This is a genomic window from Agarivorans sp. QJM3NY_33 (genome assembly GCF_050870865.2).
Lineage (GTDB): Bacteria > Pseudomonadota > Gammaproteobacteria > Enterobacterales > Celerinatantimonadaceae > Agarivorans.
Map to the genome: position 1 here is coordinate 2,047,914 of NZ_CP194039.2, position 57,671 is coordinate 2,105,584.

Here is a 57,671-nt window from a genome sequence, read left to right on the forward strand (position 1 = left end):
CTCATCGACTTGAGTAAGTAAGGAATCTAAATCGAAGCTTAAGGGGGAGGCGAGGTAGGCGTGGTCTGCGAATAAAATCATGCCAATTCGGTCACCATGGCGCTGATCAATGAATTCTTTTAATAGGTGTTTTACGACCGTTAAACGGTCTACGCTTTGCCCCTGTAATTGCATATCTTGTACTTGCATGCTTCCCGACATGTCTACCGACAATAGTAGGTCTCGACCTTGTTCGTTAATCCCTTGCGTTTGTTCATCTAACCAAACCGGACGGGCGAGGGCGACCACTAAGCAGCACCATACCAGCCATTTAAAGCCTCGCTTTAAGCGGGAGATTTGCGGCTGGAATACCACTTGTGTTTGGGCATATGGAAGGCTGGTATTGAGCAGCTGTTCCACTTGACCTTGTTGCTGGGCTGGTCGATTTCGCTCGATCAGCCATAACAGTGGTAAACATAGGAAGGCATAGGGCCACAGGAATTCAAACATTACTCGCCTCTTTACGACTGGCTTGGTTGGTGATTCCCAAAGGGGGTGAGATTTTACCTGTCAATAAAGTTGCCCAACTGAGCGGAGGAGCAACGTGTTTTAACCAGTACTCACATAAGTGCAGGGTTGCAGGTTCCAAAGCGATGGTTTCTGCGGTATAGAGTTGTCGCTGCCATTCAGCCTCTAAGGCGGTAAACTTACCGGGGGCGCGGGTGAGTTTGCTATCTAAGAAAGCTAACCAAGCCTGGCCTGTGAGAGAGGCGACCTGATGTCGTGGAAAATAACTAAGGGCCACCCGCTTCATTAGGATATTTAGCTGGACCAAATCGATGCTGGGATAGCTTTTTAATTCACGCAGCGCGGTTCGGCGCGTGCTGGTGAGTGTCCAATAGCGCCAGCTAATGAATAATAGGAGCGCTAAAACTACCAGACTTAAGCCTGCGACCAACCACCAACCAACAGCGGGTAAACCGGTTTCCAATTGGCTGGGCAAAATAATATCTTTGAGTGCGGCGAGGGGATTGTTTTGCTCAGGCATAGTCTTGCCACTCTAAGGCTGTTGAAAAGTGCTGATGAGGAATTCGAGCTTGCTGTAACATGGCTTGAATGTGTTGCTGGCGTTGACTCGCTCGCTGTTGATATTGCTCCCGAAAGGCTTTGTTATTCGGCTGCAGGTAAGCACTCGAAAGCCCTCGGTTCACTTTTAATTGTTGAGCGCCAGATGTGCTGGGTAGGGCTTGCTCCAGTGGATCGCTGATTTGCCAGGCAAAAACTTGATTGTGGTTAGACAAACGTTGGAGTTGCAGCGCGGCGTCTTGGTCGAAGTGATAAAAGTCGCTGATAAGATGCACCTGATAACCAGTTTTAACTAGCTGGCATAGGGTGTCTAGGCTCGTATTCGGTTCCGACGGCGCTAATTGGGCGTGATTGAGCTGTTCAAATTGATGATTGTGTTGCTGGCAGATCACTTGCAATTGATTCAACCAGTGGCTTTTACTGGCGGCGGGTTTTTCATTGTGGCTGTGTTGCCCAAGATGCAATATCATGGCTACTCGCTCCCCTAGGCCTTGGGCATACCAGCCCAAACAGGCAGCCAGTTCACTGGCAAATACTGACTTTAATTTATTGCCGCTGCCAAAATACATTGAATGCGATAGATCTAAGAAAATAAACACCGGATGTTCACGATCTTCCCTAAACAGCTTGGTATGAGTCTTCCCCGTTCGTGCAGTCACTCGCCAGTCGATACAGCGAATATCATCGCCCGGTTGATAATGCCGAACTTCATCAAACTCCATGCCTCGTCCGCGAACCTTGCTTAAGCGGTTGCCATGGCGATGACTGGTAATCTGCCGCCATGGCGGCAGGTTGAGATGCAGGGCGCGGGCCTCAATTAACTGCTCAATTGCCAATGTCACCGGTGACTGACGATTGATTTTATTCATTAAGCAAAGGCCACCAATTCGAGTAAACGAGCAATGACAGTATCGGCTTGGATCCCTTTTGCCTGTGCTTGATAGCTGAGTAATAAGCGATGTCTAAGCACTGGGTAGGCGAGTTGTTGGATATCTTCTGGGCTGACAAAATCTCTTCCGTGTAACCAAGCTCGTGCTCTGGCGGCTCTGGCGAGGGCAATACTGGCTCGCGGACTGGCACCAAATTCTAACCATTGACTAAATTCGTCGGTATAGCGTTCTGGTTGGCGAGTTGCGACCACTAAGTCAACAATATATTGAGTGAGGGAGGGGGCGATATGCACTTCGAGAATAGCACGACGCAGGGCAAATAGTTTTTGCTGGGTGAGTGCTTCTGGTTGACGCAGATGAACCTGCTTGGCTTCACGCTCGGTGAGCTGCAAAATTTTCAATTCTGTTTCTGCATCAGGATAGCTCAAGCATAACTTAAACATAAAACGGTCGAGTTGCGCTTCGGGAAGCGGGTAGGTCCCTTCTTGCTCAATCGGGTTTTGGGTGGCCATCACCATGAATAACTTCGGTAGCGCATAGCTTTTACTGCCTACGGTGATTTGTTGTTCAGCCATGGCTTCTAACAATGCCGATTGCACCTTAGCAGGGGCCCGGTTAATTTCATCGGCGAGCACTAAATTATGGAAAATAGGCCCTTTTTGAAAACTGAAGCTCGCGGTTTCTGGATGAAAAATGTCGGTACCAGTTAAATCTGCGGGTAATAAATCAGGAGTAAATTGAACCCGGTGAAAGTCACCTTCAATACACTCCGATAAGGCTTTGACAGCTCGGGTCTTTGCCAGTCCAGGAGGGCCTTCAACCAGTATGTGACCATCGGCGAGTAGGGCGATAAGTAGTTGATCAATAAACTCTGTTTGGCCAACAATGCTTTGATTAAGATAATCGCGAATGGCTGATAAATTGTTATTGCTCATTGCATCCTCTAAATTGTCTGTCGCTTGCGGATAATAAAGCACTCTTGCTTAGGTCTCAAAAAATTTCCTTTAAATTTGGTAATTTAATATCAGTTTTAAGCGCTTGTTTGAAATTTGTAAATAAAAGGTTAATATACTGTCGTGAGGTCTGACCTCTTCATCGATGAAGGATACTTGAATGCACCAACAACAATCTTTAAGCACGGCCAATGGCGCTCGTATCGCCGTAGTCGCCGGTTTGCGCACCCCTTTTGCTCGTCAAGCGACAGCCTACCATGGTGTTCCTGCAGTTGACCTAGGAAAAATGGTGGTGAATGAATTAATTAAACGCGTTGATCTGGATGTGAAGCAGATCCAGCAGCTGGTGTTTGGTCAAGTGGTGCAAATGCCCGAAGCTCCAAATATCGCTCGTGAGATTGTGTTAGGTACTCAATTGGATGTCTCAACCGATGCTTATAGCGTGTCGCGCGCCTGTGCCACCAGTTTTCAGGCAGCGGTTAATGTGGCGGAATCGATTATGGCCGGAACCATTGATTGTGGCATTGCAGGGGGCGCTGATTCTTCCTCGGTATTACCCATAGGGGTGAGTAAAACCCTGGCCAGAAGTTTGTTGGATTTGTCGAAGGCTCGCAGCGTTGCCCAGCGCTGGCGTATTATAAAGAAGCTGCGTTTTAAAGACATGTTGCCGGTTCCGCCAGCCGTCGCAGAGTACTCGACTGGAATGTCTATGGGGCAAACGGCGGAACAAATGGCCAAAAAACACGGTATTGCACGTGCCGCTCAAGATCAATTAGCCGTACGTTCCCATCGTTTCGCCCATCAAGCTTGGCAAGAAGGCAAACTTGATGGAGAGGTGATGACCGCCTATTCAGAGCCATATCGTAGCTTTCTGAGTCGGGATAATAATGTGCGTGGTGATTCCAATGAGGAGAAATTGGCTCAATTAAAGCCGGTCTTTGACCGTAAACATGGCTCCGTTACTGCGGCCAATGCCAGTCCGCTGACTGATGGTGCTGCGGCGGTACTGTTGATGCGCGAAGATAAGGCCAAACAAATGGCTTTGCCTATTTTAGGATATATTCGTAGTTATGCCTTCTCAGCTATTGACGTCCATGAAGACATGTTGATGGGCCCCTCCTATGCAACCCCTATCGCCTTAGATAGAGCTGGAATTAGCTTACAAGATCTGGACTTGATTGAAATGCATGAGGCTTTTGCGGCGCAAACTCTGGCCAATATTAAAATGTTTGCTAGTGATGAGTTTGCCAAGTCGATCGGCCGTGAGAGAGCCTTAGGTGAAATCGATATGGATAAATTTAATGTACTGGGTAGCTCTATTGCCTATGGGCATCCCTTTGCAGCGACAGGGGCTAGAATGATCACCCAGATGTTAAATGAATTGGGCCGCAGAGGGGGGGGGTTAGGCTTAACCACTGCCTGCGCCGCGGGTGGTTTAGGGCTTGCAATGGTATTGGAGGTTGAATAATGGAAGCGGCAAATTTTAGTTTAAGCATCGAAGCGCAGCTTGGGCTGTTAAAAATTGATGTTCAAGGCGATAGCATGAATACCCTTAAAGCTGAGTTTGGCCCTCAGTTAGATGTCATCTTGGCTGAATTGGAAGGGCAAAGCCAGTTAAGAGCTTTGGTTATTTATAGTGGAAAACCGGATTCTTTCATTGCTGGCGCTGATATTAGTATGCTCGACGCCTGCGCGACTGAGCAAGCCGCGCAGGCTCTCTCTCAGGCTGGCCATCAAGTATTCGCGCGTTTAGCTGGCTTACCTTTTCCGGTGATTGCGGCAATTCATGGTCCTTGTTTGGGTGGCGGTTTAGAGCTGGCGCTTGCTTGTGATTATCGTGTTTGTAGTACCGCAGAAAAAACTAACCTTGGTCTACCAGAAGTACAGCTAGGCTTGCTTCCTGGTGGTGGAGGTACTCAGCGTTTACCTAAATTAATCGGTTTACAGCGGGCTTTGGAAATGATGTTAACCGGTAAGCAGCTTCGCCCTAAACAAGCCTTGAAAAGTGGATTGGTGGATGAAATTGTGCCGCAGAGCATTTTGCTGGAAGCGGCCAAGAAGTATGTGGGCAAGCCAAAACGGAAGCCGAAGGCTAAGTTGAGTTTGTTATCACGATTGTTGGAAGGTAATCCCTTGGGCCGTCAATTGTTATTCTCGCAAGTGAGCAAACAAACCTTGAATAAAACACGGGGCAATTATCCGGCACCGCCGCAGATTATCGCCTGTGTACGATCGAGTGTTGAGCAAAGCGCTGAGCGGGCTTATCAACAGGAAGCTGAACGTTTTGCAAGTTTAGTGATGAGCCCTGAATCGGCCGCTTTACGTCGTTTATTTTTTGCCGTCAATGCGCTAAAGAAAGATCAGCTGTTTGCTGGAGTTTCTCCCCATCCAGTTGAGCGAGTCGCGGTGCTAGGCGGCGGCTTAATGGGAGCCGGAATTGCCTTTGTCTCTGCCACTAAAGCTAAGGCTCAGGTTCGGATTAAAGATGTCAGTGAAAAAGGCGTGGCGGGGGCTTTAAATTATGCCTATCGATTGCTCGATAAAAAGCGGCGACGTCGCTTCATTAGTCATGCTCAATTGCAAAAACAAATGAGTGCGCTGAGTGGAACCACTGATTTTAGTGGTATGAGCAATGCTCAAATGGTTGTTGAGGCGGTATTTGAAGATTTGCCGTTGAAGCAGCAGATGGTTGCTGATATCGAGCAACATTGTCAGCCGAAGACTATTTTTGCCAGTAATACTTCATCCTTACCGATTGCTCAAATCGCGGTAAATGCGGCTCGCCCAGCGCAGGTGATTGGTTTGCATTATTTCAGCCCGGTAGAAAAAATGCCCTTGGTCGAGATTATTCCGCATCAAGGCACCAGCGAGCAAACCATTGTGGATACCTTGCAGTTTGCTCGTCAGCAGGGGAAAACGGCGATCGTGGTGAAAGATGTGGCAGGTTTTTATGTGAACCGTATTTTGGCCCCTTATATCAATGAAGCGGCCCGCTTGTTATTAGAGGGACAAGCGGTTGAACACATCGATAAGACTATGCTTGATTATGGTTTTCCTGTGGGGCCGATGAGCTTGCTCGATGAAGTTGGGATTGATGTTGGCTCGAAGATTGCGCCGATCTTGGAAGCCGAATTTGGCGCTCGATTTAAAGCCCCTGAGGCTTTTGCAAAATTGATTGAAGATAAGCGTTTAGGCAAGAAAAATGGCCGTGGCTTTTACTTATACAGCAAGCATAAAAAATCCAAAGCGAAACCGGTCGACCACGCGGTGTATAAGCTGCTTGGGGTGACGCCACAGCCGGCGATTGAAGCCTCACAGGTGAGTGAGCGTTGTGTTTATATGATGTTAAATGAAGCGGCTCGCTGTTTGGACGAAGGAGTGATCCGCAGTGCTCGCGACGGTGACTTAGGCGCCATATTTGGCATTGGATTTCCGCCTTTCTTAGGAGGGCCATTTCGCGCCATGGACCAGATCGGTATTACAAGATTAGTCGATCAGCTCAGAGCGATGGAAGCGAACTATGGGGAACGATTTAGGCCCTGTGAGTCTTTGCTGAAGATGGCAGAGCAAGAGTTACGCTATTATCCGTAAAGAGCGGCCCAGAGCCCAAGCGAATGCTTGGGCTCTGCAGCGTTTGGATTTCGCCTAGTTATAACTATACAACTTAGATGCTTGCTGAAATTTGACCCGACTGGTAATTGTATCACCGGTTTCTAAACGATGGGTATTCAGGGCATCCTGATTTTGATTTCCTCCACCATGACTATAAACCACCACCCGGTCACGCTTTTTACTCTTTAAGCTCATCATAAAGCGGACTAGATCCCGTCGTTCTAGTTTTTCAATACAAGCGGCCGCTGCTTGGCGCTGATTAAAGCTGAGATCTTTATTACCAATGCTGACCCAAAAGCGCTGAGCGCGGGTGCGCATGTTACTTTCCCGCTCTAGTATTTGAGCAATTAAACCCTGTTTACTATGACGCCATTGGGCATCACTTAGTTCAAACATCAGTACAGGGAAATCATCGAGAAAATCGTTGATGGCATCAAGCAAGGTTTGTGGGCGGCCATGCGGGGATTGCACATAAAAAATAATCCCAGGGTGGCGATTTAGGGGAAGATTACCGGTGCCAACGATGTAGCCCAATTGCTGTTTGGTTCGTAATTCGTTGAAGAAGGTAGAAGTCATTATATGATTACTGAGGGTATATAGGGCGATATTTTCAGAGCTTAGATCATCACTTTGGTAATAAATCATTAAGGCAGAGTCACTTTGTTGGCAATCAACCTCATATAGCAGTGTACCTTGACCTTGAATACTAATCAGTTTTCGCGGTGTTTCTTTTGAGGGGATGGTATTTGGAGAGACCTCTTGTAGGATAAATGTGCCTAACTCAAGGATTTCTGATTGCGGCCAATTTCCATAGGCAAGCATTTCGATATGAATGTTTTGGTAGAGCGTTTTCACAAAATCAGGCAAGTGTTCTAACTCGACGTTGTTAAGTGCAGCTAATAATTCGCTGGGTGGCGGATTGTTTGGTTGTAGTAAAGATGTGAGCTGACTGAACAGTTGTGAGATTGGTTTTATTTGAGTTTGATTTTGCCAATGTTTACGCAATTGCTGCTTAATGATGTCAAAACGGGCGCGTTCAAAGTGACCAAACTTGCGATTATTTAAGATCATTTTAAGCAATAGAATTTGTTTATCGCTGAAACCGGATAAATGTAAAGTATAGCCCCCCTGATGAGCATAAAGCTGATAAGACATTCCAGCTATCTCTGCTTGATAAGTCATTTCGCTGAGATGATCGAGCATCAACTCAACCATCAGCCGAGTACAAACAATATTTCGAACCGAGGCGACAGCATAACTAGAGTCAACCGATAAATAGAGATGGCCCTTAGGCACTTTAAACTCGGGTTCATTGCTGAACCATAAACGAAAACCAGCTTGATCGATTAACAGTTGTGGTTTTGCTTCGTGACCATCAACTTTGGTGAGTGGGGCCTTATTGTAGCTGAGAAAAGGGTTGCTGCTGGGGAGTTGCAAACCATTCAGTAATTTTGGGCTAGTCCAGCGCGCTAAACGCTCAGCTTCGATACTTTTGACTGCATAAGGGGTGAAGTACCATTTTGCTACTTTGTCACATTGTTGATTGGGGGATACCACATTGATCCGCATATTGTGTGGTTCTAATTTACTTAGGCAGTGCTTGATTAAATCGTGATCATAAGACTCCATAGCATAGTCTGCGTATATCACGTCTTCTGCGGGGTAGTGCTGGAGATTAATTGCAAGATGTGAGACGAAGTCGATTGCTCTCGATTTTTCTTGATATAAAAAAGCACGTTCAAAAACTTGTTGTTTTTCTTGATAGCGCCAAGCTTGCAAACCTTGTTGGTTGATGAGCTTTAAATAACTAAAAGTGGCATCAATAATTTGATCAATACATTCGACACCTTGATCGGTCAGACTATAGCTAATCGAAAAATCTTTAAAATTATGACCGCTAATCCCCCCACCGGCTGCCATCGAATTAATTAGGCCTGCGTGACGTAATAAGGCCACTAAGCTGCCAGGTCCTTCATAGCCGAGTAAATGGGCGATATAGGTGAGCGGTTTAGTGCGATAGAACTTATCCATATTGCTAAAAGCAAAACTTAAGCTTAATTTTTTTACTTCTTTGACTGCTTGAATATGGCTTTCTATGCCGAGTTGTTCAGCCAAATATAAAGGGGGGAAGCTCAGTGGTGAGACATTTAAGCGTTGGATTGGACTAAATAATTGTTCTACGTAAAGTTCCAGGGTATCTAAAGCTTGAGGGCTAATTAATGCAAGAGTCATTAAATCTGCGGAATAGTGGCTTTGATAAAAGTTAATTAAATCATCGCGAATCGAAGACTCAGCATTGTCGCTTAAGGTATCAAGGTTACCTACCGAGAATTGACTAAAGGGGTGCGCTGGATTAACCGTTTCTTTGTGTACTTGGTAAATTCGACGTACATCATCTTTGAGTTTGAGCTGGTATTCAGAATTTACCGCCTGGCGTTCTCGCTCCACTAAATCGGGATTAAAACAGGGGCAAATGAAAAATTGACTAAAGCGGTCTAATGCTTCATCGAACCATTGATGTTCAATGTCGAAATAGTAGTTAGTATGTTCGGTCCCTGTCCATGCGTTGTTGCTGCCACCATGACGATTAATGAAACTTTGATATTCGCCAGCCACAGGGTAAGAATCCGTACCCAAGAATAACATATGTTCGAGGAAGTGCGCCAAGCCCTCTCGCCCCTTTGGATCGTTAAAATGACCAATGTTTACCGCCAGAGAAGCTGCTGACTTTTGCACGCTTTCATCTTGAATTAACAGCACCTTAAGACCATTGTCGAGGGTGATTGAACGATAATTTTTCGGATCATTGGGGCTGATACGCAAGGCAAGTGTCCTTGTTGAAGTGAGTCATATGATTATCAGTCTCTTGCGAGGAGCTTGCAAACTCTGATGGATGTTTTGTGGCATTTCAATTAAATTAGCAGCCGAAGAATCAAATATACGCGTTTATTCACCCTTATTAAAAAGAAGAATCATTCTATGCAAGTTTTTATTATGCGCCATGGCGAAGCAGAGATGTTTGCTAACACGGACAGCGAACGGGCGCTTAATCAAGCAGGCTTACAAGAAGTTGGCAAAATGGCGGCGTACCTAGCACCTAAACTGACCAAGCTTGACTATGTCTTGCTCAGTCCTTATTTGCGTGCGCAACAAACATGGCAGTGTTTGGCTGAATACTTACCTGAGCCATCTAGATTAATTGAAATGGAAGAGTTGACGCCTTCAGGAGATGAAGCGGCAGTGATTGGTTTAATTCATGAGCTCGGGATTGAACAACCGACAGCAACCGTGCTTGTCGTATCACATTTACCCTTGGTGGGTTATCTGGTGGGGGGGCTGGCTGCGGAAGCTGGTGCACCTTTGTTTAGTACCGCGGCCGTGGCTGAATTGAGCCTTACGGATAGTCATGATTTAGTTTCCTTACAACATCCAATTAGCTTGTGATATTCGGTTTTATATACTATGACAGTGTTGTTTGACCAGTTTATTGTTTAAAATCACAAAGGTTCCTAGTTTTTTGTACTTTTGGGATCTGGCTCGCGGAACCATTAATTAAGCTGCGAAAGTCTTAGAACAAGCTAAACTCTACTTGTATCATGATTGTGTTGAAACAAGTAGTGGACGCCTCAAATGAAAATATTTTCACGTTATTCGCCAGTTAAAATAGCTCGTTATGTTAAAGCATTTTTTAAAGGACGCTTGTATATCCGAGGACGCGGAGCTTATCAATTTCAAAATGGCAAGTTAGCCACACTACCGAATTATAAAACAGGCAAGCATCGGCAAACCGTGGCTGAAGTCAATCAACAAATTGATGACTTCAGAAAAAAAGCGGCTTAAAGCCGATCTGTATTTGATGAAAAAAACCACTCTAAAGAGTGGTTTTTTCATATCCGGACTGAACCAATATGAGTAAGGCACTGGAGCCGCCGTGGTCTTTCGGCGCTTGATGAAAGGCTAATACCGCAGGATGCTGAGCAAGCCACTGAGGCACCTTGGTTTTCAGTATCTGTTGTCCATGACCATGCATTACCGAGGCAACATGGTAATGTTGTTGTTGGCATTCCACCAGCAGAGCGGCGATTTCTTGTTTGGCCTGACGCTGTGTGAGTCCGTGTAAATCTAACAAAATTTCAGGTTCGTAATCGCCCCGGCGTAATTTTTTTAGCTCATAGGGATCACAATCTGTACTTTGCCAGCGCATTGGTCCTTCGTCGGGCAGTAGCGGATGGTATTCATCAGAAAAGAAGAATTGCGCATTATTTAACAGAGCGCGTTGCTGTTTTTCCCTTTGTTGGCTTTTTTGCTTGATTCGTGTGGGCTCAAGACTTATTTTATCTTGTTTTATCTGGCGAACCCCTTTGAGGGCTTCCTTGAAGGCTAAAAAATCTTCGTCAGTTGGTTTTTTCATTTATTAATATCAGTTGTGCCTGAAGCCATTTATGGGTGATTGTACTTAATCTGGAGGCCAAATTGGAAAAGATATTTATCGAAGAAGCAATCGATGACTTACACACTATTCAAGATATGATCCGCTGGGCGGTGAGTCGATTTAATGCTTCAGGTGTTTTCTATGGTCATGGAACAGATAATGCCTGGGATGAAGCGGTGCAATTGGTGTTACCAAGCCTTCACTTACCCTTAGATGTTGATCCCGAAGTGCGACATGCTCGATTGACTCGTCAAGAACGTGGTCTGCTGGTGGAATTAGTGGTGAAGCGAGTTCAAGAACGTTTACCCGTTGCTTATTTAACCAACAAAGCATGGTTTGCTGGACTCGAGTTTTATGTGGATGAGCGGGTATTAGTGCCTCGCTCGCCCTTTGCTGAATTGATTGAGACCCAATTTTCTCCTTGGTTAATTGAGTCTCCGCAGCGAATTTTAGACTTATGTACGGGGAGTGGTTGTATTGCGATTGGTTGTGCTTATGCCTTTGCAGAGGCTGAAGTAGATGCAGTGGATATATCCGAAGATGCGCTTGCAGTCGCAGAAATTAATATTCAAAACCATGGATTAGAGCAGCAAGTTACGCCAATCTTGTCGGATGGTTTTAAGGCACTACAAGGCTTAACTTATGATTTGATTGTGAGTAATCCGCCTTATGTTGACGCCGAAGATATGGGCAATTTGCCTGAAGAGTTTAAACATGAGCCCGAGTTAGGCTTAGCTTCTGGGTTTGATGGTTTACAATTAACTAAACAAATCTTGGCTGAAGCAGCAGCACATTTAAACCCGAACGGCTTATTGATTGTTGAGATCGGTAATAGTCAAGTTCATATGCAGCAGCAATTCCCAGACGTTCCTTTTACTTGGATCGAATTTAGTAATGGCGGGCATGGGGTTTTCATTATTAGTCGTGAGCAATTGTTAGACTGCGACTCGCTATTTAAACAGTAAGGATAGAGTGAATGGCAGGAAATAGCATCGGCCAACTTTTTAGGGTGACGACTTTTGGTGAAAGTCATGGTGCAGCATTGGGCTGTATTATTGACGGTTGTCCTCCAGGCTTAGAAATCAGTGAAGCGATTATTCAGCAAGATCTGGATCGTCGTAAACCAGGTACCTCTCGTTATACCACCCAACGTCGTGAAGCGGATCAAGTAAAGATATTAGCAGGTGTTTTTGAAGGCAAAACTACTGGTACTTCAATTGGTTTAATGATTGAAAATACCGATCAGCGTTCGAAAGATTATTCGAACATTAAAGATATGTTTCGACCGGGGCATGCCGATTATACCTACCATCAAAAATATGGTACTCGTGATTATCGGGGTGGTGGTCGTTCTTCGGCACGAGAAACTGCAATGCGGGTTGCTGCTGGGGTGATTGCGAAACAATATCTTAAGCAACAGTTTGGCGTGGAAATCCATGCTTACTTGAGCGAATTGGGTCCAATTAAAGCCGAAATTATTGATTTTGAACAAATCGAGCAAAATCCATTTTTCTTTCCCGATGTGAGTAAGCTCGATCAATTAGATGAGTTTATGCGAGACCTTAAAAAAGAAGGTAATTCTATTGGCGCCCGTTTAAGTGTGGTGGCTACGCAAGTACCTGTAGGACTTGGTGAACCCGTGTTTGATCGATTGGATGCCGATATTGCGCATGCATTAATGGGCATTAATGCGGTTAAAGCGGTAGAAATTGGTGATGGTTTTGCCGTCGTCAATCAAAGAGGCAGCGAACATCGAGATGAAATGACTCCCGAGGGCTTCAGTTCGAATCATGCTGGCGGAATTCTGGGGGGGATATCTTCGGGTCAAGATGTGATCGCCCATATTGCGTTAAAACCAACCTCCAGCATTACCGTTCCGGGTAAAACTATTGATAAATATGGTCAGCCGATCGAAGTTGTCACCAAGGGGCGTCATGATCCTTGTGTGGGGATCCGTGCAGTGCCAATTGCCGAAGCGATGTTAGCGATTGTATTAATGGATCATTGCTTGCGTCAAAGAGGGCAAAATGGCACGGTAAACACCGAAACGCCCATTTTGCGCTAAGTTAAATTTTGACGCGATATAGAGCCCTTAAGTTATCGACTTAGGGGCTTTATTTTGCCTAAACTGAGAGGCTCAGTGATGATTCTTGATGATGTCGAACAGTTGATTGGTTTGTTTAATCAAACTTTTGTGTCTTTTAATACGATTTTGGTCGAAGGCGACGAAGAACCAATTTACTTACCCGCCGATCAACGCTTTAGTCAACATCGGGTGGTATTTGCGCATGGCTTTTACGCCAGTGCCTTACACGAAATTGCTCACTGGTGTATTGCTGGTAATGCTCGACGTCAACTGGAAGATTATGGTTACTGGTATCATCCTGATGGTCGTGATCAATCGTTGCAGCAAAAGTTTGAACGAGTTGAGGTAAAACCACAAGCTATCGAATGTGCATTTTCTAAAGTGGCGGGTCGTACTTTTCAAGTGAGTGTAGACAACTTATCGGGTTATCAAAGCGATCGGCAAGCTTTTAGCCAAGCGGTACAGCAGCAGTTTTTAGATTTTCAAAAACAAGGTTTTCCATCTCGTGCTCAACAGTTTATTGAGGCTTTAGCAAAGCTACGAGCATCATTAAGCGGGTAACTCTGAGGGACTCATGATTAAAATTGGTTTGTTGATTAATCCGGTGGCTGGCATCGGTGGTAGTGTTGCTTTGAAGGGATCCGACGAAGTGGTTGAGCGCGCTTTAGCGATGGGAGCAGAAAAGAAAGCGATGCAGCGTGCGGTTCAGGCTTTGCAATGTTTAGTACCTTTGGCGGAGCGTTTTTGTGTCTTGACCGCATCGGGTGAAATGGGCGAACAAGTATGTCAGCAATTGGATTTTAATCATCGCGTACTCTATCAAGCCCATTCGCCAAGCAGCGCTGTGGATACCAAGGAGGCTGCTGCCCTGCTCAGCGAACAACGACTGGATCTACTGGTTTTTGTTGGTGGAGATGGCACCGCCCGCGATGTGCTTAGTGTTGTTGGATCGCAACAAAACTGTTTGGGTATTCCTGCCGGATGTAAGATCCACTCTGCCGTATATGGGGTCACGCCAAAGGCGACCGGGATGGTGATTGCAAAGTTGCTACGTGGTGAGATCTTGAGTTTGAAAGTTGCTGAGGTGATGGATATCGATGAACAGGCTTTTCGTCAGGGGCGGGTGCGAGCTAAGTGTTTTGGTGAAATGCGAGTGCCTGATGAGCTTCATTATGTACAAGCGACTAAACAGGGCGGCGTGGAAGTCGAAGACCTTGTGTTACAAGATATTGCCGCAGAAGTTATCGAATTAATGGACGACCAGCAGTTTATTGCAGGATCGGGGTCGACTGTTGCCGCAATAATGCAGGAGTTATCACTAGCTAATACGCTTCTGGGAGTAGATTTGGTTAAAGATCGTCAAATCCTTCAACAGGATTTGACCGAAGCGGAGTTGATAAATAGAATAGCCTCCGTAAAAACGCAGTTATTACTAACAATTATTGGTGGCCAAGGTCATTTGTTTGGTCGAGGCAATCAGCAACTCAGCCCTCGGGTGTTGCGATTGATTGGCCGAGAAAATATTGTTGTGGTAGCGACTAAAACTAAACTTAAATCTTTGCATGGACGCCCGTTGATAGTTGATACTGGCGATACAGAACTAGATAAATATTTATCTGGAAGCATCAAGGTAATTACTGGTTACCGCGATTATATTATGTATCGAGTATCGAACCCTGAAAATGAGGTTACCGATGCTCAAAAATTATGTCTCCCTACTTCAGTTGTTCCTGAATAGTTACGAAAATAATCTTAATGCGCCGCCAAAAAATGTGGTGCAGTATTTGAACGATCACTTGGGAGTCGCTGTGACTCAAACAGAGTTAAGTCGCTGTCCGATGATCCATAGTTTAAAGTCTCACATGCATATGGCCTTACTTGATGCTTACTTTAATGGTGAGACTGATGAGACCATGCAGCTGCAAGCAGAAGCATTGTGGCGTGATATGATTCAATTTGCCGACAAACAACAGCAAGACATTACTGCGGTTGCTTAAAAATGGATTCAAGTCGATTTTAGTGTCTGGGTAGGATTATCGTTATACTAAACTCATTACTGATTGATTTTGCTTGCTCAGGTCCACTATGACTAGGTTTAAGTCGATAATTTAATGAGTCGAATGGCTAAAAAAGCAAAGCCTTGGCTTTGCTTTTTTTATTTGTTTTACTCTGGTTGATGGACGCTGGTTTGATTACGGCCTTGATCTTTACTTCGGTACAAGGCTTGGTCGGTATTGCTTAGCCATTCTTTCTCACTCGCTGTCTGTTTGTCTAGTTGGGCGATGCCTAAACTAATCGTAAAGGGGACTTCTACACCTTTAACTAACGGGTTCATCTGAGCTACTTCCAGACGTAACCGTTCAGCAAAAACTAAAGCATGTTTGGCGTCAGTATTGGTGAGGATGATTGCAAACTCTTCTCCGCCATAACGCCCCGCAATATCGGTTTTACGCATAATGTTGCGTAATGTCTCTCCAAGTAAGCTGAGGATTTTGTCTCCCGTGGGGTGGCCATAGTTATCGTTGATATGTTTAAAATGGTCAATATCAAACATCAGCAGCGATGTTGGTTGAGCCGTTCTGACATAGCGCTCATATTCTTGTTCCAAGCGATCTTGCCAGTAGCCACGATTGTAAAGTTGAGTGAGCTTGTCGGTACGACTGAGCACCTTAAGTTTTTCGTTTACTTTTATGGTTTCGAGTCTGTTGACTGCGCTATCGGTAACATCATAAATAATTAAACTAATATGAGTTACCACGCCGGTTAGAGAGGTGAGCGGGATAATGGTGATATTTTGATACATAAAATCTACCGTACCAGTGATTGGCCGATAGTTTTTAAATGGAAATACATGAGGACGTTGCTCCCAGGTTGTGAAAGCGCGGTTTTTTAAAAAAAATACCGAATCGATCTTATGTTTTAACCAGTCTTCGGGAAGCTCTGGAAATAAGCTAAATATGCTTTGGCGCTGGGCTTGGTCGGCGCGAAGACCACTATGCGCCTCCATAAAATTGTTCCAAATTTGAACATTATAGTCTTTGTCTAGTACGACCAAACCGACATCGATGGTTTGTATCATGTCTAGCATCCAGTGGAACTCGTTCATTTCATTTTGATGTTGGTTCATGATGATCAAATAAGTAAGAGATTTTATTGTTAAGTGTTGGCAAGGAATCTTCGGTAATCAACAGTAACAAGTCACATTGAATATTGTGCTTTTCAATGGTGTAGTTGATCTCAATAGCTAAAGTTTTTTGCCAGCGATGGGTATTGTTTGCGATTAGTTCACTAAGATTACAATGTTGACCTAATACAACGGGGTGTCCTTGTGAAAAGCCAAGGTCGAGTTGATCAGAGACGCCTTGTAAACATGCCCCAATCAGAATATTGGCGATGTCCATCAGCACTTCCAGTTGACCGTTATCGTCAAGTTGTCCTTTATATTTCATTAATTTAGACATATCGGTGAAGCTTGAATCATGAAATAGCAGTAACGCCTCTCCGGCAATACCTGCACCAATGAAACCTTGGCATACAGCTGACATTTGTTCATTTTCTTCAACCGAGCTCAGTGCCATATGTAGTTCACTGGTTTCCAAAATGTTGACATTGGGGATGGGTAATACAATAAATGTATCGAGCAAGCGAGCGAGTAAATCAGCGGCTCTGCCCATGGCAACGTTGGCTATTTCCTGATAATGGTCTCGATAATCAACGATTTTGGGTGACAAAGTGTCTTTTGCAGGCGCGGGCATTTGGTCTAAAGCCGCTAAATCGCTCTCTAACTCGAGTAATTGCTGGGACTCAACGATGCCATAAGCCAATAGTATTTCGTCAATTTTGGCTTTGTTTGTCGGTTTTTTTATAAAATCTAAGGCGCCGAGTTGTTTTACGCGAGAGTAGGCTTCTGGCTGAATATCTCCAGAGACTACAATGATCAGTGCTGGTAAATCATTGCTTTGAACTTGCTGTAGTACTTCGTAGCCATCCATGATTGGCATGTTTAGGTCGAGAAACACCACATCGCCTTTTCCTTGGCGAATTAAGTCTAAGCCTTCTTGTCCATTTGTGGCAAAGCTGATCTCGACATCCCAGCCTGGCGGTAGACTACGTGCCATTTGTTTTCTAGCGAGATTGGAATCATCGCAGATTAAAATAGGTAACGACATAATATATTATCAACTCTCCTTGTCTTTTTACAGTATGAGACGAAATGCCTTGTTTGCTAAGGCGGAAGCGGTAAAAGTTTACATTGAGGGGCTGCGCTTTGACGTTCTTCACAAAAACAGCCTTGGTTTTATATCTAAAGATAAGTTTAGTCGAGAAGTATTTGATTATTCGTTAAAGTTTTATGCTTAACTAAAACAGCTGATATGCTGAAAGCTCAAGTATTTAATATGTCCAATGACTTAAATCTCGATTTCGTGCCGATAATCGATTATCTAGAGGACCAAATGTGAGACGAGCGAAATGGAATGGTAGAGTTATCCTATTGGTTTTTATATTATTTTCTCCAGTAGTCCATGCTGCGTCGGTACAAAGCGAGATCGAATATTATGATGTTAATGCGGGGGATTTAAAGCAACTTCGCGCTCAACTCATGTCTGAAGGCCCGCTGAAAAGAGGGCATCATTATAGTATTTCTGGACAATATTTGTTTAATTGGACTCCGAAAGTTGCGCGTAGAAACGCGCGTTGTGAGTCTTTAAGTCCCGAACTATTGTTACGCGCCGAGTTAATTATGCCGCGCTGGATAAGCCAAAGTAAAGCTGACTTTGCGACTCAACAATCATGGATAAGCTATATTGCTGCGGCCCAGCAATATCATCAAAAAATTGCTTGGCTCATTGAACAAAGTGCAGAACGTTTTGTTCAACAAACCAAAGGCTTGTCGGCTGCTGGTTGCCAACAACTAGAAGCGCTTATCAATGCTAAAGGGCGAGCTGCTTTAGCGAATGCGCGGCAAAAAATCCGAACCTACCAACGTCAAACTGCCTATGGTGAATCATTAGGTTTAACGATACCTTAATTCTAAGGGGCGATTTTTAAGTAGGCGTCGATTCCAAAATCGGTGTGGATGCAGATTATTTAAGGTGGATAGCTTCACAGGGATCGGTTCTTCACAAAGCTGAGCAGCTAACAATTCACCAGCAAAAGGCGCACTACAAATACCACGTGAACCAAAGCCTGTGGCAACAAAACAGCGAGGATAGGCGGGAGGACTTTGCTTCTGCCAGTTCAGTAAATAGTCGGGGTGATAGATCCGTTCTAGATCTGGTAATTGTCCTAATAGCGGGAAGTGGTCTCGCACTACACAGCGTATCGCGGCTCGGCCTTTTAGGTCCGCAAATTCAAGTTGTGTATTCCAACTTTGGGCTTGGCAATCGCGCAACGACTGTAAGTTCTCTTGGCCTTCTTGCTCATTGAGCTGGGTCTCTAAGTTGTTTCTTTTATAGCTCGCGCCAATGCAGTGTTGTTGATGATTGGCTGGCGTGAGGTAACCCTCATAACATAAGATTTTCTTTAGTTTAGAAAGCTGCGGGCTGCTCTGAATATGGCTCACTTGGCCACGCACTGGAGTGAGTGGTAATTGACGGCCTTGCTCTAACGCTAACAATTGGTGCGCATTGCAAAAAACTAGATTGTCATGCTCAATAGTGGCGTTTTCGAAGTGCAGTTGAACGCCTTGCTCTGCAATATCGAGTTTTTTAAGCTGATGCTGATATTGAATATTTAGTAGACCGCTATTTTGTGCCGCAATTAATAGCGCCTCAACACATTGCTTGGCATTGATCCAGCCAGCTTTAGGATAATATAAGGCTTCACTGGATAATTTTAAGCCCGCCAATTCACTCGCTAGTTCGGCAGAAACTATATCGACCAGCTCCTTAGGATAACCTGCTTGCACAATATTTTGATTTTTTTTGGCTGATTTACTATCGTGGCTTAATTGCAGTAGCCCACAATACTGATGTTCGATACTCAAGTTCTGTTGTGTTAACTGGGCAATGATTTGCCGTTGGTAGTTGAAGGCGTGTTGAAAAAAGTCACTCACATGTGGCTGATTAGGACTGAGCAGGGGGTAAACCGCACCTTGTCGATTCCCCGACGCTTCGGCTGCAGCTTGTGTCGCTTGTTCGTAAATGGTGACTTTGATGCCCCGCTTAACTAGCGCATAGGCGAGGCTGGCACCTGCAATGCCAGCTCCGATAATCGCAACATCGTCCTTTGCCTGGATGCCTTTACGATGATATAAACCTTGCGCTAGGCTAGGCAGCTCTTGAGCTGCCTGATATTGGCCGATTAGCATTTCTCGTTTTCGACCATAGCCTTTGGTTTTTCTTGCCTCAAAGCCTGCACTGATTAAGCCTCGTCTGACAAAACCTGCGGCGGTGAAGGTGGCGAAGTTAGCTTCAGGAACGGACAATTTTGCCATACCATTAAATAAATCCTGCGACCACATGTCGGGATTTTTACTGGGAGCGAAGCCGTCGAGAAACCAGCTATGAACTAAACCTTCGTCGGGGCACGGTATTTCGGGAAGGTGCTGATGCACATCGCCGACCCAAATATCTAAGGTGATCGCAACCGGGTGGCTAAAATTTATGCGATGACATCCTGGTGTCATAATCTCTGGATAATATTTCACTAGCTGGCTGGCAAATTCATTTAATTCGGGCCACTGAGCTAAGGCTTGGCTTAGATCTTTTACTGCTAAAGGATGTTTTTCAAAGCTAATAAAATGCAGTCGTTTGACAGCCGTTGATGGCTGCTGAACTAAAAATTGTTGGTAGTGTTGCCAGGTGGCTAGAAAATTAAGGCCAGTTCCAAACCCGGTCTCGGCAATGACATAGCTGGTTTTATTGTGGTTAAGCCAACGTTCAGTAAGTTGATTTTGTTCAATAAATACATAACGACTTTCGGCTAATCCATTATCGATAGAGAAATAGACATCGTCGTAGTCGGTCGCCACTGGTGTGCCTTCGGGACTCCAATGGATGGTTGCAATGGTGCTGTTGTTCTCATTATTTGTCGAAGACAAAATTTAACCTCGATTTTTACTAGAAAGTTTAAGCGTACACGTGTACTCTCATCCGACCAGATTAAGCTGCAAAATGGGTAACATAGCAGCAAATACAATCCGTGAGACCATCTGATGAAAAGAGCAGTTATCACCGGGCTAGGTATTATATCTAGTATCGGTAACAATAAAGAAGAAGTATTAGCATCATTGCAGGCTGGTAAGTCAGGCATTACTCATTCAGCTGAATTTGAAGAAATGAAGTTGCGTAGCCAAGTATGGGGTGATTTAAAAATTAATCCTGCGGAGCATATTGATCGTAAGGTCATGCGTTTTATGGGCGATGCTGCTGCGTTTTCATATATGTCTATGGAGCAGGCGATAGCCGATGCGGGTTTAGGCGAAGCTCATGTATCTAACGAGCGCACCGGTTTAGTGGTGGGTTCCGGTGGTGCGTCTTCGAAAAACCAAACTGAAGCTGCCGATATCTTACGGACTAAAGGTGTTCGTCGTATCGGCCCCTACATGGTGCCGAGAACGATGTCGAGCACCACCTCAGCCTGTTTAGCAACACCTTTTAAAATAAAAGGTGTGAACTATTCAATTAGTAGTGCTTGTGCAACCAGTGCACACTGTATCGGTCATGCTCTTGAGTTAATTCAATTAGGTAAGCAAGACGTGGTATTTGCGGGCGGTGGGGAAGAGTTGCATTGGAGCCTGGCTATGGAATTTGACGCCATGGGCGCTTTATCAACCAAGTTTAATGAGACACCAGAACTTGCTTCTCGTACCTATGATACAGACCGTGATGGTTTTGTAATTTCAGGTGGTGGCGGTATGGTGGTGGTTGAAGAGCTTGAACATGCACTGGCTCGGGGCGCTAAAATTTACGCTGAAATCGTCGGTTATGGCGCAACTTCTGATGGTTATGACATGGTTGCGCCTTCGGGCGAGGGCGCAGTACGCTGTATGCGTCAAGCCATGCAGAATCTGACGGGTGATATTGATTATGTGAATACTCATGGTACCTCTACTCCTGTCGGTGATGTAAAAGAGTTAGGGGCGATTCAGGAAGTGTTTGCTGGTAATAGCCCTCTGATTAGTGCAACTAAAGCGATGACGGGTCATGCGCTAGGGGCCGCAGGTGTACATGAAGCAATATATTCTTTATTGATGATGGAAAATGACTTTGTTGCACCGAGCATCAACATCAATACCTTGGACGATCAAGCCGAAGGACTGAATATTGTGGTCAATCAAGCTCAACCGGCCAAATTAAATCGTGTGATGTCGAACAGTTTTGGTTTTGGTGGCACAAATGCCACTTTAGTGATGGAACGCTTTCAAGACTAAAAACCTAGTGCTAGGTGAATGAGCCGCCAGCAGGCGGCTTTTTTGTTTTTTAGATCTCTGAACTGGTATTTTTCACTAAAAAATAACGCCGTGTATCTGCAAGCTTAAAGTTCACCGAACTCTCGCTTGTGTTATATTGCTGCTATTGAAAATCGTGGATTGCAGTTGAACGCGAAATGAAAATAGTTGTAGATGAAAATATCCCCTTCGCCCAGCAAATATTAAGTCAACATGGCAAAGTTGTGCCAGTCGATGGACGGACGATGCGGGCTGAGCAGTTGCTTGATGCGGATGCGCTGCTGGTGCGCTCGGTAACCCAAGTAAATCGAAAATTGCTTGCGCAGGCGCAAAATCTGAAGTTTGTTGGCACCGCAACCATTGGTACCGAACATGTCGATCAATGCTATTTGGCGCAGCAAGGGATTGCCTTTGCTAGCGCGCCGGGCTGTAATGCCGTTGCGGTTGGTGAATATGTTATTACTGCTTTGCTGGCTGCGGCTGATTTTCGTCAGCAGCCTTTACAAGGTCAAACGATAGCGATTGTTGGCGCAGGTAATACCGGGAGCCAAGTCGCTAAATGTGCAGCTGCAGTTGGCATGCAAGTGTTGTTGTATGATCCACCTCTGGCCGACCTGGGACAGCTAAGTCACTCGGTAAGCTTTGAACAAGTGCTCGCTGCAGATATCATTAGCTTACACGTACCTTCGACTAAAACTGGCGAATATCCAAGCTACCATTTGTTTAATCAAACGGTGTTAAGTCAGCTGCAGCCTCGGCAAATTTTAGTCAATGCTTGTCGTGGAGAAGTCATCGATAACCAAGCGTTATTAGCTTTGGCCGAGCAGCAATTGGCACCATTACTTATTTTAGATGTTTGGGAAGGAGAACCAGCGGTGCTGACTCCTTTGGTTAAGCATGCATTTATCGCGACACCACATATTGCTGGCTATAGCCTTGAAGGAAAAATGCGTGGTACTAGTATGGTTTATCAGGCCATGTGTCAAGCTTTAGGCTTAAAGGTGAATGATATTAGTGACCAGCTATTGCCGTTGGCCGAGTTTAATGAGATCCGTGTTGCGGCATTATCTAGTGAGGCACAACTGACCAAACTGAGTCAGTTGGTGTACGATATTTTTGCCGACGATCGACGCTTTCGAAGTCATGGTTTAAGCCCAGAAGGCTTTGACCAATTAAGAAAACATTACCCGCAGCGCCGCGAATTTAGTGTATTGCGGGTGGTTAATCAAGAGAAGCAAGCTGAGTTAGCTCAACTTGGTTTTAATCGTTAAGAGAAAAAATAGATGCAACAGTTTCATAATGTCGCCATTATTGGCGCCGAAAGTGAGTTAAGCCAACATTTGTTGAGTGAGCTTGAACAACGTGAGTTTCCTCTGGCGCAGCTTTTTCCCATCAATGTAGAAGCTGAAGTCGAAGAAGATCGCCAGTTAAAGTGGCAAGGGCAGTCAATAGATGCGGCTGATCCGCAATTAGTGAATTGGTCAGAATTGAGTATTGCTTGGTTAATGTCTAATCAGGAATCCGCTCTCGATCTGGCTGAACAAGCCTGTCAGTTGGGTTGTATCGTGATTGATATGGTTGACGCGAAACCTGAAACTGCGACTTGGGTTCATGCAGACCTTAACCCCGAACATATTGCTGAGGGGGTCACCGAGCGTTGGTTGTCTTGTCCTTCTAGTTTGGCCGGACAGCTGTCTTTGTTGTTGCATATCATTCAGCAAGATGTCGAGCTTGAGCGGGTCGAAGTGAACGCGCTGCTTAGTGCGGCCAACAAAGGCAAAGCGGGGGTTGATGAGTTAGCGGGACAAACAGCGCGTTTGTTAAATGGTCTTCCTGTAGAAGCCAAGCTTTTCCCTCAGCAATTAGCCTTTAATATGCTACCTGAACAGGGAAATGAGCTGCTACAGGGGAGCAGTGAGTTTGAAGCTGAGTTAAGTTTGCAATGTCGCTATCTGTTGCAAGCCCCTGAATTAAGTATCAATGTTAGTGCTATGCATGTTCCAGTATTTTATGGTGATAGCTTGTCTGTGCATCTATATGCGACTTATGCTTTAGATAGACTGACTATTTGTGAATACTTGGAGCAACACTCCGCTTTTGAATTGATAGAAAACGAATTGGTGACCCCCGTTAGCAATATTGCGAATAGCGATACCATCTCGATTAGCCGTTTAAGGCAGAATTTGAGTGATGAACGTGGCTTGAATCTTTGCTTGATGGCTAATAATCCATTAGCGGGGGTGGTGAAGAATGCTGCGCAGATCGGCGAAACCTTGATAAAACAATATATTTAATTGAGTAAGCGGTTTAGATTATTGACACTGCGCCGATAACTCTAGTTGAGGAAAAGCGCAGTAAAATGGGATCTAGGCGTAAACTGTTAGCTGTTTAGCTAGATCAGCTTTTGTTAGCTGGTTATATTAAAGAGATAACAAGGATTGAGTTATTCAGTCTAAAGGATGAACACAAGGAAATACTATGGGGCGGAAGATTTCCCTCGTTGCATTGTCAGCCGTTTTATCACTGATGGTATTAAGACCTGCCATTGCCGAAGACAATGGAACCTTTTATGTCGAGTTAGTTGGCCCCGACGAAGTCGTTGGAGAGCCTGAGCCGCAAATTTATGGCCCAGTACGCAGCAACGATACCTTATGGGCGATTGCCAGCCTAAACCGGCCCTCCCGCTCAGTCAGCGTATATCAGATGATGTACGCGATCTTGAAAAAAAACCCACAAGCCTTCAATAACGGTAATATAGATTCGATTATTAATGGTAGCTTCTTAACCTTGCCTGTTGCGGCAGAGGTGGAGTCTGTTAACCATCAAATGGCGGTGAATGCATTAGCGCCAAAACCTAAACCGAAACCTGTCAAAAAGACTGTTGTTACCAATCCTACAGCTAGTTCAGCGGTTGAAAAACCTGTAATGGCCGAGTCAGTAAAGGTTAATGCAGCGGCTTTAGAGCAAACAGAGCACAATTTAGATTCCTTGCGTGACAAGTTAGAAACTCGTATCGACGAGTTAGAACAACTGAAACGTCAAGAATTTGATGTATTAAAACAGCAAATGGATGAGTCTAGCCAACAAATGATGGGTTTGGCTGAAGTCAATCATCGGATGAAGATGCGCATCCAAGAGTTAAGCGATGAATTGGCTGGTATCCGTGAAGAATTAAATGAAAACCGTAAGAATCAGACGCAAATATTACAATTATTAGAAAAGCCCAAAGTTGATGTTCTCGAGAACCAACCGGAAACCTCCTGGATGTCTGAGTTTTTCTCCTCGCCGCTGAATATTGGCTTAGTTGTCTTTATCCCTATTTTGCTCATTGCTTTAGTGATCACCTTAGTGCTTCGGCGTAAGGCTAAACGAGAGTTGGAAGAGCAAGATAAGGAAATGGCTGAGTCGACGATTTCGTTAATGGATGAAGAAGATGAATTTTCTAAGTTATTTAGTGAAAATCTAGATCCTGAAGATGAATCCTCAGATGAATTTGCGAGTGACTTTGCTGAAGAACCCGATTTAAGTGTTGAAGACGCAACATTGGTCGCCGACGAAGACTCGGATGATTTAGAGCCAGAAACAGAGGAAGCTAGTTTTGAAGATTTTGCATCCACTCAGCAGAATTTAGAAGATGAGATAGCGCTTGATGAAAGCGAAATGTCAGCTTTAGATGATTTTGAGATGGATGATTTGGTGCCTGATGATACTGATGCCCCGCTAAATACATCAGAGCCAGAGGAGGACGCCGATTCGATCATTAGTGCCGATGATTTAGCCGCGGCTTTAGCTTTGGACGATGATGAAGATCTATTTGATGTTGCCAAAAGCGAGCCACTCGATGAATCTGAAGAGATATCTTTTGAAGATGCGTTAAAGCAGCAGCAAGCAATGGAGGCGGAACTTTCAGAGGTTAGCGATCAAGATAAAATAGACCTCGATAATATTGATTTATCAGAAGACTTGGTTAATGACGAGCTAACCGAGCAGGCGAGCACTGCAGCGCCTGAAATTCAGGAAGAGTCTCCGGAAGCTGAAGTTGGATCGGAAGATGAGTTTGAAACTGAAACTGAAACTGAAACTGAAACGCCGCTCGCTACAGAGCTGGAATCTGAGTTGGTCGACTTTGATTTAGATGATGATCAAGTCGGCTTGGCAGATATAGAATTAGCAGATCCGACTATCGAAGATGAGAACGATAGTAACCAGTTTGCTGAAGCAAGCCAACCAGAAGCGCCATTAGACGTCGATTTAGCTAACTTAGAGCTTGAGAACAACGTCGTTGACATTGCTGCGGTGTCAGAGGTTTCAGCTGAGCCTGAGCAGGCTATGGATGCTGATGACGATATCGATGGGATGTTTGCTGATTTTGGTGAAGATATCTTTAAGCAAGATGCGGAACCAACGGATAGTGAGCTTCCCTCCCGTAGCGAAATCGAAGCACGCGAGTTTGTGGATATCGACATGTTGCTAAATGATGCCGATGAGCAGGAGGGTGATGATAATGATCCCTACGATAAGCCAAGTTTAGATCTGGAATTAGACTCTTTCCCAGACGTCTTACCGCAGGATGATAAGACTGATGTTGATATTAATGCAGAACTTGCTTCGAAGTTAGATTTGGCGAGAGCCTATTTAGAAATTGATGATCAAGATGGTGCGAAAAAGATTTTACAGGAAGTCATGGTCAGTGATGATCAGTCACTAAAAAAGGAAGCCGAAGACTTACTCGCTCGTTTTAGTTAGCATTAAGACCAACAATGGTTTTATACCATTGTTGGTTCAATTCTGTTCCGACCCGTCCGGCTCGATATTTACAGCATATTGTCGCTATCCCCCTTAACGTTGAATAAGCGGTGACTTTATTCAGTCATTTTTTTATTATATGCGGCTAAAGTTATTACTAGTGGAAAATTATGCGCATTGCTCTGGGCATCGAATATGATGGTGCCGGTTATTTTGGTTGGCAGCGCCAACGAGAAGTAAAATCAATTCAACAAGAATTGGAAGCCAGCTTATCGGTCGTGGCAAATACGAGTATTGGAGTACAGTGTGCAGGACGTACCGATGCTGGCGTGCATGCCACGGGGCAGGTGGTTCACTTTGATTCGCCTGTTGAGCGAAAGATGGCTGCATGGACCCTAGGTGTTAATGCCAATTTACCTAAAAATATTGCGGTACGTTGGGCCCAGCCTGTGAGTGATGAATTTCATGCTCGCTTTAGCGCAACGGCTAGGCGTTATCGGTATGTTATTTATAATAGTCGTTATCGCCCTGCGGTGTTGTCCCAAGGGTTGAGTTTCTACCATCATCCTTTAGATGTAGAATTAATGGAGCAGGCTGGACAAGCATTATTGGGTGAGCAAGACTTTACTTCATTTCGTGCGCTACAATGTCAAAGTCGTAGCCCCTGTCGTCGCTTGGAGCACTTGAAGGTGACCCGGTATAACGATTATGTTGTCGTAGACATTAAAGCGAATGCCTTTGTGCATCATATGGTGCGCAATATCGTGGGTAGCTTACTCAAAGTCGGGCAAAAAGAACGTCCCATTGAATGGATCGCTGAATTGTTGGCCCTGAAGGATCGAGCACAAGCTGCTGCAACCGCGAAAGCTGCGGGCCTATACCTGGTAAAGGTTGATTATCCGCAGCAATTTAATTTACCGGAACAAGCAATGGGGCCGTTGTTTTTGCCAGCAAGTTAAAAAAAATGTAACGTGATGAAGGGTTAGACCAGTTTTAAGTAAAACATTGTGGCTAATTGTGGTTTAATTGCGGCCATTCGATGCATTCTGTATTTTCGGCGTTTAGCGCCTATTGAGAAGTAAGGTTCCCGATGAGTTGGTTAGAGAAAATTCTTCCTAAGAGTAAAAGTGCTTCTGGTAAGCGACGTAACATACCAGAAGGTGTATGGACAAAGTGTGCTTCATGTGAGCAAACTTTGTACCGTGCAGAGGTTGAACGTAACCATAATGTATGCCCTAAATGTGATCATCACATGCGGATTGGAGCGCGTGAGCGTCTAGACGCATTCTTAGATAAAGATGGTCGCGAAGAATTAGCGGCTGATTTAGAGCCGCGTGATAAATTAAAGTTTAGAGATAGCAAAAAGTATAAAGACCGCTTAGTTGCCGCACAGCGTAATACTGATGAAACGGATGCTTTGGTGGTTATCAAGGGTGAACTCAAAGGTTTACCGGTCGTGGCCTGTGCATTTGAATTTGCATTTATGGGCGGTTCTATGGGGTCTGTGGTGGGCGCTCGCTTTGTTGTCGCGGTAGATAAATGTTTAGCGGAAAACCGCGCTTTAATTTGCTTTTCAGCAAGCGGTGGCGCTAGGATGCAAGAAGCGTTGTTTTCGCTGATGCAAATGGCAAAAACTGCAGCTGCCTTAGCAAAAATGAGAGAACAAGGTTTACCTTATTTTTCGGTGCTCACCGACCCTACCATGGGCGGCGTCTCAGCAAGTTTTGCGATGTTAGGTGATATTAACATTGCTGAGCCTAAAGCCTTAATTGGCTTCGCTGGGCCTCGAGTGATTGAACAAACTGTTCGAGAAAAATTACCCGAAGGTTTCCAACGCAGTGAGTTCCTGCTCGAGAAAGGAGCCATCGATATTATTATTGATCGGCGGAATATGCGGGACCGAATCGCGAGCATGGCTTCTAAAATGATGGGGATCGTAGAAAATGAGGTGGCTGTTGAAGTGGTCATCGACACCATCGAAGCCAATGAAGACGCCGTGTTTGCCGAACCGGCCAACGAAAAAGATTAATATGCCAGTTACAACTGAACCATCAAGCCGGTCTCTTGCAGACTGGCTTTGTTATTTGGAAAATCAGCACCATAGTGCCATTGACTTGGGCTTGGAGCGAGTTGAAAAAGTCGCTAAACAGGGTGGTTTGTGTCACGTCAATGCGACGGTTATCACAGTTGCGGGGACGAATGGGAAAGGCTCCAGTTGTGCGTTGTTAGAACAAATATTGTTGTCTCAGGGTTTTCGAGTTGGGGTTTATAGTTCTCCACATATTATTGATTATCGAGAACGGGTTCGAATTAATGGCAACTCACCCGAGGCCGAAGTATTTTGTCGCTCCTTCGCTGCCATTGAGCAGTTACGAGGTGATACTAGTTTAAGTTATTTTGAATTTGGTACCTTGGCCGCAGTGTGGTTATTGGCTCAGTCTCAACTCGATTATTTGATCCTAGAGGTTGGATTGGGAGGGCGTTTAGATGCGACGAATATTGTTGAGCCCGATGTGAGTGTTGTAACCACAGTGGCAATGGATCATATTGATTGGCTAGGTGATGATTTAGCCCAAATTGGTCGAGAAAAGGCTGGGATCTTCCGCCCAAAAGGGAAGGTGGTGATCGGTGATGAAGATATCGTCAGTAGTGTATTGCAATGTTCTGAATCGCTCAACTGCCAGCAGTTGGCTGCGGGTCGAGAATATCATGTCGTGAAGTCCGCTAATAGTTGGAGTTATCAAGGAGAGACACTTTGTTATCAGGAGCTACCTTATCCATTGCTACCTTTAAGCAATGCGGCGACGGTGTTGGCAGTTCTTGAACAGCTGGGCTTAAATATCGACCCCTTGCTTATTCAGCAGGCGATTAGTGAGTGGCGTTTAGCGGGGCGTTTACAAACGATTTCGCAACAGCCTCTGATTGTTGCAGATGTCGCCCATAATCCCCAGTCGGCCACTTATTTAGCATCACAGTTACCTAAATTGGCGCAGGGTCGTAAGGTGTTCGCTTTATGCGCGATGCTTTCTGATAAGGATATTGCTGCATCGGTAGCACCTTTGTTAAGTTTGGTTGAATGCTGGTATATCAGTGGTCTGGAAGGTGCTCGAGGCGATGATGGTACGAGTTTGGCAGCATGCTTAGCGCCTCCAATTAAGCAGCAGCGCTTTACATCGCTGACCGAAGCTTACCAGTCTGCTCGGCGCAGTTTGGATGAACACTCAATGTTAATTGTATTTGGTTCTTTTTTTACGGTTGCAGAGGTATTAGAATTCTCTTCAGCCCCTACTTAGCAGAGAGTCTATTTTGACTGCACAGTTTAAGAATCGCCTCGTGGGCACCATTATTTTGGTAGCTTTGGGGGTGATCATAATTCCTGATATTCTTGATGGGAAAAAAACGAGGGTAGAGGAAGAGTTTAATGCGATCCCCTTTGCGCCGACCGTAAACTCTTTGCCGCCGTTGCTTATTGAACTCGAGAATGAGCAAACCTTAGTCGAATCGTCTGACCAGATAGAGGCTAAATCTAGGGAACAACAAGTCACAGATAAACCTTCTGTTAGTGAAGTTGTCCCTAAGGTTAAATTTGAAAAACCAGCCTATATTGTTCAGCTAGGTACTTTTAAGAATGCCCAAAACGTGCTGCGTTTAGTGACTAAGTTACGCGATGCAGGTTTTCAGGCTCATTCTTTCCCGGAGCCAGCGGTTGAAGGGGAGTTGAATCGGGTATTTGTTGGACCCAACGTGTCGAAACCGACCTTGGCGCAGCAACAAAAAAAATTGAAAGAGCTGACGGGCTTGAGTGGTTCAATTCGCCAGTTTGACCCTTTATTTAAATGAAGATAAAAAAATACATAGACGCATTTGTTTTTGTTTCTGGTAGAATTCGCAGCGTTTTTCAACAAGTAGAAAATTTATGACTTGGGTAGACTACGTCATTCTTGGCGTAATAGTATTATCAGCATTAATCAGCTTGGTTCGTGGCTTTATCAAGGAAGCGCTTTCCTTAGTTTCTTGGGTCGCTGCGTTTTTTATCGCCAGTCAGTTTTATCATGATTTATCTAGTTATTTCACGCTTATCGAAAACCCCTATTATCGCAGTGGTTTAGCCATTGTTTTGCTATTCGTGGCCACCTTAGTGCTTGGCGCATTAGTGAATTACTTATTCAGTCATCTCGTCACTTCCACCGGACTAACTGGGACCGATAGGGTCTTGGGTATTTGTTTTGGTGCAATTCGCGGTGTTTTGGTGGTAAGCGCTTTGCTCTTTGTGTTGTCGTTTACCGGATTTCCAGAATCACTTTGGTGGAAGGGCTCAATATTGATCCCTGAGTTCACCGTGATTGTTCAATGGTTTTTTGAATTTTTAAAAGATTCTTCTAGTTTTTTGCATAACTACCAATCTTAATAAGGAAAAGCTTCATGTGTGGTATTGTCGGTATTGTCGGTGCTAGTCCCGTTAACCAAGCCATTTACGATGCACTAACCGTGTTACAACATCGAGGTCAAGACGCCGCGGGGATTGTGACGATTACCGAAGGAATGTTTAAGCAACGTAAAGCCAACGGATTGGTCAGAGATGTGTTTGAAGTCAAACATATGCAGCGTTTACGCGGTAATTTGGGTATTGGTCACGTGCGTTATCCAACTGCGGGTAGTTCTAGTGCTGCAGAAGCTCAGCCATTTTATGTGAACTCTCCTTTTGGCTTAGCCTTAGCGCATAATGGTAATTTAACCAACGCCAAAGAGTTACGAGAAGAAATGGCACAAAGTGCGCGTCGCCATATTAATACGACTTCGGATTCTGAAGTATTGTTAAATGTGTTGGCCCATGAGTTAGACAACATCGTTCAAGACGAACTTTGTGAAAAACAAGTTTTTCGAGCCATTAGTGCAGTACACAAGAAAGTCCGTGGTGCATATGCGGTTGCGGCCTTAATTATCGGTCAGGGTATGGTCGCTTTTCGTGATCCTCATGGGATCCGCCCTTTGGTCTTGGGTCAAAAAGTTAGTGATGTTGATGCAAATAAGATGGAATATATGGTTGCATCTGAGAGTGTTGCTCTAGATGCTGTGGGTTTTGAGTTTGTCCGTAGTGTCGCTCCTGGTGAAGCGCTGTATGTAACCGAAGCGGGTCAACTCTATACTCAGCAATGTGCAGAGAACCCTAGCTACAATCCTTGTATTTTTGAATATGTCTATTTTGCGCGACCAGATTCGACGATTGATAAAATCTCAGTTTATGGTGCTCGAGTGAACATGGGAACTAAGTTGGGAGAAAAAATTAGCCGAGAGTGGGACGATTTGGATATCGATGTGGTGATCCCAATCCCTGAAACTTCTTGTGATACCGCCTTGCAGATTGCGATGCATTTAAATCTCCCTTATCGTCAAGGTTTTGTAAAAAACCGCTATATTGGTCGTACTTTTATTATGCCAGGCCAAGTTCAGCGTCGTAAATCGGTACGTCGCAAGCTCAACGCAATTGACGTGGAATTTAAAGGTAAAAACGTATTGTTGGTTGATGACTCGATCGTGCGTGGTACAACCTCGGAGCAAATTATCGAAATGGCCCGAGAAGCTGGCGCGAATAAGGTGTATTTTGCATCAGCCTCACCAGAGATCCGCTTCCCTAACGTTTATGGGATTGATATGCCTTCGGCTAATGAGTTGGTGGCCCATGGACGTGAAGTTGATGAAATTTGTCAGCTAATAGGGGCTGATGGGCTCATCTTCCAAGATCTCGATGACTTAATTGAAGCCTGTCGACAAAGTAATCCTGAAATTCATAATTTTGAGACCTCGGTATTTAATGGTAAGTACGTCACCAATGATATTGACCAAGACTATTTGAATTACCTCGATCAGCTACGAAATAACGACTCTAAAGCGTTACAAGCAGAAGAAGATGTCGTTAGCTTAGAAATCCATAACGAAGATAGTTAAGCAGACTGGAAACAGCTGTTGATTGCTACTGTGATAAAAAAAGCACCTTGTTTGGTGCTTTTTTTAAGTACAGGTATTAAATAAACTTAGCGCGAGAAATGCTGTTTACTAAATTCAACACGTTCTATGGCGGAACGTTTGAGACCTTGTTTGGCTTGTTCTTCAACCAGCTTCAAACGAGGTAAAATGCCTTCACCGTTGGCGATTTGGATGGCTAAGCCTGGGCGAGCATTCAGCTCGAGCAACATCGGTCCATCAGACTTATCTAGAACCATATCCGTTCCCAAGTAACCCATTCCAGACATTTCGTAGCAGCTGGATGCCAGTTCTAGCAAGCGTTGCCAATGAGGAACTATCAGCTCTTTTAAGGGCCGATCGGTATCGGGGTGGACTTCGACTGGGCGATCAAACTGTACTGCGTGCAAGGCGCGACCGCTGCCTATATCGATACCGACGCCTACGGCACCTTGGTGTAAGTTGGCTTTGCCATCGGAAGCGGCAGTTGATAGGCGCATCATAGCCATCACAGGGTAGCCCTGAAAAACGATGACTCGTACATCGGGGACGCCTTCAAAACTAAAGCCTTCAAAACAGGAATCAAACTCGATTAAGGCTTCAATTACCGCTACATCTGGGCTACCTCCTAAGGAAAATAAGCCTGCCAGGATGTTTGAGCAGTGTCGTTTTATATCTTCATCATGGCTAGGAGCTCCACTGGGCTTATAAAACACCCCAGATTTTTGTTTGGTGATCACCAAAATACCTTTGCCACCAGAGCCTTTAGCAGGCTTGATGACAAATCCTGAGTGTTTGCGTAACATCGGAATAATGGAGCGAATATCATGTTGGGTACGTACTACACCAATCAGAGCAGGGATGGTGACGTTATCCCGCTGAGCGATAATTTTGGTCTTAAGTTTGTTGTCCACCAGCGGAAAAAGTTTACGTGGATTATAACGGCTAATATATCCGGTATTTCGCTGGTTCATGCCCATAATACCTTTACGAGCAAGGGCAAATGGACTGCAAAATTGATTAAACATCAGTCCTCCCTATCAGCCAATGGTTTGAAGCGACGTAATTCCAATAAGCGATATCCAGTGTAATTTCCTAAAATGAGGATAATGCCAAGAACGATAAATTGAATACCCATGAAGTTAAAGGTTAAGTGGCGTACATATTCGTTGTTCATTGCTAGGAACGCGAGTACCGCAACTAATAAGCTCCCACCGCCTTGTAGTACAACTTCTTTAGGACCTTCTTCTTCCCATAACACCGACATCCGTTCAATCGTCCAAGATAAAATAATCATTGGGAAGAAGGTGATTTTTAAACCTTCGGTCAATCCAACTTTAAAACTAATCACACTAAATATTGAAATAATACCAATCACGGTAATAATGACCGCCGATATTCGCGAGACCAGCAGTAGGTTAAGGTGAGATAAATACCCGCGGATGATTAAACCAGTCCCAACTACCAATAAAAAGCCGATTAAACCGGTGATTAATGAGGTTTGCATAAAGGCCATTGCAATCAGTACGGGCATAAAAGTACCCGAGGTCTTTAAACCGACTAAAACTCGAAGCAATACCACAATCAGCACCCCAATTGGGATTAATAAAATCCCCTTAAATAGGGCTTGTTCTTCCAAGGGTAAGCTGTCGATAGAGAAATTAAGGAAATCAGCCTCGCTAATTTTCGGTGCAACTGCAGATTGAGCGCTTTGTTCAACCAGCAACATCGAAAAGCTGACCCGCGAATTTTGCGCTCCGATTACTTCTAGTAAGCTGTTACCGTTATACTCCCACAATAAAGTATTCTCGGGACGACCTTGGGTCCCAGTGTTTAAGTCGAATATTTGCCAATTATTTTCGTCTTTAAATACCTGGATGTATTCGGTAATTGTTTGCCTGCGTCGCCCATCTTCGAGATGCAAGCCCCTTACAATTCGTGCAGGGACATCGGCATTATTTAACAAATCTACAATTAGGCGATTTTTGGGTTTGTAATCTAAGATGAGGCCAGTATTTTGGTTGCTACTGGCTGCGTCGATAGTCAGCGCTTTGATGAGTTCTCGTGCAAAGCTATAAGCATCTGCAGAGACTTCTTTTGCCTGCTTTGCTAAATGGTTAGCCGCGGTAAAGTAGGGTTCGGGATACTCGGTAAATAGAGTCTCGGGCATTTGACTTTGGTAGGTATCACCAGCCTTTGGATCCACTAAGAAGTCTACTTTGTAATACATTTCTTGATGACCGTTGGCTTGTCGCTTGGTCCAGATCGCGCGAGGGTTGTTTTGCTCATTCACAAAAGACAAGCCGTAAGCTAATGAAGCCGTTGATTCATGGATCCGAGTGTAACCTTGCTGAGTTTGAGGTAGGGCTAGTACGGCTTCAACGCTATCGCCTTTAGCATCAAACTCAACCTTTGCTTCAATTGACCATATTTGGCGTTTCTCTCCTGGAAACCAAGGTACTTCAAAGCTGATATGTCGATAGAAGGTCATGCTGATCCCTAGCAGCATACACAGAGTGACGATGAGGTAAAAAATATGACGAGAACTCATGTAAGTTAATCCTTAAAAGTCGGCTTTGGCTGGCTAAACTTGTGACTGATATCAACGACTGAAATGTCTTTCAAGAAGCTTCGTCCAAGTAATACCGGATAACTTAGATGAGAGCGATCGCTTAGGGTAAACTGCACTTTTTCGGAAATTGGCCCCAGTTTGACTAACATCGATACAACGGGGCGTTTCTCAGCGCTATTGCTGGACGATTGAATCACTTCTGCAGTTCTAATTACTGGACGCTCAATCATGATATCTTGTTTAATTGTGTCATGGCGAAGGTTGAAACGAACCCAGTTTTTCCCATCACGTTCAAATTTTACGATATCGACAGCATTGAGAGAGGAAGTTGCAGCGCCAGTGTCGATCCGCGCTTGAAAGGCCATTTTTTGATGCTCGAGGCTGACCCATTCTGTTTCACCGATTACAGTTTTATTACCCAGTTGGTAGCGACTGATATTGCTGCAACTTGGTTTTGTTTGGGGTTCGCTGATAATTACCGGAGCGGGGGTGATCTCGGAAACTTTTTGTTCGAGTTGTTTAAAATGTTGCTCTTGCTTCAACAATTGACCATTGATGGCTTCACATTGGCTTAATATCGTGGTTTGTTGCTGACTGAGCTGGCTTAACTGTTGTGTTAGTTGTTCAGCTTGTTGGTTCGGTTGCTGAATCGCACAAGCGGTGAGAGCGAGTGAAAATGAAATTACGGAAAGCTTTTTCATAGTTTGAATCCGTCGAATAAAGTAAAAATGACAGTCTAATTATTGCTTTTAGCATAGTCTAACAGCTGTTATTAGTCTGGATTAATGGCAATTAAAACAGCACGTTTGGGGGCTGGTAAGCCTTCCACTGTTCTCGTTTTGTCGCTTGGGTCTAGGTAGTCGTTTAAAGACTCATGAGTCATCCAAGGTGTGCTGCGTTGCTCATCGGTGGAGGTGATGTCGATATCGACAATACGCACGTCGACAAAGCCGACTTTTTCCAACCAAAGTTTTAATGCAGCAGTACTCGGTAAAAACCAAACATTCGGCATCTTGCCATAACGACCGGCGGGAACTAGCACTTGTTGTTCATCACCATCGATCACCAAGGTTTCAAGAACTAACTCTCCTCCAGGTTGGAGTTGTTCTTTCAGCTGGATTAGATGATCCATTGGCGAACGACGGTGGTAGAGTACTCCCATCGAGAATACAGTATCGAAGGCCTTTAATTTAGGTAGCTCTTGGATCCCCAATGGCAGCAGGTGAATGCGTTGATCGCGGTTGGCAAAATTACGAATGGCTTCAAATTGCATCAAAAATAAAGTCGAAGGGTCGATCCCAACGACAAATTCAGCGCCATCCCCCAACATTCGCCACATGTGGTAGCCACTGCCGCAGCCTACATCGAGAACATAGCGGTGCTGAAGCGGGGATATGTGCTTGCGCAGACGTTCCCATTTCCAGTCTGAGCGCCATTCGGTGTCAATATGAATACCGTAGATATTGAAGGGTCCTTTGCGCCAAGGATGAAAGTGGCGTAATAGACTCTCAATTTTTTTTCGTTCGCCCGGTTGGATATCTTCTGCTTTACCGATACTGACTTGGCTTGTTAGATCAATATCAGAGCTGGTTAATGTCGGGAGCTTATTGAGTACTCGCTGCCAGCGAGGAAAATCGCCGTGGGCATGTTCATTTTGCCAATCACCTAACTGGGCAGGGAGCGTATATAACCAATGCTTGAGGCGGTTTTTAGCGATAATTTGGTAGAAGTCAGAAAAATCTATCATGGAGGACAAAGGCTTGATACTGCTTAATTATTTAGTCGGTAATTATAGCAAGTTTTAGCTCAATCGGGCGAGAATTGAGCCTATAAAAGTCGATGATTTATGGTTTTTATCAATCTTTGTTTGTTTATTGCGCTAAGTCTATTTTAATCCAAGCCAATCGATTTGATTTTTGATCTCCGATATAGCCGCTATCACACACTGGGATATCCTTACTCGCAATCAGCTGTTGTCCAAATTGATGTACTTTAAAGTGCTGGGCTTTGAGCCGAGCCAAGTCGGATTGCCTAAATGCTTGTTCACTGGACACAAATAACAAGAGCGGACTGCGTTGTTGAATAAAATCATCCATCAATAGGGTTGTGAGCTGTTGTGGATGACTTAACAAGGCGCTCGCACTAGCCCAAGTTTGTTTATTAATTCGCATTAAAGCCAGGTAAGGACGAGGAGATAATGAACTCTGATTGGAGCGATAGGCTGTAAACCATTCAAAATCGCTAGTTTGCCAAAAATAACTGAGTCTGGTATTCGGTGATTTTGTATTGTTTTGGCTGATGTTTTTATTTGGTAATAAGAAATCGTTATAGGTTTTGCTTTGTCCGTCGATACTTAGCTGGGGAAAACGATTGACCAAGGTGCTGTCATCGATTAAGGCTTTTGTTTCGGTATTTTCATTTCTCAATTGTTGTAACTGCGACTCGTAAGTACTACTGATTGTTATGGCGGCACGAGAGCAGTCATTTGTCAGTAACGAGTCGTAGTCTAAGTGACTTATTTCTACGGCCGCTCCAACAGGAGAAATACAGCAAATCAGGGCTGTTAAAAGTAGTTTTCTGCTAAAGTTATTCATAAATCGAGATAATTTGTAAACGTAAGTAAAGACCAACATTAACATAAATTTGCCTCTTGGTTGTTGGCTTTATATGTTCATTCTATAGATAAGACTGCTAGGTTCGTAAAAGGAAAAACAATAATGGGTAATTTGTCAATTAAGCAGCGCCTGATATTAACGGTGTTGATATTACTAGCGGTATTAAGTGGTTTTCAAGCTTGGTTTCAGGCTAGAAATTTATCAGAGGAAACTCGAGCCGATATTGCGAGTGATGCCAAGCAGTTGGCTCAGGCTGCCAGTGACCAAGTGAGCTTATGGTTTGACTCTAAATTGGCGGTTGCGAAAGCGATGTCGGTCAAACCGAGTTCTAAAGAGTTTTTGTCCTATTTGGTTCAAGCGAAGCAAAGTGGTGATTTCCTATATTTTTACTTTGGCAGTGAGCAAGGTGAAATGACGATGAATGACCCGAATGACACTTTACCCGAGGGTTACGATCCTCGTACCAGACCTTGGTATAAAGGTGCGCAGAGTAACGGATCATATATTTCTGAACCTTATGTTGATGTCACTTCGGGGTCGATGGTGATCTCGGTTGCTCAAAGAGTCGCTGGGGGGGTATATGCGGGCGACTTGAGTTTAGATGTGGTCACTCAGCGAGTGCTTAATTTAGCTAATAAACAAGTTTATCCGGTCATTGTGAATACCCAAGGCTCAATCATTATTCATTCGGATAAAAACTTGGTTCTTAAGAATGTCTCAGAACTTTCTGCAGATATGAATGCGAACTTTTTGGCTCAGGAAGCACGTAATGCGCACATGAGCGAGTTGCAGGTTAATGGGAAAGACAGTTTTGTTAGTGTGACGACAATTAGTGGCACCGATTGGTACTTATTATTTGTTTATGATAAACAGCAAGCGATGGCGCCAGTTGTCGATATGGTGAAAAGTTCGGTCATATTTGCAGTGGTTTTATTTGTCCTTGTGGCTTTGGTTATGTTTAAGGTAATTACCGTCATGTTGAAGCCAATCCAAGTCCTCGGGGACGCTATCCAAGATCTTTCTTCTGGCGATGGTGATTTAACCAAGCGTATTAACTTACAACGCAGTGATGAAATTGGTGCACTTGCCGAGGGCGTTGATCGGTTCATTGAGCAGTTACATGACTTAATGATAGAGATTTCTGAGGACGCTGATCATCTGCAACGAGCAGCGGCCTTAACCAGTAAGTCAACCGCTGAGTCGAATACCCAAATTGAGCGTCAGCAGGGTGAGGTGACCCAAGTGGCTACTGCGGTCAACGAGATGGCTGCGACGGCCAATGAAGTGGCAAATAATGCGGAGCAAACGGCCGAAGCGGCTCGACAATCAGCCGATTCTTGTGCACAAGGTAAAGTTTTGATCGGTCGTAATCAGCAGCAAGTCAATAGTTTGGCTGGGCAGTTGGATGGTGCTGCAGATACCGTTCAAGAGTTGGAACGAAACACCAAAGAAATTAGTGATATTTTAACCACGATCCAAGGTATTGCCGAGCAAACCAACTTACTTGCGTTGAATGCTGCTATCGAAGCCGCGCGAGCCGGTGAGCAAGGTCGAGGATTTGCGGTTGTTGCTGATGAAGTTCGTCATCTATCTCAACGAACTCAAAGCTCTACTGAAGAAATTAAAGCGATGTTGGAGCGTTTACAAAGTAACACCCAAAGCACCGTACAAACCATGGACGAAAGTCAGCAGTTAGTCAGAATTAGTGTTGAGGAAGCAACCAAAGCTGCAGAAATGCTAGAAAATATCACCAGCTCGATTACTCATATTAGTGATATGGCGACCCAGATTTCTAGTGCTGCCGAAGAGCAGCGTGCGGTTACTGAAGAAGTTGGGCGAAATACTCAAGGGATCCAAGATGCTTCCCTTGAGTTAGCCGAACAAGCTTCCGGAAGCTCTAAACGTGCGACAGAGTTGGATGCTATTGCCGACAAGTTGCACAAAGAAGTGAGTGCTTTCAAAATCTAAGCTTATAGTGGCTTATTGAGTATGAATGCTGATGAAAAACCGATCAATGCATCGGTTTTTTTATTGATCATGTGACACTTTGCGTCTGTAGAACGTTGATGGTCAATTGTTGTCACTCTTGCTTGCGTTAAAGGCCAAACCAGCTGTGGTGCGAATATTTTTTACTCGTTGAAATGAATTGTTCACTGATGAATTTGGTATTGCTCTTAGTGGCTGTGTCATAATGCACTTGCTAGCAAGCAGTAATAATGTGACCAAAATTTTAAGGAATCGAGTTGATGAGTTACGACGATAATAATATTTTTGCGAAAATAATTCGCGGAGAAATGGATTGTTTAAAAGTCTACGAAGACCAACATACTTTGGCATTTATGGATATCATGCCACAAGCCGACGGACACACATTAGTATTACCTAAAGAGTCCGCAGAAACACTGTTTGAGCTTTCAGATGAAGGCGCTGCTGCGACCATCAAAACAGTTAAAAAAGTAGCCTCGGCGGTTAAGCAAGTGATGCAGGCTGAAGGCATCAGCCTCGTCCAGTTTAATGGAGAGGCAGCAGGGCAGACTGTGCCGCATTTACATTTTCATATTATTCCTGGCTCACTCTCGGCGGCACGTAGTCACGCACGAACGGTGGTTGATAGTGACGCTCTTAAACCTATTGCGGAAAAAATTGCGGCTTTGCTCGCCAATTAATAGTATGAGAGGGAGCGGGCGGGTGACGCTCGCCTATTTAATCGCGACTAAAGAACCAAAGTTAAAACATTGGAACCACAACTCACTGGCACTAAAGCCTGCGTCTTTAAAGCGTTGTTTGTGTTGAGCAATGGTATCAGGGACTAAGACATTGTCTAAAGAACTGCGCTTTTGGCTAATTTCTAACTCGCTGTAGCCATTTGCGCGTTTAAAATCTATGTGTAATTCGCTAATTAGTTCTTGTACTGCTGGCTCCGCAAAAAGAAACTTTTCACTCAGTACCAATAAACCACCTTTCAGCATACCTTGATAAATTTTTTTGAGCAGCGTTAAACGTTGCTCGGGCGCAATAAATTGCAGGGTGAAGTTAAGCACTACCATTGATGCGTTGCTGATCTCAACATCGTTGATGTCTTCACAGATGACACTGACCGAAGTCTCGGCGCGAAATGCATCTAAGTGTTTCTGGCAGCGTTCGACCATTGCTGGTGAGTTGTCTACTGCGATAATATTTACATTTTTTTGCGTCACGGCACGCCGCATCGCCAGGCTAGCCGCCCCCAACGAACAGCCTAGATCATAGATATTGCTATTGGCTTGATGAAATTGACCACAGAGGTGGCCTATGGTTGAGATAATGTTGCTGTAACCCGGTACCGAGCGTTGGATCATATCAGGGAAAACTTCAGCGACTTGTTCGTCGAAGCGAAATTCTCCAAGTTGGGTTATGGGTTGTGAAAATAGTTTATCTTTGCCTTGCATGGCGGCTTCTCGTACCAGTAATAATGAAAAGATGGCTTAAAGCATCACTTGGCGCGCATTGTAACCAGCTAATCGTGGCTTGTCTTTGTCAAATATAGCTTTTAGTAAAGATTTATTACGGTCTATCTATTCTTATTTACGGCAGATTTCCTTTATACTATCGCCTTTTCTCTCGGTGACAGTTAATTTTGTAGCTGTTATTGGAGTAGAATACTCGCTGAATTTTTAAAACGTAAAACGGGAAAGGCCAAATGCGCACTGTTTACTGTGGACAAGTCACCAAAGAGTTAGTTGAACAAGAAATAAATTTAGTCGGTTGGGTTAACCGTCGTCGTGATTTGGGTGGTGTTATCTTTATTGATTTGCGCGACCGAGAAGGCATTGTACAAGTCGTCTTTGATCCAGATCGTGCTGCGGTGTTCGATACAGCGAATAGCTTGCGGAATGAGTTTTGTGTGCGTTTAAAAGGTCGTGTTCGTGCTCGCCCTAATAGCCAAATTAATCCAGATATGACAACTGGTGAAATAGAATTGTTAGGTTTGGAATTAGAAGTATTAAACCGTTCTGCGCCATTACCTCTGGATAGTAATCAAGATAATTCAGAAGAACAACGTCTTAAATATCGTTACTTGGATTTACGTCGTCCAGAGATGACTCAACGGATGATGTTCCGTGCAAAAGTCACCGGTTTTGTGCGTCGCTTCATGGAAGAGCATGGCTTCTTAGACATTGAAACCCCTATTTTGACTAAAGCTACGCCTGAAGGTGCGCGTGATTACTTGGTTCCCAGTCGAACTCATAAAGGACAGTTTTTTGCGTTGCCTCAGTCTCCGCAAATCTTTAAGCAATTACTGATGATGTCCGGCATGGATCGTTATTATCAAATCGTTAAATGTTTCCGCGATGAAGATTTACGCGCTGACCGCCAACCTGAATTCACCCAGATTGATATCGAGACTTCATTTATGACTTCGGATGAAGTTATGGCGGTTACGGAGCAAATGGTCCGTGAATTATTTATTGCGATGTTAGGTGTCGATCTCGGTAAGTTTCCAAAGATGACCTATGCCGAAGCGATGCGTTTATACGGCTCAGATAAACCTGATTTACGTAATCCGATGCAACTGGTTGATGTAGCTGACTTACTACAAGAGGTTGAGTTTAAAGTATTTTCTGGCCCCGCAAATGATGAAAAAGGTCGAGTAGCGGTATTACGAGTCCCGGGAGGCGCTTCGCTCTCACGTAAGCAAATTGATGATTATGGTAAGTATGTTGGGATCTACGGCGCGAAAGGCTTAGCGTGGATGAAGGTTAATGATCTTGCTGCTGGTATCGGGGGTTTGCAATCACCGATCCTTAAGTTTTTAACGGAAGATGTTGCCAAGGCCATTGTTGAGCGCAGTAAGGCACAAGATGGCGATTTAATCTTATTTGGTGCTGATAAGGCAACCATTGTTTCCGAGGCGATGGGGGCTTTGCGTCTTAAAGTTGGCGAAGATTTAGGTCTAGTCAGTGATCAATGGAAACCGCTATGGGTGGTCGATTTCCCAATGTTTGAAGAAGTTGACGGTCAATTCCATGCGATTCATCACCCGTTTACCGCGCCTGTTGTCGGCGTGAGTGCTGAACAGCTGGCCCAAAGCCCAGCGGGTGTATTATCGAACGCTTATGATATGGTGCTCAATGGTTGTGAACTTGGCGGCGGTAGTGTTCGTATTCATAAACAGGATATGCAAGCAGCGGCCTTCAAGGTGTTAGGCATAAGCGATGAAGAGGCCCAAGAAAAATTTGGCTTCTTATTGGAAGCGTTACAATACGGCGCTCCACCGCATGCTGGTTTAGCTTTTGGTTTGGATCGTTTGTTGATGTTGATGACTGGAGCCAGTTCGATCCGTGATGTGATGGCATTTCCAAAGACCACGACTGCGGCATGCCCTCTCACTAGTGCTCCGAGTGCCGCTAACCCATTGGCTTTGGCTGAGTTGGCTTTGAGTATCAACAAACCCGCTTAGCAGAGTGGTGCGGTTTTATGTATCAACGGCGAGCTAAGCTCGTCGTTTTTTTGTCAGTATTTATTTTTCAGCTTTTGTTGATTGATGATGGTGATAGGTTTCTTTGCGGTGGGTCAGCTGGCTTCGGTAGTTCAATTACGGGGTAAAGCTTTATCAGTTTACCGTCTTTATCTAACAGGCCGCCTTTATCGCAGCAAGCTTGATAAAAGGCAAGGGCTGCCTCCTTGGTTTGCGGTCGACCAAATAAATAGCCTTGAACTTTGTCAAAACCATTCTTGATTAGCCAATTGGCATGCTCTATGGTTTCCACTCCTTCCACTAATATCTCGTAATTTAAGGTGTACATTAATTTACGCATACTGAGTACGATATTCTGAGTCGGTATGGAAGTGATCGCATTATGACCAAATTCTCGGTCGAATTTTATTTTGTCACAGGCTAGATTACTTAAATAACTGAGTGAGGTGAAGCCTTTACCAAAATCATCGAAGGCAACTCTAATGCCAGCGCCTCGAATCTCCTTGAGTTGATTTTTTACTTGGGGATAGTTTTGTACCGCGACACTCTCGGTAATTTCCAGTTCTAGTAAGTTATTTCCAGGACTAATGGTCCTATATTTACTAATTAGTTTTTGAGCAAAGAGTTTGTCTTCAAACTGGTGGCCGCTAATGTTAAAAGCAACGGTGAGGCCTTGGTAACCAAGAGCATTGAATTCTTCTAACAGTGCCAAAGATTTATCGATGACCCAATAGCCCAGAGGCAGGATGTGACGACCGGATTCGACAATATCTAAGAACTGGCCTGGGTTCATTAAACCTTGGGTCGGGTGATTCCAGCGAAGTAGCAATTCAAAACCAGTTATTTTCTGTTGTTGCATCGATACTTGAGGCTGCAAGAACAGTTCCAGTTCATTGTTACTCATTGCATTTTGAAATTGGTTTTCAATGGTGAACACCATGTCGTTGTTGCGTGCTAATTCGATATCAAAGTGAGTACAGCAATTGCGGCCCTTTCGTTTGGAAGAGTACATGGCTAGGTCAGCATATTTTACCAACAACTGTGGCTCATACTCGGCCTGTTTCGCAGTCGCGATCCCAATACTGAGGGTGACCCGCATCGACACTCCGGAAATTGTAATATCCCGAGATATTTCTCGCGCCAAGCTATAGGCGTAACCTAATACACTGTCTTTATCCTGTTGATTGACTAAGAGGGTGAATTCATCACCACCAAGGCGAAAGGTGTTGGAGGCAAATTGACTTAAACGTAAGATCCGTTTAGCGACTTGAATTAAAAGCAAATCGCCAAAGTCGTGGCCGAGTGTGTCGTTAATTGTTTTAAAGTTGTCGAGGTCTATATAGATGAGGCAGAGCTCTTCGTCTTTTTGTTCAGCGTTTTTTAGGGCCTTGGTTAAGTGTTGTAAGAAGGCACTGCGATTCGGTAATTCGGTCAATGGATCTTCCATTGCCATTTTTTCGAGCACTTTTGTATTCGCAGCAATGTTGGTTCGCATTTCAGTAAAGCTATTGGCTAGCTGAATAGAGATCGAATCTAAGGCATCAAACTCATCATTGAATAGGTGGATATGCTTTTGTGGCTGGTATCCCTTGCCTTCCAATATGCTCGGTAAGTGAGTGGTATGGTAACGTAAACTTTTGACGGGACGGCGCATCAGCAGTAAGCCTATGGAGATACTTAAAAGCATGGTAAACAGCAATAGCAGTGCGAGTTTATTGCGGAAGTCGGTGAGCTGAGAGACTTGCTCACTCCAATCTTTAAGTACCACTAGTTTTAGACTATTCGAAGCACTGTCTTGGATTGAGTAAAGTTTGCCGACAATGGTTTTGTCTTCAACCATAAAGGTTAAATCATCGTGGTTACGGTATTCTATTGCACTGTCAAACCATTTTTGACTCAGTACTTGAGTATTGGTTGCGAGTAGCACGCTTTTGTAGATCGGTCGGTCAACATCAACGATCGCCAATTCTATGTCATCGAGTTGAGTTACATTGATGAGTGCATCGGCCAATTCTAATTGAAATGCCAGAACCCCTAGTTCAGCACTGCGAGTTCGCACCGGGAGTGAAACCCAGAGAAAACATCGTTCTTCACATTCGAGTAATTTCATCGGTTTCGTGTGTATTGTGACCTGTTCGAGTAAGCTTTTAGGTGGCATTATTTCTGGCAAGCTACAAGAATAATTGTCGAGATCGTATACGGTGCAACCATTTACAATGGGAAGTAGCCACTGTAATTCAGGTAATTGTTGGCTTAAATAGTGATCCAACTGAACCATATTCTCAGCCTTGCTAAACAAGGTTTGGGTTTCAAAAATGTAGGTGATGCTGTCACTTAAGCGGTCAATTTGGTCTTTAAATTCCAATGCATAGTTATCAAGATAACTTTGTTTTAATTGAGTTTGTTGATGTTTGTTGTGCTCCATGGCTGTCAAGCCAAAGATAGAGACGACTACGCCAGCAGCTAATACCCATATCAAGGTTAGTTTCAGTCTTACACTGATATAGCGATTTTTAATATCAATTAATGGGAATTTACGGAGCTTCATTGACCATCCCGATGTTTATTATTTTTACTGCGTGGTAAAACAGTCGCCACTTTAATTTATTAAGCATAGAGTTAATTGTCAAAAACGATAACTAAGTTGTATCGCGAATAAGCGCCAATAACGTTCTGGGTTGTTGACTGCGTTTGAATTTAGATCGTTAACTGGGGGGATCATGGAGGTTCCAGTGAGCCAGTGGTGTTCTATTTTTAGTTGAAAATTCTGATGAAAATTCCAGCTAGCTCCGAGGGCTAAATCATCGATATCCCTCAGGTTAGGAGTGATATCCGCATCAACAAAATGGCTATTATCGTAGCGTGCAAACAGGCTCCATTGAGGAGTCAACATGTAAATACCTTGAAGATAATAGGTATTCATGTCGATACTGCCGTCAAAATTAGACGCTAAGCCTTGGGCCATAGCATTTTTCCCTTTTGCATAGGTACCACCTCGACGTAGGCTGTATTCAGCCGTGAGTTCATATTTTTTTTGAGCATACTGTAAAGAGAGTATGTACTGGTCAAGGTCGATAAAAAAATCAAAGGGTGCATAAACTAATTCACTATTAGGAGGAATTGGGATGGCAAGGTTAATCGCATCGATAAGTTGAGTTTTTAAGCGTCGATAGTCGAAGGCCACGGACCAATTGGCATTAGGTTGGGTGGATAAATGCAGTGATGTGTTCCAATCGGCGGTGAATTTACCTTCTTGACTTCGCCCAAAAAAACGTCGGCTAAAGCTTTCATCGAAGGCTTCTTTGCCAATTGATGCAGCAAAATTGTATTGTTGCCCAGAAGGGCTGAAATAATCGATATCCATACGGAGTCCATCTGCACGTAAGCTTTGTTCTTTAAAAACATGCGGATAAACAGAAAATGGCAAGATAATACTTGGTCGGGTAAACGGAACATCGCGAGTTGCACCGTAAATGCCATTGGCGAGCTTAAAGCGTCCTAACTTAAATGCCAGAGCCCAGTCTTCGCTGGTTTGTGGTTGATAGTTTAGGCTAAGGTAATCGATTGCAAGGCCTGTTTCAAACCAATCCCCACTCTCACGAGCAATCAATAAACCTGACAGCGACCAACGAGGATCGATGTACCAATAGCCATGTAAACCGGCCTCATATAGAGGGCCACTATCACCGGAATTATAGCCATAGTAATTATTTGCACTTACATCGATATAACTGGCAGAGATAAACCCCCCCCAGTATATTTTCGCTTGTGCGAAAGAAACAGGAAGTAAGGTTAGTAAGCTAGTCAAGATTAAAAGAATGAAGTTCTTCATTTTCCACCTCTTGGCTGGCATACCCAATGGCATTAGGATTTAGCTTAATCATATTTAACATGTCATGCTCGGTAGATACAACGATGGGGGCGATGGCGGTACCTGTATAAATTTGTCTCTCCCAGATACGGCTTAATTGATAAGGAAATAATTTAAGGGCATCTAAACAAAAGTCTTTGTGTAAGTCGCTGTTGTTTTCCATAACCACGACTTGAATAGCTCGTCCATTGGACCAATTTTTTTGACGTAAGGAGAAAATTGAACGAATGCTCTTAGGCGTCACTTCTGTTTGATGACTGGGATTACTCACAATCCAAGTTTGGGCATCAATGGCGAAGCTTAAACTGAATAAGCTACAGAACACCATTGTTCTTGTTGCTACCCATATATGTCTCATGAGCAGACTGATAAGTGGCCAACAAATTGCTGTCATAACCTTCCATGGAATACTATTGATAATTTCTTCATCTATACAAATATAGGCTGATTTTATCAGCTCGTTAACTTTAGTGATAAATAGTTGTTTATGGCTCACAAATGAACAGTAGAACCGAGACTATCAAAGGTTATTTATCGATGGGTATCAAAAATAATAATAATAATAGAGTTACTATATTAACTATCTAGTCAGTATTTGACTTGGTGCAAGATGTAAAGTCAATGCTACGACTAGGATTAAGATCCATGTTATGTAAAGATTGCTTTGCTCTTGCAGCCTATTATCACCTTAATTATCAGTATGATAAGGCGCTTTAAGTTCGATGGAGAGGAAGATAATGCTAGGCTTGTCGCGTTTATCGAGTTTATCATTGCAATGTATATTACTTTATAGGGATAACGATGGCCGGTCATAGTAAATGGGCAAATATAAAACACCGCAAAGCTGCTCAAGATGCTAAACGCGGGAAAATTTTTACAAAATTTATTCGAGAACTTACGGTCGCAGCCAGAGAAGGGGGCTCCGATCCCGATGCGAACCCTCGATTAAGAGCCGCAATTGATAAAGCGCTATCTAATAATATGACTCGGGACACTGTGAATCGGGCGGTACAACGTGGAGCTGGTGAGCTTGATGGACAACAACTGGAAACGGTTATCTATGAAGGTTATGGGCCAGGAGGTACTGCGGTCCTAGTGGAAACGATGACCGATAATCGAAATCGTACTGTATCAAGTGTGAGACATGCTTTTAGTAAGAGTGGTGGGAACTTAGGTACTGACGGAAGTGTTGCATATTTATTCGAGAAAAAAGGTATTATTTGTTTTACGGCAGGCAGCGACGAAGAACGGATTATTGAGGTCGCGTTAGACAGTGGTGCGGAAGATATTCAGAGTCACGATGACGGAAGCATTGACGTAATCACTTCCCCCAATGAGTTTGGGACAGTGAAAGATGCGTTCGATGCGATTGGATTTATCGCAGAAAATGCCGAAGTGACAATGATCGCTTCTGTTCAAGCTGAATTAGATGCGACCACCGCGCCTAAACTATTACGTTTAATTGACATGTTAGAAGACGACGACGATGTTCAAGAGGTTTATCATAATGGGGATATTTCTGATGATGTTGCGGCACAGTTATAAGTTATTGTGAGTATAATTTTAGGCATCGATCCAGGCTCTCGGATTACGGGTTATGGTTTAGTTCAGCAAGTACATGGGAAAATAACTTACTTGGGCAGTGGTTGTATTCGTATTAAAGCGGAGGCATTACCATTACGATTAAAGCAAATTCATGCGGGTGTGAGCGAAATAATTGAACAATTCACTCCTGACGAGTTTGCGATTGAACAAGTATTTATGGCCAAAAATGCCGATTCGGCATTGAAGCTTGGTCAAGCGCGAGGGGCTGCAATTGTTGCAGCAGTTTCTCGTGACATCCCAGTATCGGAATACTCGGCTCGGCAAATCAAGCAAGCCGTAGTGGGTACTGGTGCGGCAGATAAATCACAGGTTCAACATATGGTAACCCAGCTATTAAGTTTGTCGGCTAGCCCTCAAGCCGATGCAGCAGATGCTTTGGCAGTCGCTTTGTGTCATTGTCATACTCGGCAAAGTTTAATTAGTATGGCTGGTAAAGTAACTGGTACTGTTCGGCGCCGTTTACGGTAAGTGATTGATTAAAAAAGCAGCGACCTGCAGTTTTTTTGTTAAAAATACTCCAGGTCGAATTGAAACACGAAAAATTGACCCAATATAGCTGATAGAGTCTATTAGCTAAGGTAAAGAGGACGACATGACCTTAGAGCGTTCAGAACGATTTGAAATTCCTGTATTGCCGCTACGTGATGTAGTGGTATATCCACACATGGTTATTCCACTATTTGTTGGTCGTGAAAAGTCTATTCGTTGCTTAGAAAGCGCGATGAACCAAGACAAACAAGTCTTATTAGTGGCGCAAAAAGATGCAAGTAATGATAATCCACAAGTGGAAGACTTATACACTGTAGGCACGGTGGCTAATATTCTGCAGCTCTTAAAACTGCCTGACGGCACTGTAAAAGTGTTGGTTGAAGGTAGTCAACGGGCTAAGTTAGAAGAAATTATTCAAGAAGACGAGTACTATGTGGCCTCTGCTGAGTATGTTGTCTCTGTGCTGCCTGATGAGAAAGAGCAAGAAGTTATGGTTCGTTCAGCGATTAGCCAATTTGAAGGTTACATCAAGCTGAACAAAAAAATTCCACCTGAAGTATTAACCTCAGTCTCTGGAATTGATGATGCTGCACGTCTAGCGGATACCATGGCTGCGCATATGCCGTTGAAGCTTGAAGATAAGCAATCAGTATTAGAGCTCTCTAGTATCCCCGAGCGACTCGAATATTTGATGGCCATGATGGAGTCAGAGATTGATTTGTTGCAGGTTGAGAAAAAAATTCGAGGCCGTGTTAAGAAGCAAATGGAAAAGAGCCAGCGCGAATATTATTTGAATGAGCAAATGAAGGCGATTCAAAAAGAGCTGGGTGAATCTGAAGATGGTCAAGATGAATTTGAACAGCTTTCTTTGCGGATTGACGAAGCTCGCATGCCCAAGGAAGCCAAAGAAAAAACTTTGGCCGAATTAAATAAGTTGAAAATGATGTCGCCCATGTCAGCTGAAGCGACCGTGGTGCGTGGTTATGTTGATTGGATGCTCAGTGTTCCTTGGGTAAAACGCTCCAAAGTTAAACGTGATTTAGCCAAAGCTGAGGAAGTACTGAATCAAGACCACTATGGTTTAGAAAAAGTTAAAGAGCGCATTTTGGAATACTTGGCGGTGCAAAGCCGAGTGAACAAATTGAAAGGACCCATTTTATGCTTAGTGGGGCCTCCTGGCGTAGGTAAGACCTCCTTAGGCCAATCGATTGCTAAGTCCACCGGGCGTAAGTACGTTCGTATGGCTTTAGGTGGCGTTCGCGATGAAGCCGAAATTCGTGGGCATCGTAGAACTTATATTGGTTCTATGCCGGGTAAGTTGATTCAAAAAATGTCGAAGGTTGCGGTGAAAAACCCACTTTTCTTGTTGGATGAAATCGACAAAATGGCCTCTGATATGCGTGGCGATCCTGCTTCTGCGCTACTCGAAGTTCTCGATCCGGAGCAAAACAATAGTTTTAACGATCACTATCTAGAAGTTGACTACGACCTTTCTGATGTCATGTTTGTGGCAACTTCAAACTCAATGAATATTCCGGGTCCTTTGCTCGATCGAATGGAAGTGATTCGGCTATCGGGTTATACCGAGGATGAAAAGCTTAATATTGCCAAACAGCACCTCATTAGTAAGCAAATTAAGCGCAATGGTTTGAAAGAGCATGAGATCGTCATTGACGATAGTGCCATTATTGGCATTATCCGTTATTACACCCGAGAAGCTGGGGTTCGTAACTTAGAACGCGAGATTTCTAAGTTATGCCGTAAAGCGGTAAAAGAAATTTTGTTGGATAAATCGATCAAGAAAGTCGAAATTAGCCAAAAGAATCTCAGTCAGTATTTAGGTGTGCAACGCTGCGATTATGGTAAAGCCGATGAGAATAACCGTGTGGGTATGGTCACAGGCCTTGCATGGACTGAAGTTGGTGGGGATCTACTTACCATCGAAACCGCCTCTGTTCCGGGTAAAGGCAAGTTAACTTATACCGGTTCCTTGGGTGACGTGATGCAGGAGTCAATTCAAGCTGCGATGACAGTGGTTCGTTCGAGAGCCGATAAATGGCGGATCAATAGTGATTTTTATGAGAAGCGCGATATCCATGTGCATGTTCCTGAAGGTGCAACTCCAAAGGATGGACCAAGTGCGGGTGTCGCAATGTGTACTGCTTTGGTGTCTAGTTTAACGGGAAATCCAGTGAAAGCCGAAGTTGCGATGACTGGCGAAATTACCTTACGCGGAGAAGTATTGCCGATTGGTGGTTTAAAAGAGAAACTGTTGGCAGCTCACCGTGGTGGAATTAAAACGGTGCTTATTCCAAAGGAAAATGAACGAGATCTGGAAGAAATACCACAAAATGTCATTGGAGACTTAAAAATCATCCCAGTGCGCTGGATTGAGCAGGTGTTAGAAGCTGCTTTAGAGCAAAATCCTGAAGCCTTTGAGGTAAAAGCTTGAGTCAATGCAAATAAACGCAATTCAATCGTAAAATAATTCTTGCCAGCCTTGTTTAAGGGCTATAGCCTAAGGCTGGCATATAAGCCGTTATGACAAATTAATAGTATATAAATTAACTAACTGTAGACTGACTAGCCTGGTTCTGAGCCGCAAATAATAGGGAACTTTTCCCGCGGTAAAATGAAAAGGAATAACAACAAGGGGAACCCATTGTGAATAAAGCTCAACTCGTAGACAAAATCGCTGAAGGTGCAGATATTTCTAAGGCCGCTGCCGGTCGTGCTCTTGATTCTTTTATCGAAGCTATTTCTGATTCGTTGAAAGAAGGCGATAATGTTGCCTTAGTAGGTTTTGGTACTTTTCAAGTGAAAGAACGTTCGGCTCGTACTGGCCGTAACCCACAAACCGGTGCAGAAATTCAAATTGCCGCTGCTAACGTACCTTCGTTTAAAGCCGGCAAAGCGTTGAAAGACGCAGTAAACTAATTGTCAGCTGTAGATTGATTTGCGGTCTGTCAAAGGCGCATCCTACGATGCGCTTTTTCATTATTTATGTGGTAAAGAGTAACTAAGCATGTTGGAAAAGCTCCGTGAAGGAAGCCAAGGTCCGGTAGCCAAGATCATCCTCGGTCTGGTCATTTTATCTTTTGCACTGGCTGGTGTTGGTAGTTATATTGCGAGTCCAAGCGAACAATTAGCAGCAACCGTGAATGGCGAATCAATTAGTCGTGCCGAATTTGATAAAGCCTATCAAAATGAACGGGCGCGATTAGAAAATCAATTTGGTGACGCCTTTAATCAATTAGCCGCTGACCCAAGCTATATGGCCCAATTTAGAAATAACGTGTTAGACCGTATGGTGTCAGAACGTTTACTTGATCAAGCCGCTGAACAGTATGGACTCAGAATCAGTGATGCACAGCTTAAGTCGCAAATTCTCAAAATGCCAGAGTTCCAAGTTGACGGGCGTTTTGATAATGACCGCTATTTAGCGGTACTTTCTCGAGCACATTTTCAGCCGAGTCAATTTCGCGATATGATGCGTAATGACTTGACTCGTCAACAGTTGCAAAACGCTTTATTAGGCAGTGAGTTTGCGTTACCGAGTGAAGCAGAGCTACTGGCGAAGTTAAATCAACAAACTCGTGATGTTCGCTATGTGACGATCCCAACTGCAAATTTCGTTGCGGCAGAGAAGCCTTCAAGCGAAGATTTAAAGGCTTATTATCAAGCACATAAAGATAGCTTCAAAACAGAAGAGTCGGTTGATGTTGAGTATATTTTAGTTGATGCTGATGAATTGGCTAAAACTATCGCAGTAAGTCCTGAGGAAATAGATCAATTCTATAAGGCAAATAGTCAAACTTATACTCAGCCAGAAAAGCGTAAAGTTGCCCATATTTTGGTTAATTTTGGTGACGACGAAACCGCTGCGCTAACAAAAGCAGAACAGTTATTAGCCAAACTCAATCAAGGTGAAGATTTTGCGGCCTTAGCTGCAGAGTCATCCGACGATAGCTTTAGTGGTGAAAAAGGCGGTGAGCTTGATTGGTTCGAAAGTGGAGTGATGGACCCAGCATTTGATGAGGCCGCCTTCGCGCTTGCACAGAAAGGCGATGTGAGTCCAATTGTTAAATCCGCTTTTGGTTACCATTTAATTAAGTTGCTTGATGTACAAACTGCACAAGTGAAGCCGCTCGACCAAGTGAGTGAGCAAATCAGCCAACAATTACGACATGAAAAGGCACAAACAGCGTTTTATGAACAAGCGCAAAAAGTGGCTGAGCTGTCTTTTGAAGTTCCTGATTCTTTAGTTGAAGTGGCTAGCGAGACAGGCCTTAAGCTTGAAACGGTTAAGGGTTTAAGTCGTACTAATGCAAATGCAGTTTTAGGGCAAGCGCAGGTGATAAGTAAGCTATTCGACCCAGAATTTATTGCTGAAGGTTTAAATAGTGATGTTATTCAACTGGCGGATAATAGCTCTGTAGTGGTTCGTGTTACTGGGCATTCGGCGGCGACCGTGAAACCTTTCGAAGTCGTTGAATCGCAAATTGCCAGTAATTTAACCCAAACTAGAGCGACTCAAGCAGCCCAAGCATATGCTGACAAGTTGATTGCTGCGCTAAAATCTGGTGAAGGCTTAGATGATTTGCTTTATCAGCAACACTTACAGTTTACGACTAAGAGTCAATTGACTCGGGATAGCCAAGAGTTAGAGCCGCAAGTTATTCGGCATTTATTTATGATGGCTAAGCCGTTAGCGCAGAAAGTTGCCGGGCGAATAAGCACAATGAATGGTGATCAGCTAGTATTACAGCTTACCGCTGTCAATGAGGTGGAAACCGTAGAAAGCACAGAGACTCAACGTTGGTTACAACAGCTGGCCAGCATTAAAACAGAAGCGAGTTACCAAACCTTGATTGACTTATTAAAGAGTAAAGCAGAGATTAAAACTTTGCTGTAAACCTTATGTTGAGTTAACAAGCGAATAGAAGGGCGGTTTCGCCCTTTTTATTTATCGGAGACGTTGGTGAAAAAATCCTTAGTATTAATTTCGGCTTTGGTGGTTATCGCCCTAGGGGTGTTAGCATTTTTGTATTTTTCTTATCCTGAGTTAGTTGGAGCAAAGCGAAGAGTGACGATTAATCCTTTAATCGGAACTTGGGAATCTGAGCAGGCATTTTATGGCAAGAAAGATCGCTTGGTATTTGATCAAATAGGACAGCTAAAGTCTGGGAGTCGGGTCGCCACTCAATACGAAATCAAAGGTGAACGCGTGATCGTCACTTCGGCAGACAAAGTGGTAGAGTATAAAATCGCAAAAGACGGTTTATATCTTGATGCTTATTTACCGAGAGCGGGTCGAGTGAGATATAACAAGGTGAATAAATAACATAAATTGAACTCGGGATAATCAATCGCTTGATGACGTTGGTATTACTCTTTCTATATTCCGAATTCTGTTTAAAGTTAAAGAATAAAGAGCCGCTCAATTGTTGGGCGGCTCTTTTGTAATTAGGCGACTTCAATCACGTTGAAAGGAACCAAGGTATTTACGTCTGCCTCATAGTCAATTCCGGCAATACCAAAACCAAATAGTTTCAAAAACTCGGCTTTATAGTAGTCGTAATCCGTATGTTGACGCAGGTTTTCGGTGGTGATTTGTGGCCATAAATCAACACAAGCTTGTTGAATATCTTCGGCTAACTCCCAATCATCAAGACGTAAGCGATTGCTCTCATCAAGCTCTGGAGCATTGCCGTCTGTACGATAGAGGCGTTGACTAAACATCCGATAGATTTGTTCCATACAGCCTTCATGAACGCCTTTTTGTTTCATGATCTTAAACACCATTGAGATGTAAAGTGGCATCACAGGGATCGCTGAGCTAGCTTGAGTCACGACACTCTTCAGTACCGCAACGTTGGCGCTGCCATCACGTGTGGCTAATTTTTCATTTAAAGATACGGCGGCACGATCTAAATCCATTTTGGCTTTACCCAAAGCGCCATCCCAGTAAATTGGCCAAGTTAATGCGGTGCCAATATAACTATAGGCAACGGTTTTACAGCCTTGGGCGAGTACGCCCGCTTCATCCAGCGCTTTAATCCAAAGCTCCCAGTCTTCGCCACCCATTACCGTGATTGTATCTGCGATCTCTTGTTCTGTCGCAGGCTCAACACTGGTTTCAATAATGGTATCTTTATTGGTATCTACGGCGGTTGCGCTGTAGGTTTCACCAATAGGTTTTAGGCTGGAGCGTATTAGTTCTCCGGTATCTGGGAGCTTCCTTACTGGAGACGCTAAGGAATAAACTACTAAGTCAATTTGTCCTAGATCTTGCTTAATCAAGTCAACAGCTGCCTGCTTGGCTTGATGTGAGAAGGCATCACCATTAATGCTTTTGGCATATAAACCAGCTTCGTGAGCTTTTTGATCGAAGGCCGCAGCATTATACCAACCAGCAGTTCCTGGTTTCTTTTCTGTTGCTGCTTTCTCAAAGAAAACACCAATGGTTGCGGCGCCATTGCCGAAGGCCGCTGCGATACGTGAAGATAAACCATAACCGCTGGATGACCCGACAACCAATACTCTTTTTGGCCCATTTTTTATTGGGCCTTGCTGTTTGGTGTAGTCAATTTGCTCTTGGACATTGGCAGCACAACCAAGCGGATGGGTGGTTGTACAAATAAAACCACGGATCTTAGGTTTGATAATCATATTCGTTCCTTAAAGTCACCCAAAGAGGGGGAAGTAGTTTGTTTCATCACTATTTTTTATGCGCCGATTTTAGCACGTTTGTTTATAAAGTGGCATGGCAGCGGGCTGATCAGAGCAGTTGCCTAAAATATTCTGAAGAAAGGTAGATTTGGTTTATTTAAGGTGCTCTTACTGATTATTACAATGCGTCACGCTGGCTTATTGAGTACCAATTACGCGCGTGTACTATCGTCTATTATTATGACATTTATGACTTTAAACTTTGGGTTGGTAGGTAATAGAATTTCTCAATTTATATACTTTGATTTTACTCATGGCTGCGGGTCGTTTTGCAGCTACGCATACAAAGATATGAGTGGTGGACTTATAGCCGCTATTGGTGAGTTCAAGCAAACTTAAAACGATGGCCGACGATTCATAGGCAAAGGAGTTAAACAGCCGAAGATAATTGCCTTTGAAAAGCGAAAGCCCGTCGCTGATTAGGCGACGGGCTTTAATGTGGTCGGTACGAGAGGATTTGAACCTCCGACCCCTGACACCCCATGACAGTGCGCTACCAAGCTGCGCTACGTACCGATTTGAGCTGTGAATTTACTTAGGTATCGGTCCGCTGTCAATACACGGCCTACTAATTTGTGTTCGATTGCTCAGTGAATAGGCAAATTAGGGCTGTGGCTGATAAAAACGTTTTAAATCGTTCAATACTTGTACCAACATCGGGACTGAAACAGAGGCATTACTGGGCTCTAGTTCCCGATTAAATACCCGATAACTTCCGGATTTATTAAACAAGGTAATTTGATTTTGCTGAACAACGGCTTGTTGTTCCTGGTTGCCAATTAATATCCAATCACGCTTGCGTTTTTTGAAGATATTTTGCCCACTGCTATAGCCATTTGGGTTTGAGTTTACGCCGAGCAAACCTTCTAATAGGGTGGGTGCTAGATCGTTATGACTGGTATCACCATGTTGTAGCGTTGGTGTTTGCTTGGGCCAAGATATAAATAACGGAACTTGCGTTTGATAGCGGCTAAAGTTGCTACCATTGCCCCAGTAGTTGCTGTTGTTATCGCCTAATTCGTTACCATAATCAGAGGTGAAGATGAGTATGGTTTTCTCTAGTTGGCCACTTTGGCTTAGTTGTTCATAAACTTTTGCAAGTTGTTGATCGAGCTGCTGGGCTGCTTGTTGATAGCCGCTACGTAATGAGTCGGGGGTGACGACTTGGATGGCGTCACCGTTACCATTATCAAACGCAGCAACGCCATTTAAATAAAGAAAGTTAAACCAAGGTAATTGGGAGAACTTGCTTTGCTGCCAGATTAACCATTTTTGAATCGCTTGTTTATCGCCTTTCGCCCCGCTTGGCCATTCGGTCATATCGAGGTTTTTAACACCGGCGAAGCTGGTTCCGGCGAGTTCAGGGTGGTTTACTCCACGGCTACTGAAGAGCTCGATTTGGTAGTTATGTGCTTGCAGTGCGGATATGAGTACTGGGCTTTGATGTTGCTTGATAATATTAGACCAATAACTGCTTGGGATGCCATAGAACAAGCTGAATAAGCCTTCTTGTGCTCGATTACCACCGCTATAGTGACTAAAAAACTGACTAGAACGTTTGGCCTGTTTCCAGCTGTTGGGCATTGTTTGTTGATTGAGGGCGTCCCAGCGTAGGCCTTCTACGACAATCAGCATCACATTGTAGTGTTGTGCCGTAGGTGCATATTTCAGTGAAGAAATAGGGTAGCGCAATCCGCCTAGCTTTGCTGTCTCGCGTTTATTGACTTGTTGGTAATATGCATCAACATCGAAAATCCCTTGTTCTTGTAAAAAACTACGAGCCGTGAGTGGGTAGAACAATGGGTAGTTGTTTTTTTGTTGAGTAATCGAGCGATAATCGGTTGCGTCTGCCCAAGCGTGCACCAGATGGGTAAGCAAAAAACAAATAAATAGTAATACTGCGATAGGTACGCCTAAATGGGCATGCTCTAAACGTCGTAAATATTTCCAACAGAGTCGGGCCAGCCATAACTCTAGCAAGAAGATGAACGGTACCGCGACAAATAGTAAGTTAAGGGTGTTTGCTTGGCTATTTTGCTCTTTATCGACTAAGAGTTCCAGTAAGACTGGATTAAGATGAAGATTAAAGGAGGCGAATACCTCGGTATCAACAATCAGTAGACTAACCCCTAAAGTGGCAAAGAGCGCGCCAACAAAACGAAGGGTTCGATTGCTGGGGAATACAAAACTGA

The 57,671-nt window shown here is 44.0% G+C and carries 49 protein-coding genes and 1 tRNA gene (2 of these 50 cut by a window edge); 29 read left to right on the forward strand and 21 right to left on the reverse strand.

What is annotated here, in order from left to right; translation table 11 throughout:
* The 4 genes in view from ACRRSY_RS09335 to ACRRSY_RS09350 are tightly spaced (each overlapping or abutting the next) and all read right to left on the reverse strand, a layout consistent with a single transcriptional unit that may run on beyond the window.
* Positions 1-489: the 5' end (the start) of a VWA domain-containing protein gene (locus ACRRSY_RS09335; RefSeq protein ID WP_432463042.1), read on the reverse strand. Its footprint begins 516 nt before the window's first position; only the first 489 of its 1,005 coding nucleotides appear in the window; the start codon lies at positions 487-489; its stop codon lies off the left edge, out of view.
* Positions 482-1,027, reverse strand: a complete 546-nt coding sequence (locus ACRRSY_RS09340) for a DUF4381 domain-containing protein (RefSeq protein WP_432453483.1) — start codon at positions 1,025-1,027, stop codon at positions 482-484. Before ACRRSY_RS09340 ends, ACRRSY_RS09335 begins: the two co-directional genes overlap by 8 nt.
* Entirely contained in the window at positions 1,020-1,934 is a 915-nt protein-coding gene (locus ACRRSY_RS09345; RefSeq protein WP_432463043.1) for a DUF58 domain-containing protein, read from the reverse strand. Before ACRRSY_RS09345 ends, ACRRSY_RS09340 begins: the two co-directional genes overlap by 8 nt.
* Positions 1,934-2,890, reverse strand: coding sequence for an AAA family ATPase (locus ACRRSY_RS09350; RefSeq protein ID WP_432453481.1), 957 nt, complete (start codon positions 2,888-2,890; stop codon positions 1,934-1,936). The genes ACRRSY_RS09345 and ACRRSY_RS09350 overlap by 1 nt, the downstream gene beginning before the upstream one ends.
* A 178-nt stretch (positions 2,891-3,068) precedes the next feature.
* Here ACRRSY_RS09350 and fadI point away from each other — a divergent pair, with 178 nt between their 5' ends.
* Positions 3,069-4,376 (forward strand): acetyl-CoA C-acyltransferase FadI, encoded by a 1,308-nt coding sequence (fadI, locus tag ACRRSY_RS09355; protein WP_432463044.1) that lies wholly within the window; start codon positions 3,069-3,071, stop codon positions 4,374-4,376.
* Positions 4,376-6,499, forward strand: a complete 2,124-nt coding sequence (gene fadJ / locus ACRRSY_RS09360) for a fatty acid oxidation complex subunit alpha FadJ (protein WP_432463045.1) — start codon at positions 4,376-4,378, stop codon at positions 6,497-6,499. The genes fadI and fadJ overlap by 1 nt, the downstream gene beginning before the upstream one ends.
* 54 nt (positions 6,500-6,553) lie before the next feature.
* On the opposite strand, the gene ACRRSY_RS09365 is transcribed toward fadJ, so the two are convergent.
* Positions 6,554-9,343, reverse strand: coding sequence for an insulinase family protein (locus ACRRSY_RS09365; RefSeq protein ID WP_432463046.1), 2,790 nt, complete (start codon positions 9,341-9,343; stop codon positions 6,554-6,556).
* 156 nt (positions 9,344-9,499) lie between these two features.
* Here ACRRSY_RS09365 and sixA point away from each other — a divergent pair, with 156 nt between their 5' ends.
* The gene (sixA, locus tag ACRRSY_RS09370) at positions 9,500-9,964 is read left to right on the forward strand and encodes a phosphohistidine phosphatase SixA (RefSeq protein ID WP_432453477.1); all 465 of its coding nucleotides are present in this window, start codon (positions 9,500-9,502) and stop codon (positions 9,962-9,964) included.
* Positions 9,965-10,150: 186 nt separating this feature from the next.
* Complete coding sequence (locus ACRRSY_RS09375) at positions 10,151-10,360, forward strand: DUF1107 family protein (protein ID WP_432453476.1); 210 nt, start codon at positions 10,151-10,153, stop codon at positions 10,358-10,360.
* Between the two features lie 31 nt (positions 10,361-10,391).
* Here the strand turns inward: ACRRSY_RS09375 and smrB are convergent, their stop codons facing one another.
* Positions 10,392-10,931, reverse strand: a complete 540-nt coding sequence (gene smrB / locus ACRRSY_RS09380; RefSeq protein WP_432453475.1) for an endonuclease SmrB — start codon at positions 10,929-10,931, stop codon at positions 10,392-10,394.
* Positions 10,932-10,993: 62 nt separating this feature from the next.
* Here smrB and prmB point away from each other — a divergent pair, with 62 nt between their 5' ends.
* The 5 genes from prmB to ACRRSY_RS09405 all read left to right on the forward strand — a co-directional run bounded on the left by prmB (position 10,994) and on the right by ACRRSY_RS09405 (position 15,035).
* Positions 10,994-11,917 (forward strand): 50S ribosomal protein L3 N(5)-glutamine methyltransferase, encoded by a 924-nt coding sequence (gene prmB, locus ACRRSY_RS09385; RefSeq protein ID WP_432463047.1) that lies wholly within the window; start codon positions 10,994-10,996, stop codon positions 11,915-11,917.
* 11 nt (positions 11,918-11,928) lie between these two features.
* On the forward strand, positions 11,929-13,017 hold the full coding sequence (aroC, locus tag ACRRSY_RS09390) for a chorismate synthase (protein ID WP_432453473.1): 1,089 nt from the start codon (positions 11,929-11,931) through the stop codon (positions 13,015-13,017).
* Between the two features lie 54 nt (positions 13,018-13,071).
* Positions 13,072-13,599, forward strand: coding sequence for an elongation factor P hydroxylase (locus ACRRSY_RS09395; protein ID WP_432453472.1), 528 nt, complete (start codon positions 13,072-13,074; stop codon positions 13,597-13,599).
* A 13-nt stretch (positions 13,600-13,612) separates the two neighbouring features.
* Complete coding sequence (locus ACRRSY_RS09400) at positions 13,613-14,776, forward strand: ATP-NAD kinase family protein (RefSeq protein ID WP_432463048.1); 1,164 nt, start codon at positions 13,613-13,615, stop codon at positions 14,774-14,776.
* A gap of 70 nt (positions 14,777-14,846) precedes the next feature.
* Complete coding sequence (locus ACRRSY_RS09405) at positions 14,847-15,035, forward strand: hypothetical protein (RefSeq protein WP_432459192.1); 189 nt, start codon at positions 14,847-14,849, stop codon at positions 15,033-15,035.
* A 167-nt stretch (positions 15,036-15,202) separates the two neighbouring features.
* Here the strand turns inward: ACRRSY_RS09405 and ACRRSY_RS09410 are convergent, their stop codons facing one another.
* A complete protein-coding gene (locus ACRRSY_RS09410; protein WP_432453470.1) occupies positions 15,203-16,165 on the reverse strand; it encodes a diguanylate cyclase in 963 nt (320 codons plus the stop codon).
* Positions 16,146-17,207 (reverse strand): response regulator, encoded by a 1,062-nt coding sequence (locus tag ACRRSY_RS09415; protein ID WP_432453469.1) that lies wholly within the window; start codon positions 17,205-17,207, stop codon positions 16,146-16,148. The genes ACRRSY_RS09410 and ACRRSY_RS09415 overlap by 20 nt, the downstream gene beginning before the upstream one ends.
* Before the next feature lie 287 nt (positions 17,208-17,494).
* Between ACRRSY_RS09415 and ACRRSY_RS09420 the strand changes: the two genes are divergently transcribed.
* Positions 17,495-18,067 carry a DUF922 domain-containing protein gene (locus ACRRSY_RS09420; protein ID WP_432453468.1) on the forward strand — a complete coding sequence of 191 codons (573 nt, stop codon included), beginning with the start codon at positions 17,495-17,497 and terminating at the stop codon, positions 18,065-18,067.
* On the opposite strand, the gene mnmC is transcribed toward ACRRSY_RS09420, so the two are convergent.
* The gene (gene mnmC / locus ACRRSY_RS09425) at positions 18,053-20,080 is read right to left on the reverse strand and encodes a bifunctional tRNA (5-methylaminomethyl-2-thiouridine)(34)-methyltransferase MnmD/FAD-dependent 5-carboxymethylaminomethyl-2-thiouridine(34) oxidoreductase MnmC (protein WP_432463049.1); all 2,028 of its coding nucleotides are present in this window, start codon (positions 20,078-20,080) and stop codon (positions 18,053-18,055) included. The two genes, ACRRSY_RS09420 and mnmC, sit on opposite strands and share 15 nt — an antisense overlap.
* 114 nt (positions 20,081-20,194) lie before the next feature.
* Between mnmC and fabB the strand changes: the two genes are divergently transcribed.
* From fabB to purF, 10 genes are all read left to right on the forward strand, one after another.
* A complete protein-coding gene (gene fabB, locus ACRRSY_RS09430; RefSeq protein WP_432463050.1) occupies positions 20,195-21,412 on the forward strand; it encodes a beta-ketoacyl-ACP synthase I in 1,218 nt (405 codons plus the stop codon).
* A gap of 176 nt (positions 21,413-21,588) precedes the next feature.
* Positions 21,589-22,701, forward strand: a complete 1,113-nt coding sequence (locus tag ACRRSY_RS09435; RefSeq protein ID WP_432453465.1) for a 4-phosphoerythronate dehydrogenase — start codon at positions 21,589-21,591, stop codon at positions 22,699-22,701.
* 12 nt (positions 22,702-22,713) lie between these two features.
* Complete coding sequence (locus ACRRSY_RS09440) at positions 22,714-23,724, forward strand: Asd/ArgC dimerization domain-containing protein (RefSeq protein WP_432453464.1); 1,011 nt, start codon at positions 22,714-22,716, stop codon at positions 23,722-23,724.
* Between the two features lie 184 nt (positions 23,725-23,908).
* The gene (locus tag ACRRSY_RS09445; protein ID WP_432453463.1) at positions 23,909-26,176 is read left to right on the forward strand and encodes a FimV/HubP family polar landmark protein; all 2,268 of its coding nucleotides are present in this window, start codon (positions 23,909-23,911) and stop codon (positions 26,174-26,176) included.
* Between the two features lie 170 nt (positions 26,177-26,346).
* Complete coding sequence (gene truA / locus ACRRSY_RS09450; RefSeq protein ID WP_432453462.1) at positions 26,347-27,135, forward strand: tRNA pseudouridine(38-40) synthase TruA; 789 nt, start codon at positions 26,347-26,349, stop codon at positions 27,133-27,135.
* A gap of 131 nt (positions 27,136-27,266) precedes the next feature.
* Entirely contained in the window at positions 27,267-28,205 is a 939-nt protein-coding gene (gene accD, locus ACRRSY_RS09455; RefSeq protein WP_432463051.1) for an acetyl-CoA carboxylase, carboxyltransferase subunit beta, read from the forward strand.
* Between the two features lies 1 nt (position 28,206).
* Complete coding sequence (folC, locus tag ACRRSY_RS09460) at positions 28,207-29,469, forward strand: bifunctional tetrahydrofolate synthase/dihydrofolate synthase (protein ID WP_432453460.1); 1,263 nt, start codon at positions 28,207-28,209, stop codon at positions 29,467-29,469.
* 13 nt (positions 29,470-29,482) lie between these two features.
* Positions 29,483-30,016: an SPOR domain-containing protein gene (locus ACRRSY_RS09465; protein ID WP_432453459.1), complete on the forward strand. Its 534-nt coding sequence runs from the start codon at positions 29,483-29,485 to the stop codon at positions 30,014-30,016.
* 76 nt (positions 30,017-30,092) lie between these two features.
* On the forward strand, positions 30,093-30,584 hold the full coding sequence (locus ACRRSY_RS09470) for a CvpA family protein (protein WP_432453458.1): 492 nt from the start codon (positions 30,093-30,095) through the stop codon (positions 30,582-30,584).
* Between the two features lie 14 nt (positions 30,585-30,598).
* Positions 30,599-32,122, forward strand: coding sequence for an amidophosphoribosyltransferase (purF, locus tag ACRRSY_RS09475; RefSeq protein WP_432453457.1), 1,524 nt, complete (start codon positions 30,599-30,601; stop codon positions 32,120-32,122).
* Between the two features lie 86 nt (positions 32,123-32,208).
* Here the strand turns inward: purF and ACRRSY_RS09480 are convergent, their stop codons facing one another.
* From ACRRSY_RS09480 to ACRRSY_RS09500, 5 genes are all read right to left on the reverse strand, one after another.
* Positions 32,209-33,165, reverse strand: coding sequence for an alpha-L-glutamate ligase-like protein (locus ACRRSY_RS09480; RefSeq protein ID WP_432453456.1), 957 nt, complete (start codon positions 33,163-33,165; stop codon positions 32,209-32,211).
* Positions 33,165-34,688: an inactive transglutaminase family protein gene (locus ACRRSY_RS09485; protein WP_432453455.1), complete on the reverse strand. Its 1,524-nt coding sequence runs from the start codon at positions 34,686-34,688 to the stop codon at positions 33,165-33,167. The genes ACRRSY_RS09480 and ACRRSY_RS09485 overlap by 1 nt, the downstream gene beginning before the upstream one ends.
* Positions 34,689-34,693: 5 nt before the next feature.
* Positions 34,694-35,410 (reverse strand): ATP-dependent zinc protease family protein, encoded by a 717-nt coding sequence (locus tag ACRRSY_RS09490; RefSeq protein WP_432453454.1) that lies wholly within the window; start codon positions 35,408-35,410, stop codon positions 34,694-34,696.
* A 71-nt stretch (positions 35,411-35,481) separates the two neighbouring features.
* A complete protein-coding gene (gene cmoB, locus ACRRSY_RS09495; RefSeq protein WP_432453453.1) occupies positions 35,482-36,456 on the reverse strand; it encodes a tRNA 5-methoxyuridine(34)/uridine 5-oxyacetic acid(34) synthase CmoB in 975 nt (324 codons plus the stop codon).
* 124 nt (positions 36,457-36,580) lie between these two features.
* On the reverse strand, positions 36,581-37,348 hold the full coding sequence (locus tag ACRRSY_RS09500) for a hypothetical protein (RefSeq protein WP_432453452.1): 768 nt from the start codon (positions 37,346-37,348) through the stop codon (positions 36,581-36,583).
* A gap of 78 nt (positions 37,349-37,426) precedes the next feature.
* On the opposite strand from ACRRSY_RS09500, the gene ACRRSY_RS09505 reads away from it, so the two are divergent.
* Together ACRRSY_RS09505 and ACRRSY_RS09510 are read left to right on the forward strand one after the other, a co-directional pair.
* Positions 37,427-39,292 (forward strand): methyl-accepting chemotaxis protein, encoded by a 1,866-nt coding sequence (locus ACRRSY_RS09505; RefSeq protein ID WP_432463052.1) that lies wholly within the window; start codon positions 37,427-37,429, stop codon positions 39,290-39,292.
* A gap of 278 nt (positions 39,293-39,570) precedes the next feature.
* Positions 39,571-39,990 carry an HIT family protein gene (locus ACRRSY_RS09510; protein WP_432463053.1) on the forward strand — a complete coding sequence of 140 codons (420 nt, stop codon included), beginning with the start codon at positions 39,571-39,573 and terminating at the stop codon, positions 39,988-39,990.
* Between the two features lie 33 nt (positions 39,991-40,023).
* On the opposite strand, the gene cmoA is transcribed toward ACRRSY_RS09510, so the two are convergent.
* Entirely contained in the window at positions 40,024-40,752 is a 729-nt protein-coding gene (gene cmoA / locus ACRRSY_RS09515; RefSeq protein ID WP_432453449.1) for a carboxy-S-adenosyl-L-methionine synthase CmoA, read from the reverse strand.
* A gap of 251 nt (positions 40,753-41,003) precedes the next feature.
* On the opposite strand from cmoA, the gene aspS reads away from it, so the two are divergent.
* Positions 41,004-42,764, forward strand: coding sequence for an aspartate--tRNA ligase (gene aspS, locus ACRRSY_RS09520; protein WP_432463054.1), 1,761 nt, complete (start codon positions 41,004-41,006; stop codon positions 42,762-42,764).
* A 67-nt stretch (positions 42,765-42,831) separates the two neighbouring features.
* Here the strand turns inward: aspS and ACRRSY_RS09525 are convergent, their stop codons facing one another.
* The 3 genes from ACRRSY_RS09525 to ACRRSY_RS09535 form a co-directional block, all read right to left on the reverse strand.
* Entirely contained in the window at positions 42,832-45,330 is a 2,499-nt protein-coding gene (locus ACRRSY_RS09525; RefSeq protein ID WP_432453447.1) for a putative bifunctional diguanylate cyclase/phosphodiesterase, read from the reverse strand.
* A gap of 78 nt (positions 45,331-45,408) precedes the next feature.
* Positions 45,409-46,614 (reverse strand): hypothetical protein, encoded by a 1,206-nt coding sequence (locus tag ACRRSY_RS09530; protein WP_432463055.1) that lies wholly within the window; start codon positions 46,612-46,614, stop codon positions 45,409-45,411.
* The gene (locus tag ACRRSY_RS09535) at positions 46,583-46,981 is read right to left on the reverse strand and encodes a hypothetical protein (RefSeq protein WP_432459205.1); all 399 of its coding nucleotides are present in this window, start codon (positions 46,979-46,981) and stop codon (positions 46,583-46,585) included. The genes ACRRSY_RS09530 and ACRRSY_RS09535 overlap by 32 nt, the downstream gene beginning before the upstream one ends.
* Before the next feature lie 473 nt (positions 46,982-47,454).
* Here ACRRSY_RS09535 and ACRRSY_RS09540 point away from each other — a divergent pair, with 473 nt between their 5' ends.
* The 6 genes from ACRRSY_RS09540 (at position 47,455) to ACRRSY_RS09565 (ending at position 54,091) form a co-directional block, all read left to right on the forward strand.
* A complete protein-coding gene (locus ACRRSY_RS09540) occupies positions 47,455-48,198 on the forward strand; it encodes a YebC/PmpR family DNA-binding transcriptional regulator (RefSeq protein ID WP_432453444.1) in 744 nt (247 codons plus the stop codon).
* Between the two features lie 6 nt (positions 48,199-48,204).
* On the forward strand, positions 48,205-48,726 hold the full coding sequence (gene ruvC / locus ACRRSY_RS09545) for a crossover junction endodeoxyribonuclease RuvC (protein WP_432453443.1): 522 nt from the start codon (positions 48,205-48,207) through the stop codon (positions 48,724-48,726).
* 124 nt (positions 48,727-48,850) lie between these two features.
* Positions 48,851-51,199 (forward strand): endopeptidase La, encoded by a 2,349-nt coding sequence (gene lon, locus ACRRSY_RS09550; RefSeq protein ID WP_432453442.1) that lies wholly within the window; start codon positions 48,851-48,853, stop codon positions 51,197-51,199.
* Positions 51,200-51,411: 212 nt separating this feature from the next.
* A complete protein-coding gene (hupB, locus tag ACRRSY_RS09555) occupies positions 51,412-51,684 on the forward strand; it encodes a nucleoid-associated protein HU-beta (RefSeq protein WP_432453441.1) in 273 nt (90 codons plus the stop codon).
* Positions 51,685-51,772: 88 nt separating this feature from the next.
* Positions 51,773-53,662 (forward strand): peptidylprolyl isomerase, encoded by a 1,890-nt coding sequence (gene ppiD / locus ACRRSY_RS09560; RefSeq protein ID WP_432453440.1) that lies wholly within the window; start codon positions 51,773-51,775, stop codon positions 53,660-53,662.
* 66 nt (positions 53,663-53,728) lie between these two features.
* Positions 53,729-54,091, forward strand: a complete 363-nt coding sequence (locus tag ACRRSY_RS09565) for a hypothetical protein (RefSeq protein ID WP_432453439.1) — start codon at positions 53,729-53,731, stop codon at positions 54,089-54,091.
* A 122-nt stretch (positions 54,092-54,213) separates the two neighbouring features.
* Here ACRRSY_RS09565 and fabV read toward each other — a convergent pair whose 3' ends face one another.
* The 3 genes from fabV to ACRRSY_RS09580 all read right to left on the reverse strand — a co-directional run.
* Positions 54,214-55,419, reverse strand: a complete 1,206-nt coding sequence (gene fabV / locus ACRRSY_RS09570; RefSeq protein WP_432453438.1) for an enoyl-ACP reductase FabV — start codon at positions 55,417-55,419, stop codon at positions 54,214-54,216.
* Between the two features lie 499 nt (positions 55,420-55,918).
* Positions 55,919-55,995, reverse strand: a tRNA-Pro gene (locus ACRRSY_RS09575).
* Between the two features lie 87 nt (positions 55,996-56,082).
* Positions 56,083-57,671 carry the 3' portion of a DUF3413 domain-containing protein gene (locus ACRRSY_RS09580; protein ID WP_432453437.1) on the reverse strand. It continues 226 nt past the right edge of the window, so the window shows 1,589 of its 1,815 coding nt (coding positions 227-1,815); its start codon lies off the right edge, out of view; its stop codon occupies positions 56,083-56,085.

Coding starts and splice junctions, on each gene's coding strand:
- ACRRSY_RS09445 (WP_432453463.1), top strand. CDS start 23,909: ATGGGGCGGAAGATTTCCCTCGTTGCATTGTCAGCCGTTTTATCACTG.
- ACRRSY_RS09535 (WP_432459205.1), bottom strand. CDS start 46,981: ATGGTGTTCTGTAGCTTATTCAGTTTAAGCTTCGCCATTGATGCCCAA.
- cmoA (WP_432453449.1), bottom strand. CDS start 40,752: ATGCAAGGCAAAGATAAACTATTTTCACAACCCATAACCCAACTTGGA.
- ACRRSY_RS09540 (WP_432453444.1), top strand. CDS start 47,455: ATGGCCGGTCATAGTAAATGGGCAAATATAAAACACCGCAAAGCTGCT.
- ACRRSY_RS09470 (WP_432453458.1), top strand. CDS start 30,093: ATGACTTGGGTAGACTACGTCATTCTTGGCGTAATAGTATTATCAGCA.
- ACRRSY_RS09345 (WP_432463043.1), bottom strand. CDS start 1,934: ATGAATAAAATCAATCGTCAGTCACCGGTGACATTGGCAATTGAGCAG.
- truA (WP_432453462.1), top strand. CDS start 26,347: ATGCGCATTGCTCTGGGCATCGAATATGATGGTGCCGGTTATTTTGGT.
- fabV (WP_432453438.1), bottom strand. CDS start 55,419: ATGATTATCAAACCTAAGATCCGTGGTTTTATTTGTACAACCACCCAT.
- ACRRSY_RS09410 (WP_432453470.1), bottom strand. CDS start 16,165: ATGAACCAACATCAAAATGAAATGAACGAGTTCCACTGGATGCTAGAC.
- folC (WP_432453460.1), top strand. CDS start 28,207: ATGCCAGTTACAACTGAACCATCAAGCCGGTCTCTTGCAGACTGGCTT.
- cmoB (WP_432453453.1), bottom strand. CDS start 36,456: ATGATAGATTTTTCTGACTTCTACCAAATTATCGCTAAAAACCGCCTC.
- ACRRSY_RS09440 (WP_432453464.1), top strand. CDS start 22,714: ATGCAACAGTTTCATAATGTCGCCATTATTGGCGCCGAAAGTGAGTTA.
- ACRRSY_RS09375 (WP_432453476.1), top strand. CDS start 10,151: ATGAAAATATTTTCACGTTATTCGCCAGTTAAAATAGCTCGTTATGTT.
- ACRRSY_RS09400 (WP_432463048.1), top strand. CDS start 13,613: ATGATTAAAATTGGTTTGTTGATTAATCCGGTGGCTGGCATCGGTGGT.
- ppiD (WP_432453440.1), top strand. CDS start 51,773: ATGTTGGAAAAGCTCCGTGAAGGAAGCCAAGGTCCGGTAGCCAAGATC.
- aspS (WP_432463054.1), top strand. CDS start 41,004: ATGCGCACTGTTTACTGTGGACAAGTCACCAAAGAGTTAGTTGAACAA.
- purF (WP_432453457.1), top strand. CDS start 30,599: ATGTGTGGTATTGTCGGTATTGTCGGTGCTAGTCCCGTTAACCAAGCC.
- ACRRSY_RS09500 (WP_432453452.1), bottom strand. CDS start 37,348: ATGTTAATGTTGGTCTTTACTTACGTTTACAAATTATCTCGATTTATG.
- ACRRSY_RS09435 (WP_432453465.1), top strand. CDS start 21,589: ATGAAAATAGTTGTAGATGAAAATATCCCCTTCGCCCAGCAAATATTA.
- smrB (WP_432453475.1), bottom strand. CDS start 10,931: ATGAAAAAACCAACTGACGAAGATTTTTTAGCCTTCAAGGAAGCCCTC.
- fabB (WP_432463050.1), top strand. CDS start 20,195: ATGAAAAGAGCAGTTATCACCGGGCTAGGTATTATATCTAGTATCGGT.
- ACRRSY_RS09485 (WP_432453455.1), bottom strand. CDS start 34,688: ATGAGTTCTCGTCATATTTTTTACCTCATCGTCACTCTGTGTATGCTG.
- ACRRSY_RS09530 (WP_432463055.1), bottom strand. CDS start 46,614: ATGAAGAACTTCATTCTTTTAATCTTGACTAGCTTACTAACCTTACTT.
- ACRRSY_RS09340 (WP_432453483.1), bottom strand. CDS start 1,027: ATGCCTGAGCAAAACAATCCCCTCGCCGCACTCAAAGATATTATTTTG.
- ACRRSY_RS09510 (WP_432463053.1), top strand. CDS start 39,571: ATGAGTTACGACGATAATAATATTTTTGCGAAAATAATTCGCGGAGAA.
- ACRRSY_RS09415 (WP_432453469.1), bottom strand. CDS start 17,207: ATGTCGTTACCTATTTTAATCTGCGATGATTCCAATCTCGCTAGAAAA.
- fadI (WP_432463044.1), top strand. CDS start 3,069: ATGCACCAACAACAATCTTTAAGCACGGCCAATGGCGCTCGTATCGCC.
- ACRRSY_RS09525 (WP_432453447.1), bottom strand. CDS start 45,330: ATGAAGCTCCGTAAATTCCCATTAATTGATATTAAAAATCGCTATATC.
- ACRRSY_RS09490 (WP_432453454.1), bottom strand. CDS start 35,410: ATGAAAAAGCTTTCCGTAATTTCATTTTCACTCGCTCTCACCGCTTGT.
- sixA (WP_432453477.1), top strand. CDS start 9,500: ATGCAAGTTTTTATTATGCGCCATGGCGAAGCAGAGATGTTTGCTAAC.
- ACRRSY_RS09480 (WP_432453456.1), bottom strand. CDS start 33,165: ATGTTTAATCAATTTTGCAGTCCATTTGCCCTTGCTCGTAAAGGTATT.
- lon (WP_432453442.1), top strand. CDS start 48,851: ATGACCTTAGAGCGTTCAGAACGATTTGAAATTCCTGTATTGCCGCTA.
- aroC (WP_432453473.1), top strand. CDS start 11,929: ATGGCAGGAAATAGCATCGGCCAACTTTTTAGGGTGACGACTTTTGGT.
- accD (WP_432463051.1), top strand. CDS start 27,267: ATGAGTTGGTTAGAGAAAATTCTTCCTAAGAGTAAAAGTGCTTCTGGT.
- ACRRSY_RS09350 (WP_432453481.1), bottom strand. CDS start 2,890: ATGAGCAATAACAATTTATCAGCCATTCGCGATTATCTTAATCAAAGC.
- ACRRSY_RS09505 (WP_432463052.1), top strand. CDS start 37,427: ATGGGTAATTTGTCAATTAAGCAGCGCCTGATATTAACGGTGTTGATA.
- fadJ (WP_432463045.1), top strand. CDS start 4,376: ATGGAAGCGGCAAATTTTAGTTTAAGCATCGAAGCGCAGCTTGGGCTG.